Raw genomic sequence first — 49,684 nt, 5'->3', positions numbered from 1 at the left:
ATGGCGGAGGGGTTCCACACGTACCCATCCCGAACACGACCGTTAAGCCCTCTAGCGCCGATGGTACTTGGACCGCAGGGTCCTGGGAGAGTAGGACGCCGCCAAGCAAAGAACCACTGCCGATGTTATTCGGTGGTGGTTTTTATTATATATTTTTATTATGCAGTATGGGATTAAAATACAGATTGAATTTGTTAATTTATCAGCACAATAGGATGTATACATGTAACGTTATTCGATACGAATTGACGTTTTTTTGCGTAATAACTAGACTTGTCCGCTCTGGAAAAACAGTTGTGTTCATCAGGCAATACACCTGATATAACCAAGTACTTTTCCTTGACAGTCTAAATATCGCTTTGCTAAGATGGCAATAATAAATTTTTCAGAAAACGTATTTTCGGCGTAAAATACAGCCTGGAATCTTCGGGTTTTGGACCGTAAAGCTGAGCAAACATAAGGAGGAACACTTGCGTGTGGGAAGATAAATTTGGTAAGGAAGGCCTCACCTTTGATGATGTATTGCTAGTGCCACGGAAATCCGAGACACTGCCTAAAGAAGTAGATGTATCTATACGTTTGAGTGATACTGTAAAGCTAAATATTCCTTTGATCAGTGCGGGTATGGATACGGTAACTGAAGCGACATTGGCTATTGCCATTGCACGTGAAGGCGGTATCGGTATTATTCATAAAAATATGTCGGTTGAACAACAGGCAGAAGAAGTAGATCGTGTTAAACGTTCGGAGAGTGGTGTTATTACGAATCCATTCTCACTGACGGCAGATCATCTGGTATCTGATGCGGAAGCAGTAATGGCGAAATATCGGATCTCCGGTGTACCTATTATTGAAGGAGATCAGAAGCTGGTTGGTATTTTGACTAACCGCGATCTGCGTTTTATCCATGATTACGGCATCAAAATTAGCGAAGTCATGACTCATGAGAATCTGGTTACCGCTCCTGTAGGTACTACACTACAAGAAGCTGAAGGTATCCTTCAGAAGCACAAGATTGAGAAACTTCCATTAGTTGATGAGACAAACACGTTAAAAGGTCTTATCACGATTAAAGATATTGAGAAAGCCATTCAATTCCCTCATGCAGCCAAAGATGCTCAAGGCCGTTTGTTGGTTGGTGCAGCGATTGGTATTTCCAAAGATACATTTGAACGTGCTGATGCTTTGGTACAAGCTGGTGTCGACCTGATTACGGTAGACTCGGCTCACGGACACCACATCAATATCATTGAAGCTGTACGTCAGCTTCGTGAACGTTTCCCTAGCCTGACCATCGTTGCAGGTAACGTCGCTACTGGCGCTGCCACTCGTGACCTGATCGAAGCAGGGGCTTCGGTAGTCAAAGTGGGTATTGGTCCAGGTTCGATTTGTACAACACGTGTTATCGCTGGTATTGGTGTACCTCAAGTAACTGCAGTGTACGATTGTGCAACAGTGGCACGCGAATATGGAGTTCCGATTATCGCGGATGGCGGAATTAAATATTCTGGTGAAATTACAAAGGCACTGGCTGCAGGCGCACACGCGGTGATGCTGGGAAGTTTGTTTGCCGGCACAGCAGAAAGCCCGGGAGAAACTGAAATCTTCCAAGGACGTAGCTACAAAGTATACCGCGGTATGGGTTCAATGGCTGCAATGAAACAAGGTAGTAAAGATCGTTACTTCCAAGATGATGACAAAAAACTGGTTCCGGAAGGAATCGAAGGTCGTGTCGCTTACAAAGGACCATTGTCTGATACGATCCACCAACTGATTGGTGGTCTGCGTTCGGGTATGGGATACTGTGGTACAAGTAACTTGGAGCAACTTCGTAACGATACAGGCTTTATCCGAATTACAGGTGCGGGACTGCGCGAAAGTCATCCCCATGATGTACAGATTACCAAAGAAGCACCTAACTACTCGTTGTAATCTGAAGAGAGTTAATCATTTCCAGGACAGGCTCGGTGATTTTCACCGGGTCTGTCTTTTTTTGCAGATACCCCTGTGATAGAATAGAACAAGCGGTGACGATCCATGGATGGATTAAGGCGTTGCGGCGGCTTTTTGACGTGAATCTATGAATATGGTTTTGAAAAGCAAATGCAGTGCCAGAAAAGGCTGCCAGGTAAACAGAAGCGCGGACGTCCTTTTACATAAGCATTTGCAAAATGCGGACTAAGTGACAATCGATAACGAACTTTAGGAGCAATAATATTGCTCGTTCGATACAGCGCATATAGCACACATCTCATACATCAAACACGCAGGTTAGGGAACAAGAAAATCGCAGCATAAGCTGCACTGAAGCAATTAATAATGCTTTGGATCGAAGGGAGTATTCATCATTGAAAGCCAAACACATGAATAAAAAGAAACGCCAAATGCTCAAAAAGAGCGTAGCCTCGGTAATGCTAATTAACATGCTTTGCATGTCTGCAGTAATGCCGGTCATGGCTGCTGCGGACAACTCCAGTCAGGTTCTGACTGCTACGGCAACAACAACGAAGACGGAGAAAGCCGTAAAGGTGCCTGGGGTAGACTCACTTGGGCTTGAGGTTAGATCAGCGGTGCTAATGGAAGCCTCAACGGGACAGATTCTACTAAATGTTGATGCGGATAAAGCGATGCCACCTGCAAGTATGACCAAGATGATGACAGAGTACATTGTCGCCGAACAAGTCAAACAAGGTAAATTCGGTTGGGACGATATTGTAACTGTTAAAAAGAATGCTGCACAAAGTATCGGGTCGCGAATTTTCCTCGCGGAAGGTGACCAGCACACAGTTAAGGATCTCTATATTGCTATGGCTGTTGGCTCTGCCAATGATGCTACGGTTGCTTTGGCTGAACATGTTGCCGGTTCGGAAGAAGCTTTCGTGAAAATGATGAATGATGAAGCGAAGCGTATGGGCATGAAGGATACGTTCTTCATCAACTCTTCCGGTCTCGACCGAGCAGATATGCCTGCTGATTTCCGCCCAGCTGAAGACAAGGAAACTGTGATGTCCGCTCTGGATGCTGCGATTCTATGCCGATACATCATTATGGATCACCCGGACTACACAGAATTTACAACGATTCAATCCTACAAGTTCCGTCCCAATGATAAAGCCCCAATTATCAATTACAACTGGATGCTGGAAGCGAATAAAAATATAACCAATTTCAAAAGCTATGCCTATGAAGGTCTGGATGGAATGAAAACAGGCCATACCACGAACGCAGGTAATAACTTTACAGGTACAGCAGAACGTAACGGTATGCGTCTAATTAGTGTTGTTATGGGCACAGATTCGGAATCCGCACGTTTCAGAGAAACTAAAAAGGTATTGGACTATGGATTTAACAACTTTGAAGTGAAACAGGCTGTTGCAGGCAAGACCAAAGTGACGGGCTGGGAAGCGGTACCTTTGAAAAAAGGGAAAGAAACAACCGTTCCTGTTGTAACAGATAATGCGGTAAGTTTTGTTGTACCCAAAGGTACTCAGAACCTGGATGTGACGTTCAAAGCCAACGTAACTGAGGCTGACAAGTTGGTAGCACCACTCAAGGCAGGTACGAAGGTTGGTACGGTAACGTACACGTATAAAGCAGATGGAATTGAGCCACAGGAAAAAACAGTGAACTTGATCACTGCTGAAGAGGCTGAAAAAGGCGGATGGTTCCGTTTGTTCTTCCGTGCTGTGAAGGATTTCTTTGTGGATCTTTTTGACGGGATTAAAAACCTGTTTTAGTCCATAACAAACTTCATGGAGAGAGTATGATCATGATTTTAATGTTTACATGGTCATATCATTGACAAAATACAAGTTATTCCGACCGGATGGATTGTATATTTACAATTTTTCCGGTAAAATATCAAGTTAGAATTCACGTATGATGAAGTAAAAAAGTACAATGTTCGTTTACCGTATGCAAGATCGTGGCTGGTAAGAGAAGGGGAATGAGCGTATGAAGATCGGCGTTTTAGCACTTCAAGGAGCTGTCACAGAGCATATTCGAAGTATTGAACGTGCTGGAGCAGAAGGTATAGCTATCAAACAGGTTCAGCAATTGGAGGACTTGGATGGTCTTATCCTTCCTGGCGGGGAAAGCACGACGATCGGTAAACTGATGCGCAAGTATGGGTTTATGGATGCCATTCGGGCGTTTGCTGCTGAGGGCAAACCGGTATTTGGTACCTGTGCTGGCTTGATCGTTATGGCTAAACACATTGCAGGGCAAGAAGAAGCTCATTTGGAGCTAATGGATATGACAGTATCCCGAAATGCATTTGGACGGCAGAGAGAGAGTTTTGAGACGGATTTGCCAGTCAAAGGCATTGAGGAGACGGTAAGGGCTGTATTTATACGGGCGCCCTTGATCGAGAGTGTCGGAGACCAGGTGGAGGTACTCTCCACATACAAGGATGAGATTGTTACGGCTCGTCAGGGACATTTGTTGGCTTGCTCCTACCATCCGGAATTGACGGATGACTATCGTCTGCATACTTATTTTGTAGACATGGCCAGATCCTACAAACACACGGTAGACTCTAAATAATGCATGATGTACAACCTATGATCTCCCGGTCATCGGATCACTTCCCCAGAAGCCGTGTAAGGCCGCTGGATGGCAGTTGCATCTGAACGGATGCCTGATGTTGCCTGTATCTGCTTCATAGCGGGAATCGCAGCGGAGGGTAACACCGGGGATATAGGTTTTTTTTTGGGTTACAGGTTCCGATAAGTATATAGTAAGGTATATACAGTAGAGTTTTGAGAATGGATTTTAACATAAGGCTTCACGTTGTGAGGTTATTTAGGAGGGGTATATCGTGCTTGATGTGAAAATATTGCGGAATGAGTATGCGCGTGTAGAAGAAGCATTGAATAAACGTGGCAAATCGCTGGATCTTATCGCTGGATTTACCGAGATGGATGCCAAGCGTCGGGAATTGCTTCAAGAGAGTGAAACACTGAAGAGCCGTCGGAATACGGTCTCTGCGGAAGTTGCTAGACTGAAGAAGAATCGTGAGAATGCTGATGATCTGATTGTGGAGATGCGCGAAGTCTCTGATCGAATCAAGGCCATGGACGAAGAAGTTCGGGAACTGGAAGTGAAGATCAATGATCTCACAATGGCGATTCCGAATATTCCTAACGAAAGTGTACCGATTGGAGCTTCTGAAGACGACAATGTTGAGATTCGTCGTTGGGAAGAGCCGAAGTCATTTACTTTTGCACCAAAAGCACACTGGGAAATTGCGCAGGATCTCGATATTCTTGATTTTGAAGCGGCTGCCAAAGTAACAGGTTCCCGTTTTACCTTTTATAAAGGTCTGGGTGCGCGTCTGGAACGTGCATTGATCAACTTCATGATGGATCTGCACAGCGATCAACATGGATATGAAGAGATTCTGCCTCCATACATCGTGAATCGGGACAGCTTGTTTGGAACAGGTCAACTGCCTAAGTTCGAAGAAGATCTGTTTAAGTTGAAAGATACTGAATATTATCTAATCCCTACTGCTGAAGTTCCGGTAACGAACTACCATCGCGAAGAGATTCTGAATGTAGATCAATTGCCTAAACACTTTGTGGCATACAGCTCTTGTTTCCGCTCTGAAGCCGGTTCGGCTGGACGGGATACACGCGGCTTGATTCGTCAGCATCAATTCAACAAAGTAGAGCTGCTCAAGCTCTCTACTCCAGAGACTTCGTATGAAGAGCTGGAGCAAATGACTCAAAATGCGGAGCGTGTGCTTCAATTGTTGGGCTTGCCGTATCGCGTCCTGACTTTGTGCACGGCAGATATGGGTTTCACTTCAGCTAAAACGTATGATATTGAAGTATGGTTGCCTGAGAGCAATACCTATCGTGAGATTTCTTCATGCTCCAACTGTGAGGATTTCCAGGCACGTCGTGCCAATATCCGTTTCCGCAGAGAGCCAAAAGCCAAACCGGAATTTGTTCATACATTGAACGGGTCAGGATTGGCTGTTGGACGGACGGTAGCCGCTATCCTGGAGAACTATCAACAGGAAGATGGTACGGTTGTCATTCCTGAAGCATTGCGTCCTTATATGGGCGGTGCAAGTGTGATTGCACGTCGCTCTTAAGTAAGAGTTAGCTAGCCATCCTCATCAAGGGGAATACAAATTCAATCCGTCATTTCGGAATGGCGGATTGGAGTGTTTTGTATAACTGAGGAAGTTGTCTGATACGAGATTATCAATTTTAATATAAAAGGTTGCATTATAATGTCGAGATGTGGTATGATACTTTTCGTGGCAAGTTTATAAAATTTAATTTCCCTGGAGAGGTACCGAAGCGGTCATAACGGGGCGGTCTTGAAAACCGTTAGGGGGCAACTCCACGTGGGTTCGAATCCCACCCTCTCCGCCATACTACACTTATAACAAGGATTCGAGCGATATCGCTCGGGTCCTTTTTTGCGTTGTGAGTTTGTCCAGCGTAGTGAGCATACAGGTTGGTGACCGATGTATACGTTGCTCAGTACAACGTTATATTTTGAATAAGGCTAATATGTATAAAAACATCTTCATCGCCGCACTTTATAGGAGTGGAGGTGGTAAGATGAACCGCGAGTTAAACATCGATCAGACAGAGCTTGTAGGGGCTTGGCAAGAACGTTTGCCTCAAGTCCTGAATGTTGGAGACCAGGCTCAGGTAATGGCCGACGAAGCCGATCAGCAGGCGATTCGGATACACATTGCTACAGCAGGGCACGAGATGTACTCTTTTGATTTCAAATGTGCATATGTCGATTCCCGTGAAGTCAGCGTACAGCTGATTGATGTGGAACGGGATGGACGAACGACGGATGAGCGTACAGAACCGATTCAGGAACTGGCTCACGATTATACACGGCACATTCATGAATGCGCCCAGTCGTTACAATCCCAGACGAGATAATAGCCTGAAATCTGAAGGAGTGAACTCAATTGACTAAAGCCAAAGCGGGAGTAGACAAAAACCTGCAAAATGTAGTCGATGATCTGGAGCAACCTGCCGTAAACAGTCATCATGCCCAGCAAATTCAGCAAGATATTAATGATCGCCGTCATCAGGATGCACTGAATCATGACAAAACGGAAGATAGGGACCCATCCCATTCCTAACAATGATGAGGGGGCAATAATATGAGCAAACCAAAAACAATTCCCGTACCGGAAGCGCAAGCATCCGAACAGCATCGTCATTCATCCAAACGCTCTTCCATGCAGGAACCATTATCCGGTTCCAAAAAAGTAAAAAATCAAAATCATGTGGATCATTTGAATCCCCAAGGTTAATAGAAGAAACAGATTCACGCAAAAGTCCCTTGTTACCTAACAGGGGGCTTTTGCGTATTCATACATATATAAAGACAGGCACATGGTTATTCACAAGCTGATATAGGTCTTTGTAGCCATTTTAAAGAGGAAAGATCACATTTTTCCCAAATTAGGTTTCGGTATCTGGTGATATGGTATATCATTGATATTGAATTACTTTTTTTTGGGGTTATCACGAGAGGAGAGAAACAAATGACTAAACGTATGGGGGCGCTTCTTCTCACGTTGCTGTTGACCGTATCTATGGCATTGACAGCATGTAGCAGCAAGCAGGAACCAAAAGAGGCATTGAAGACGGCTGCGGCCAATGCTTCCAAATTGACTTCGTATGAAATGAGTTCTAATTTCACCATTAATGAATTGAGCTATAAACCTGGGGATGCTTCACAAACTGATCCTACCATGACTCAGTTTATGAGCATGCTGAAGGATGCTCAGTTGAATGTAACAGGTGTATACCAAAGTGAGCCAATGCAGACAGAGATGACTCTTGGCATCGAGCTTAAAGGCGACATGGGTATGACCTTTAACATCCCAATGGTGATGACGGCAGAGAAACTCTATGTGAAAGTGCCGAATATTCCGTTCTTCCCGATTCCGGAGAACGTTGTAGGCAAATTCCTGGAACTTGACCTGAAAGAACTGGCTGAGCAAGAGGGTACAGAATGGAACCCTGATGCTATGGACGCAGCCAAAACGCAAAAGCTGAGTAACGAAGTTATGGACGCAGTGCTGAGCGAGTACGATCAAGCTAAATTCTTCAAAAATCTAGACACCAAAGATGCAAAACTTCCTGAAGGTGTAGATGCGAAGCAAGTTGTACAATTCTCGGTGAATAATGACAATGTTAAGGAAGCAGTTACTGTACTGGTAACAAAAGCTATGCCTAAAGTATTGGATATTCTGTCCAAAGAGGAATATCGTGAAATGCTGCAAATGGATCAGGCTGATATCGACAAAGCTAAAGAAGATCTGAAGATCACTGAAGCAGATCAGGCTGAAATGGCTAAAGACTTGGATAAATTGAAAGATGTTCTGACAATCAACCAATTCAACATCGATTTCGCATTGGACAAAAACGACTTCCCTGTATATCAAAAGATGGTCGCTGATGTGCTGATCAAGCCAGAAGGTACAAAAGACGAAGTGAAATTGGCATTTACCGGTTCCAATACGTACACCAAGATTAACGAAAAAGCAGCATTCAAAATCAACATCCCTACTGGCGATGACGTAATTACTATGCAAGAGTTCGAAGAACTGATGAACGCTTCATACGGATACTAATCTCGCTGAGTTCAACCGTCTGTGATTCAAGTGAAGGATAATCTCCTTCCGCTTGGGTACAGGCGGTTTTTTTTGTTAGACAGCGTAAGAGGGGATATCCGCAAAATAATGATCTTTGATTTTGAATCGTGGCTGGTGATCTATACTAATAAAACCGCACTCTCTCCTACATAGCTAGGGTAGTGCGGTTTTGTACATTAAATTTGTATATTTTGAATTGGAATGCAGACGGTTGAGAGGATACGTTTCTTCTTAATTAGTTTGCAAGTTCGTCCAAGTCTTCAGCAAGTACAGCATAGATCTGATGATCCTGATATTTGCCGTTGATCTTGAGGTATTTGCGAGCAGTACCTTCAAACTGGAATCCGTTCTTCTCCAGAACGCGCTGTGAACCTTTGTTGGAGGGCAATACTGCAGCCTGAATCCGATTTAACTTCAGCGCACGGAAGCCATAAGCTACGGCCAGTTTAACCGCTGCTGTCATTCGTCCGCCACCCTGATAATCTGGATGGATAAAGTAACCCATATCCGCATAATTGGCAACGCCCAATACGACATTGTTGATACTTACTTGTCCAATTAGCAGGCTGTCTTTAATAGTATAGATTCCAAATTGATATCCTGTACCATCTTCTGCTGCCTTGACCCGATCTTCAATCCGCCGGGTCTGAGCATCCAGTGTATAGAATTCATCGTCTCGCACGGGTTCTACAGACTGGTATGGGACGCGTGTGACCTGAATCAGGTCCAGATAGGACTGTGTATCCTGGGGGGTGAGCAACCGAAGGCTTATGCCATTGGCTGTATCATAGAGTGTTAGTGCCATTACAGCACACTTCCTTTCTAATTGGGATGTTTGTAGTCGGTGACTACTTTAACTTTTGGCGCAGACTTCTGAAAAATTGAGTTAGCATCGTAGAGCATTCGGGCTGAAGGATATCCGGGATCACCTCGGTGCGATGGTTAAAACGAGGCTCCTGTAGCAGGTTCATCAGTGTACCTGCACAGCCTGCCTTGGGATCAGCCGTACCATAGATTACGCGGGGGACCCTGGATTGTACAATTGCACCTGCACACATTGGACAAGGTTCCAATGTGACGTACAGAGAACAATCCAACAAACGCCAAGCTCCGATGGTCTCGCTGGCCTGACGAATAGCCACCATCTCTGCATGGGCGGTGGAATCCAGTGTAGTTTCACGCAGATTGTATCCCCGACCAATAATTTGGTTATTTTGTACGATTACAGCTCCAATCGGCACTTCCCCAAGAGCTTCAGCCTTGTAGGCCTCGGCAATGGCCTCTCGCATCCAGTGCTCATGTTGAGCCTCTTCAGATAAATTCCCAAGATCGGGCTGGGGAGAATGGTCATTCATTACTATATAACTCCTTCCAAAATCGTTTATTCAGCGAACAAATATTCGGGTTGTTAACATGTTGTGTATAGAATTGTGGATAACCGCGTAGTTGCTCACATAGTTATAAACAAACTATCCACAAGCCTGTGGGTATGTGGATAAATATAGTGATTAATTTCATTGTAGAGTTCGAAAATGCAAAAAACAACGAATTTCGAGCTTTTTAGTCATTCGGTAACTTTTGGACACAGGTCAATTATCCTTTTCAAAAAGACATACAAGCGTTATGATGGAGATAGGTTTTGCCATATATCGCCAGAGGGTACAAGCCGAGAGGTGAACAAAAAAACTTGTCTATTAAAACGAAATTATCCATGATTATGTCGTGCTCAGTGCTCGTTATTTTAGTGTTGAATATCGCACTGAGTTATTATACTACAGAAGAGAATCTGAGGCAGGACAGTGAAACCAAGATGGTGCTCACTGCAAAGCAGATTGCAATTGCTGTCGAACAGAATCAATACAGTTCGGATTATGTAAAACGGCAGATTGGAAACAATCTGTGGCTTGCTGCTGTCATGGCAGCGGAAGAATTGGACCCGGATATTAATAATATCACAAATGAAGAACTTGTACGCTTGAGCCAAAAGGTCGGCGTCTCACATATTTCGTTAATGGAGCAGACGGATGATGACATCGTTGTTAACCGCTCCTCAGATCCGAGAGAAATCGGGCTGTCCACCAAATCCATGACTTATTGGTATCAGGCCTTTAAGCAATTATTTGAAAAACAACAGGTGACGATTCCCCAAGGGCAGAAGTTGGAGCATTTCTGGTCAGATGGATTCGAATATTCGACATCCAGTCCTTCGGATATTGATATCTGGGGTTACTACCATGATGGAAAGAGAAACTACATAATCAATCCCTTCTATAATAATACGGAAGTTGATGACTATGTGAAAATCTCTAGTCCGGATGAGATTTTAAATAAAATTCGTGAGGTCAATCCCTCCATTCTGGAGATTACAGGCATCAATCCGTTGACTTTTGGCAGCCCGAACATGGGTGATGACGGAAGAGATTCGAACTTTAGCAAGTTGAATAACAGACCGATTCGTTTTGGTACATACCAGTATGGTTCTACGGATGAGGATCATCGTGCTGTGGTGCGCGCCATTCGAACAGGGCAAAATGTATCTTTTGTCAGTGAAACGCACGAACAGAAGGTACTGAAGAGTTTTATTCCCATTTTCACACCCAATCAGTCTTCCTATGTGATCAGTATTGTCATGGACTATAAGCAAATATCCTCCATGGTATCTGAGCAGTTGGTGAGCCATGCCTCCATATCGTTGGTTTTGCTGGAGATTGTGATTTTTGGCAGCTATTTGCTCGCAGGGTATATTACACGTCCGATCCAATCCATACTGGGCAAAGTGAATGATGTAGCGGATGGGCACTTTGATTTCCGTCTGAAAGTAAAGAGGAAGGATGAACTTGGCCAGCTGGCCAATCGTATTAATGCCATGATTCGTAATCTGGGCCATTATACGAGCCGTCTGAAACAGATGTATGAAGAGAATCGGGCGGTGAAAGAACATCTGGAATCCATTATCAATCAGACAGCGGATGCCATTCACATTACGGATCTTGAAGGAAAAGTGCTGCGGGTTAACCGCGCATTTGAACAATTATATGGCTTTCGAAGTCGTGAGGTGGAAGGTCGTAATCTCAAGATCATCCCGCCAGAGGCAGAAGAAGAAATGAAACGTCAGCATGCCCAACTCGTTGAGGGGATGTCCATTACGTCCAACGAAACTACCTGGATGAAGAAAGACGGGACCCGAGTAGAGGTCAGTGTCAGTACAGCTCCGGTACGAGACGAGGCTGGAGAGATTACCGCACTCATTAGCGTCTCCAGGGACATTACAAGTCGTAATCGGATGGAAGAGCTGCTCAGACGTTCTGAGAAGCTAACAACCGTGGGTCAGCTTGCAGCAGGTGTGGCACATGAGATTCGTAATCCACTGACCACGCTGCGCGGGTTCCTACAGTTACAGCAAGAGAGCAATAAGCTGAATCATCGTCATCTGGATCTGATGTTATCGGAGCTGGATCGCATCAACCTTATCGTTGGTGAATTTCTGATTCTGGCGAAACCGCAGGCGGTTCATTTTCAGAATCGGGATATTCGTTTTATTCTTGGCGATGTCATCTCGTTACTGGATAGTCAGGCGCATCTGCATGGTGTAGAATTTGTACTGCGTGCCTCATCCGATTCGGCTATGGTACACTGTGAAGAGAACCAATTGAAGCAGGTATTCATCAATTTGCTGAAAAATGGTATGGAGGCCATGCCAAATGGAGGAAACATCCATATCAAGCTCAAGCATGACGAGCAATCGAAACGCGTCAGAATTGAGATCAGGGATGAAGGGATCGGTATCCCGGAAGAGATGATGCCCAAGCTTGGGGAGCCTTTCTTTACGAATAAAGAGTCTGGAACAGGGCTTGGCCTGATGGTCAGTCAGCGCATTATTCAATCACATAAGGGCATGATGGATATTAAAAGCGTCATGAACAAGGGAACAACGGTTATTATTGAACTGCCTGCATCCGAGCAACAACCGGAAGTTATTGAGGTAGATCAGGTAACAGATGACACGCTTACAGATGAAGAGAAATAGATGAGGTGAGATTACCTTTTGCGTATTAATAAATTTATTAGTGAAACAGGTTATTGCTCCCGGCGTGAAGCCGACAAGTTGGTGGATAGTGGTCAGGTAACCATTAATGGAGTTAAGGCTGAACTGGGCAGTCAGGCAGAAGAAGGCGACGATGTACGAATCAATGGCAAGCCAATCAAGGAAAAGAGAAAACACGTATATATCGCGCTGAATAAACCGATCGGGATCACAAGTACAACCGAGCAGCATATTCAGGGCAATATCGTTGATTTTGTCGGGCACGATGAACGTATCTTTCCTATTGGACGTCTGGATAAGGACTCGGAAGGTTTGATCCTGATGACCAATGATGGTGATATCGTTAACCGGATTCTTAGATCAGAAGGGCGCCATGAGAAAGAGTATATCGTTACTGTTGATCGATCTGTAACCCCGAGTTTCCTTAGAGGTATGAGCACTGGGGTGAAGATCCTGGGTGAAATGACCCTGCCTTGTACAGTGACCCGGATGACGGATCGAGTATTCCGTATCATCCTGACTGAAGGAAAGAACCGTCAGATTCGGCGGATGTGTAGTGCCTTTGGTTACGAGGTTCGTAAGTTGAAGCGTATTCGGATCATGAACATCCATCTTGGAGAAATGGCGACAGGTTCATGGAGAGAGCTTACCCCTGCTGAAAAAGCGGAGCTGGGCGGTCTGTTGGACTATTCACTGGAATAGTTGATCGACTTTGACTAATTTAACTGATTAAAGCTCTGCTTTCCGTAAGGGAGTGCAGGGCTTTTTGGTGTGCAGAGTTAATGAAGACTGGTCAATAATACCGAATAGTAAGGAAATATGTAGATGAACCAGGCATAAGCCTTATATAAACCCAAAAGACCGTTCTCCTTGTACCTGGAGAACGGTCTTTGGTTAATGAATCGCTGCAGGCCTCTAGTTTCCTCCGCCAACGGCTTTTACATTTGTATTGTTACTTTGATACTTCCGAATGATAGATACCTCTACACGGCGATTCTGTGCCCGTCCCGTATTGGTGTCATTGCTGGCAATTGGGTGATACTCTCCATAACCACTTGGTGTGAATTTGGAAGGGTCCAATTGCGAGTTCAGCAACAGGATTTTCAGGAAGTTGAGCGCACGATCTGCGCTTAGATCCCAGTTATCCTTATATTGGTTGTTCGAAATGGGAATATTATCGGTATGACCGGATACAACCACTTCATATTCAGGGAACTCCTGCAGCATGCTTGAGATTGCTTTGGCCAGGGATCGTGATTCAGGCTTCACATCTGCTCGGCCTGAGGAGAACAGGGCGTTATCACTGATGGTGATCTTCAATTCAGACTGATTCAGCTTGGTGTTCAGCTGGTCTGAAAGTCCGTTCTTCGAGATATATTTGTCGAGTCGCTCTTTGAGTTTCTCCAGGTCTTCTTGTTCTTTCTTAGCCATCTGTGCATCTGTAATCTGAGCTGGTGTTTTCTTGGTGATTTCTGTAGGTTCCTGTTTGTTCTTACCCAAATCAGCACCTGGCGTATCCGGATTCATGGACGAATGGTCCAGAATTCCGGAACCTCCATTTAATGCACTGTTTAGTGCGGAAGCCATCTGCTCGAACTTAGCTGCATCGATTGAACTCATACCGAACAATACAATAAACAGAGCGAGCAACAAGGTCATCAAGTCGGAATAGGGAAGCAACCAGCTCTCGTCTATATGCTCTTCATGTGGTTCGTGCTTCTTAGCCTTTTTCACCTGGTGATCCCTCCTTCTCTTCCAGTTGTTTACGTTCGGAAGGTGTCAGGAATACGGATAACTTTTGGTTGATGGCGATGGTGGAGACACCGGATTGTATGGATAACAGTCCTTCAACCATCATCAGCTTGATCTCCATTTCTTGCTTGGACATCCGTTTCAGCTTGTTAGACATCGGGTGCCATAACACGTAACCACTAAATATACCAAGGAGTGTTGCGATAAATGCTGCCGCAATCGCATGGGAGAGTTTCTCCATGTCACTGAGATCGGCAAGTGCTGCGATGAGACCTACAACGGCCCCGAGAACCCCGAGCGTTGGTGCGTACATCCCCGCCTGAGCGAAGATCAAGGCACTGCCACGGTGGCGCTCCTCTGTAGCATGAATATCTTCCATGAGCACATCACTTACAAATTCCTGATCGTTGCCGTCTATAATCATACGCATACCGCCACGAAGGAACTGATCGTCAATCTCTTCTACTTTTGATTCCAGTGCAAGCAAACCTTCACGACGGGTAGTGGAAGCCCAATCCATAAATGTGCCGATCAGGGATACGCGATCAATAAGTACTTGATTTTTGAAAACAATCCCGAAAAGCTTAGGGATTTTCTTAACTTCAGACATCGGAAATGCGATAAAGATGGTTCCTGCCGTACCAACAAAGATAATAATGTAGGCTGCGGGATTGTTAACCAGGTTGATTAAGGGCGCACCCTTCAAGAACATACCAAATACAAGGGAGACCAGCCCCAAAATTAGTCCAATAATCGTTGAAATGTTCATCATACACCTCATCCATGAGATAAAATTGAATCCTTTCAAGCGGCTGTGTTCGGGCTTCCGGACGAATTTTTGGCCGCAATCCGTTCAATGTTAGGCATTCCTTACGGTTGCTAAAACAGTTAAAACGGTCATATATGTATTTATCGACCAGAAGGCCTTTTTTTTTAAGGGCTATTTTCAGGTATAATAAGATCAAATCCGCTCCTTAGGGGCCGAATAGGAGTGAAAAGCCAATGGGCGTAAAGCATGGACGGGATTATGAAGGAATTTTGACAGATCTGACAACGGCAATCGGACGCATACCGGATCGGTATGTTTTCTTTGAAATGGACGCGGAAGAGTGGGGGAGACTGGCTGCATCTGACCAACTTGAAGTGGATGAGGCATTGGCGGAGGATTTGTTCTATGCGCTGGGCGAGGAGTCCGTTATTCCGGTTGGAAGTGGCGTGGTCATCCATGATAAGGAACAGCACCGCATTCATATTTTGATCGGGGAAGAAGAGTTGACATTTGTACCTTTAATTTAGTGTGTTTACATGCATTTTCAGGGGTGTAAATGGAATTGGAATTCCCCTCAAAGCCTTATGGTTATTGGTTCTATGCCATGTAGTTGATTGGATTTTGAAGCTTGTCCGTGGTAAGATGTTAGTCGTGAAATGGGCCAACCGCATGGCGGTGAGCCTGGCCTTTGAGGTTGCTGTTGATAGCGCCGAAGGTGTCGGTGGTTATACGGACGCATGTCTGTAATGTACCACCCTATGGGGAGGAAGATAACGCATGGTTTTTTCGCAAGAGGAAGTCGAAGCTCATCTGGGAAGGCTGGAAGGCTGGGAACTGGAAGAGGGACGGTGGATTGTACGTAAATTCGTGTTCTCCAACTACATGAAAGGGATTGCATTTGTGGATGAGGTCGCTGCGATCTCGGAAGCATTCAATCATCATCCTTTTATTACGATTGATTATACAACGGTTACGCTGCGTCTCACATCATGGGATGCGGGTGGTATTACATCTGTAGATATCAAGGAAGCAGGGCAATATAACGAAGCTTATGACAAAATGAGGTCGCAATAACGAGGTTGGTTATTATCACGCGGCCAGAAGTGAGTGAACCATACATGTCAGACTATAATCAGAAACAACCTCTTATTGCTGTCGTAGGCAGTCTCAATATGGATCTTGTAGTGAAGACAGACACGATTCCGGAAGAGGGAGAGACGGTGAGCGGTGAGGAGCTGCATTATCTCGCTGGTGGCAAAGGGGCGAACCAGGCTGTTGCTGCTGCGCGTCTGGGTGGACAGACTACGATGATTGGTGCGGTGGGATCGGACGGTTTTGGCGAACGTCTGCTGCACAGTCTGACGGAAAGTGGTGCAGATGCCTCGCGGGTTCGCATATTGGAAGACACGGTTACAGGGACGGCTTCCATCTGGCTTTCTCGGGGAGACAACCGGATTATTGTTATTCCTGGTGCGAATGGGCAAGTGGCGCCTGAAATGCTGGAAGAGGCGGATACGGTTAAAAGCCTGACTGCAGCCGCAGCGGTGCTGCTACAGCTGGAGATCCCGCTGCCAGCGGTTACCCGCGCCGCCCAACTGGCGGCTGAAGGCAGCGCACTGGTGGTGCTCAACCCGGCTCCCGCGGTGCCGGGTCTGCCCCAGGAGCTCCTGCGGTGCGTCGACGTTGTCACGCCAAACCGCAGTGAGCTTGCCGTGCTTACCGGCCGGGATCATCTCCGGCCGGAAGACCTGGATGCGGCGGTCGCAGAGCTCGCCGCATCCCTCGGGGCCGCTGTCGTCACGACGCTCGGCCCCGAGGGGGCTGTGTACGCGGCGGCGCCTGGTTGCCGCGTACAAGCAGGGCGTGCCGGCGCGTGCCGTGCGCCCGGCTACGCCGTAAGCGCCGTCGATACGACCGGCGCTGGCGATTGCTTCAACGGCGCGCTGGCGGTAGCCCTCGCGCGCGGTGAGACTTTGGACGCGGCCGTAGGCTTCGCCATGGGTGCGTCCGCGTTATCCGTGACGAAACTCGGCGCCCAGTCCGGGATGCCGTCCGCACGTGAAGTTGAGGCCTTTCTGGCTGAGCATGCCGCAGAGGCTTAATAATTGATATAACAAATAGGCGCTTATTCTCCCAAAAGGGGATTAAGCGCCTATTTGTTATGCGTATGCAGAGATTATTTCTTCTCTGACAGCCACATGGCGATATTTGCAATCTCTTCGTCCTGCAGTTTGCCCTTGAAGGAAGGCATGCCACCTTTACCTTTGACAATCGTAGAATAGATCTTCTCCAGATCATCCTGGCTGCCGATGTTGGCCAGAGCAGGTCCTACGCCACCTTGAAGCTGATCCCCGTGACAGGAGATACAATTGGCTTTGACCAGTGCTTCAGCTTGTCCGGCATCCAATGTTACTTCCGGCATGGTTGGCTTGGCTTCTTCAGCCACTTCTTCTTTCCCTGGAAGCGTAAACATTAAAACAATAGCTAAAGCGCATGCTGCAAAAAATACTCCGCTCATGATCCATTTGTGCATCCCTTATGTCCCCTCCAGAATGAAAGATCATCTAACCTGAAACTATCCATATCATTATAACGGAACCTGTACTGACATCATAGCATTTTGTGGGAATTTTTTGAACTAATCACATAACAAGGGGCAAATTTGGTTGTTTTGCAATGGATTCTAACCGCGAGGCCCTTCATAAACCATACAGTGAAAGGGCTTCAAGCCGCTTGGGGTCTGTCGTTCGTATGTATCCTGGGTGACAAATCCACTCTTTAGATAAACTTGAATGGCACGAGCATTCCAAGTGAGTACTTCCAGATCAATCTCATTCGTGGGATTTCGGCGAATAGCTTCCTGTACAATGGCAGTGACAAAAGCTGTCCCTTGACCCTGACCACACAGCTCTGGATGCATGCCAAGGCCAATCCGGGTTACCCCTTGAAGTGGGAAGTATTGAGCAAACCCACATATACGATCGTTCTGATCCAGGACGATCGCATATTGCTCCTGCCGCAGCTGTGCATCTCCGAATTCCACTTCCAGAGCCTTCATCTGCTCCCAGGGGAGCCAGCTGTAGATATTGTAAGGCGGATCATACTGCCAGCTGCAGATAAGCTCCGCATGTTCTTCTCGCATGGGTACAACGTGAAACGTCACAGGGGTTTCCTTCATACACCTGCATGCTCCTTTCCTTGAAACAGAACTCTTTGTCCACTCTACAAAAGTGATGTTCATTTAGCAAGTCTTCCTTCCCAAGAAAAAAAAATGAAACAAAAGTTCCGGTAATTTCGTTTATATTATAACGGGATGGGTAAAAACATCATAAGGGCACGGACGAACGAACGCAAAATGAACCTGTTGATGTCGCAGGATATAACCCGAGTATAACTTGCAACATGAATAAGGATTGAAGCACAAAAAAACCGCCGGATACATTCCTGCGGAGAATGTACCGGGCGGTTCTGTTATGCTTCTTGCTTCGTTCCAGTATGTTTAATGGTTACAGCATCATGTTGCTCAGCTTGTCCCTAGTCAAGGGCCAGTGATTCATATGCGTCCGTGCTCATAATCCGTTTTGCGCCAACATAACGATTGGCCCAATAGTTTTCACTCAATGCACTGATCGTAACGCCTTTGGAAGAAGAGGAGTGTGCGAACTTTCCATCCCCTACAAAGATTCCTACATGGGATACGCCTTTACCTGTTGTATTAAAGAACACCAGATCGCCAGCTCTCATCTCCATGCGGGATACGGAATCGCCCATGTCGAATTGGGAACTGGATTGGCGTGCCAAATCAATACCCAACTTGTCGAATACATACCGTGTAAATCCGGAGCAGTCAAAGCCGTTAAGCGTTGTTCCCCCACTTTTGTATGTAGTTCCCATTGCTGAATCAATTACTGTGTCCATCTTTGAATCTGCGAATGCGCTACCTGCACCAAGCGATAAAGCGAATGTGATGCTAAGTACAGCTGCGGTTAATTTCTTCTTGAACAAGAGATATTCCCCTTCCAATGCCTGCGAGGTTAGCTTAAGGATTCGGTTGAAGGTCCCCTATGATCCCTCTGTAGCAAGATCAATTCACCCATAACTGGTTCCCCCGCTTCCCAGGTGCCAGGAATTTGGCTATGCTAGTTATGCACCTGCGAAATCAAGAAATGACGATTTAATTTTAAGTAGTTACAAATATGAATGTAAAGATTACAAAGTTGTTACTAAAAACTCACTGCGATTATTGTAACAGAGGAGTACGGCTTTGGCAACGTTTAGCAACAAATTTAGCAAAAAAAACCTCGACCTTTGACGGGGAAAGGTTGAGGTTTGCCTATTTATAAGTACATATTAGGCCATGAGTTTAACATGTGATGGTAACAATTTTTAAACTATCTGCTCTCACCTTTGGATATTTTGGACTGCCATAATCGGAAATGGCTGCATATTTTCCACAGACTCAATAGACATCTGGCAAGTGGATACGTCTGTTGTAGTATAAGTCCGGTCAGTCCCGTTAATAACCATGAGGCTGTAGTGAATGCCCCAAAGACGAGCAGGTGTACTCCACCCAGTAGAAGTGCAATGCCGATTACAGCGATGAGATGACGCAGTGCAATCCAGAGTGCTTTGAGGGTACCGTGAGCCCCGCCTTCTCCTTCTGGTGCCGAAACACCGAACTGCATATAGAGTATGACATGGTGGATGATCCAACCATATACAATCCAGGCAGCAACATAAGGTATACCAGGCAAAAGTAATTGAAGGGAATGAAATCCGTCCATGAGAATCGAGTAGAGCTTCGGTATGAGCCAGTAGGCGGGCAGAAGCATCAATAATGTACGTATGGTGTGGAGCAGCAGCATCGGTTTCCACAGATTTTTGATTCCGCGGACAAAGGGGATGCGCTCTTCTGTAGAATTAAAGTGCTGAAGTGAGTAGAGCAGTCCTGCCTGAATGAGGGGGCTGATCAACATGCGAACCAGCAGCATGCCCCCGAGAATCCATAGATAACGAAGAACCTCCGGATGGGTAGACAGGTTAAGTTGACTTTCCATTTTGAACAAAAGTGTACTCAGCTCACCGGCATCAGCATCTGGATAGCGAAGGAGTAGTGGGATGACCGCCGATTGTACCATTCGATAGAAGAAATATCCCCAAATGAGTTGATAAAGAAATAAGAGTGCGGCAATGAACATATGCTGACGGACGAGAAACCAGCCTTCACGTATTTTCGCTTTCACCGTTTCCACCTCACCATGACAGACCTCCGAATATGGCTTCTAATAGTTTGGTTACACTCATGCTCCAGCGGGACTTCGTCTGCTCATCCAGTCCGGATTTCAGGAAATTGTTCATATGGCGGTTCTCCAGCACGATCGAGTACAGGGGATCGGTCATGGCCCAGGATACGGGGGATGTGTGAGTTAATTTATACGTGATGCGATCTTCTTTGCCATTCCATTGCTTGGTGAGGATATGCCCGTCTTCAAAGGCAATGCGAACAGGAACGGCGTTGTAATCACTCCCTTTTTTTGCGATCGTCACGGATGACTCGTACAATGTTTGACCGTCTTTCTGTACGGGCGTAACACGAATCTTCTCTACAGCAAAGTCAGCCATCCCGTTACTATAGACGTATTGATCAAAATAATCAGACCAGGAAGTGCGGGTCACTTGTTCCACAACGTTTTGAAAATCAGCCGAAGTGGGATGTTTGAAGCGGTATTTCTTCACATAGGTAGAGAGAATGCGTTCCATCTTTTTGGCACCGACTTGATGTTCGATACCAAGTAATACAAGCTTGCCACGTGTATAGACATTGGCCGCATACTCATTCTGTGAATCGAACTTCCAGGATTCTTGTGTTAAGGATGAAGGAGACGTAATCAGTCCCGATTGTACCGGCAGATTCGGAATCAATCCGTATTCCTGCTCCATCAGTTTGTCTTCTGCATAAGAGGTGAACCCTTCATCCAGCCAGGCTTCCTCGAATTCGTTGCTGGCAACCATGCCGTAGAAGTACTGGTGTCCGATCTCGTGGACTACGGTACGTTCCAGGTCATAACCTGGCGTGGTGTCATCGGCTCCAAAGGCTGTAACTAGCGTAGGGTATTCCATACCTCCAGCGCCATTCCCCGCTTTGGGTGGAACTACGATGGATAAGGTAGCATAAGGATATGGGCCAAACCATTTGCTATAATTGGCTAGAGCGGCCTTCGCGGCGTAGAAATAACGTTCTTTCAGATCCTGATGAGCTGGGTCCAGATATAACTTGATTCGTACACCAGGCACATTGGGTGCAGAGAAGGGTTCCTCGGCGTACACAAAATCGGGTGAGGCTGCCCAGGCGAAATCATGCACATCATCGGCATAGAATTGATAGACCTTTTCTCCATTCTTCACCACGGCTTGCTGCGTCGGAAATCCGGTAGCAGCCACTTTGTATGTTTCAGGCACCCGAATACGCACACTATATATACCGAAGTCAGCGTAAAACTCTGAATTGCCATGGTACTGGTGCAGATTCCAGCCTTCCGTTGTTCGTCCACGTCTGCCCACAGGTTCATAGGCACTTAATTTGGGAAACCATTGACCTGCCATGACAAAATGATCAGCAGTTCCCATCCGGGCAAAAATCTTCGGCAGATTCACTTCAAATCGGGTGTGGAGCGTGATGCTTTCCCCGCCTTTGACGGGTTTGGGCAAGCGTACTTTAATGAGGGTGGTGTCCTTGATATTTCCGTCATCTGGTTGCACATACTGCATCCGGTGCAGCAGAGAGAGCCCGTCCTCCGTTTTCATTTCGGTAATGTTCATGGAGCCATAACCATTGGTAGGCATGACATCACCACGAAGCTTTCCACCGGATTCCTTCATAAAGGTGGTGTCAGCAGAAGAGAAGGCGTTGGGATACATATGAAAGTAAAGCTCGCTGACGGTTTTTTTACCTGGATGTGTCCAGGTAATCGTCTGAGTCCCTTCCAGTACATTCCCTTCGACCAGTTTTACATCCATGTGATATTCCACAACACGGTTGCTGTACACTTCGGCAGTAGGGGTCTGTACACTTTCTGGAGGTGCTGGCGTTGGGGCTATTGCCTTAGGCTTGCCCGATTCGGGGGCGAGTACTGGCAATTCGGAATGAGTTGAGCGATTATAACCCAGAGTGATCCATATCCCTCCGGCAAGTACACACAGGGCCAGGGATGCAGTGAGCCAGCTCTTGGCGCGTCGTGGAATCATCGTTAAATACCTCCCGTTGACAAGCATCTACAGCATGTATATGTTTGCAATGGGGCAATTATTAGTTAAAATATTTGTATCAACCCTTGGAGGTTATAAACATGGACCAAAACGAGCAAAACGGCAAAAAACAGATTGCCTTGAATATCGTTAGTGCAAAAAGCAAGCATAAAGGCTTCGGTGCAGGCTCCATTGAGCTGAATAACCTTTCCCCGGTCATTATTGATAATGGCGAAGCCAAAATCGATATCGGTGCGATGCATGCGAAGAGCAAAGTGGAACGCAATATCAAGTTCTCAACCAATCGTGAAGATGTACCCAACGGACGCCAGGTATGGCTGGTATGGGTAGCTGTCGATCGCACGGAGGAAGGCCAACTGTATGGTGGAGCAACGGCATGTGAGATGTGGATTGATACGGAAGCAAGACGTGGATGGAAACTGCTGGCGGAACATGTGAATCGCATGGATTATGCCTTGAAGCGTCGCTTCATGTTGGATGAGCTTGGACCTGAAGCTCGAGCTGCACTTAAGACACTGCTGATCTCACACAACCAAGACTGGTGGAATGCTTCTCCAGATGTATTGAAGGAAGCACTCGCCTAAGGCAGATCTTTTAACACAGTCTAAAAGAAAAAAGCAAAAGGCCCCTTGACCGGAAAGTTCGGTTGGGGGTCTTTTGCTCGTGCTTTAATCCTATTCATCGATCTGAATAATTATGAGTTTTCATCCGAAGTGAATTTCCAATTGTTCAATATAACCAGGGGTTATAGGTGACGCAACTAAGTCATTGCGCATTTACGTCATTCTACCCACCAACGTTTGAAATCTCCCCACCAAGAATGTTTCTCTTCCTGTATGCCTTGTTGATTCTGTACCTGACGGGTCTTCTCATCTTCTCCAGAATCCGAATCATCCGTTGTGCCATGGCATACCTCTGTCGGTTCAGTACCATCAATAAAAACTTCCAGCCGTTTCTCTTCACAACCGTTGCCTGCCAGCTTGCCGGATTCCGGATCAATATAGACACTTACGACATGATCAGGAACGGTGAAAATTTTGGGTGGTACGCTCGCAAGTGCCTGCTCTGTGAACTGGGCAAAGATCGGTGCTGCCCGGCGGCCATCCGAAGTCGAGATGGATTTGCCTTGATCGTAACCAACCCATACAGCGGTGGAAAGCTCCGGTGTGAATCCAACGAGCCAGGCATCCGTGTTGGTTGTTCCTGTTTTTCCCGCTACCGGACGTTTGATCGCCTTAGACACCCGGTTGCCCGTTCCTCCATTTTCGAAGACACTTTCCATTAAACGAGTTAGGACATAAGCTGCCGCAGGTTCCACAACCGTCTCAGCCTTCGTCTGAGGCGATTCATAGAGTACACGTCCTGCGGCATCTGTTACTTGCAGAATGGCGACAGGCGGCGTCCGTTGTCCACCAGCAGCAATGACGGAAAAGGCCGACGCCATCTCCAACGGGCTGACAGGTGACGTTCCCAGTGCAAGAGAAGGTACGGCGCTCAGATTGCTTGTAATGCCGAGGTTTTTTGCCATACTCACAACCTGCTCAGGACCGATCTGCATAATGGTGTTCACCGCATAGATATTGTCTGAAGCGGCGATCGCCTGTCTTAGATCAATCTCACCCAGATACTTGTCTCCAAAGTTGCCGGGTTTATAGGTTTTGCGGTCGTTGTCATAGTGAAAAAGGGTAGGTTCACTGTTAAATATGGATGCACTGGTGAGCTGCTTGGATTCCAGGGCTGCCAGATACATAATGGGTTTAAACGCCGAACCTGGCTGGCGCGTTGTCGCCAGTACATGGTTAATCTGATTGGTGCGGTAATTCTTGCCGCCTACCATGGCTTTGATGTAACCCGTACGAGGGTCGATGGACACGAGAGCCGTCTCAAGCTCACTTTTGGCATCCATACCCTTCGCTATGGCATCTTCAGCTGCTTTTTGTACACGCAGATCCAGGGTGGTGTAGATATTCAATCCCCCATGATCCAGCATCGCTTCACTGATTCCCAGCTCTCTGATGGCCAGATTCCGGATATAGTCACGGAAATACGGAGCACTTTCCACCGTTTTACGCTCACTTTCCGGTTTGAACGAAAGCATTTTCTCATACGCCTTATCCGCTTCGGCCTGGGTGATCTTGCCGATATCAGCCATGGCATTCAGCACAATCTTCTGTCGGTCTTTGGCATTCTTCATATGGTTATAGGGTGAATAGTAGGTAGGTCCTTTCGGGATTCCTGCCAGCATGGCACTCTCTGCAAGATCCAGCTGTTTGGCTGATTTGCCAAAATACATTCGTGAAGCCGCTTCGATTCCGTACGCACCATGCCCATAATAGATTTCGTTCAGATACATCTGCAAAATTTCATCCTTGCTGTATTTCATCTCCAATTGCGCCGTGTACATGGCTTCCTTGGCTTTGCGAGTCCATGTTTTCTCATGAGATAGATATAGGTTACGCGCCAGCTGTTGAGTCAATGTACTCGCACCCTGCGACATCTGCATATGTTCGAGGTTAACGAGCACAGCCCGTCCCATCCCTTGCACGTCGAACCCGTAGTGATTATAGAATTTGCGGTCCTCTACAGCCAGAGTGGCATTGACCAGATCTGGAGCGATATCCTCCAGTTGAACGGGTACAGAGTCTTTGCCACCTGCGGAGAAGGTAGCGATGACTTCACCCTGACTGTCCAGTAATCTGGAATTCCGGTCAGAGTCTGCCAGGGGCAGGCTGGTTGCGTATAGATAGACCAATCCTGCAGCGGTAGCAAGTATGGCGAGCACGGCGAGCAGAGACAGGTTTTTAATGAATTTACGTACACGGAACCCGCGTTTGCGGGTCTTTTGATTTGGCTTGGTCATGGAACGGGCTCCTCTCTTTTCTTCCAGTATGGGACTTGATTGGCAGGGATATTCAATCGGGTGCATAAGCGAACAAAATGTAGCATTTTCGCCGGAAAAACCGTTTTGCAGTATAAACGTCAATCGCGTATAATGCAAAAGGGTAATGAAAAGGTAAGATTCGGCACAAGATACTAAAGCGCGTAAGGACGAACAGACGAATGGTCATTGATTCATTGATTAGTCAGACGCTCTGCACGCTCTGGTCAATTTAATCTATATAATGAAGTGAACCGCGGACCTTTCCCGCAGGCCAGCAATGATAACGCGATATGGCGCCGAACGCTGGACGTGCTTGGGCGAACCGATTATAGTGCACAGCGCTTGATCGGGTATGGCTGATCATTAACTTTACGGAAAGAAGGTAGAGATTATGGAATTGTGGTTTACGGAGAAACAGACCCCGGTATTCGGGATCACCGCGAAGATTAAGCAGACCTATGTTACAGAGAAAACGGATTTTCAAGATTTGGCCATGGTAGAGACCGAAGAATTCGGTAACATGTTGCTTCTTGATGGCATGGTGATGACGACTGTAAAAGACGAATTCGTATATCACGAAATGGCGGCACACCCTGCGCTGAACACTCACCCGAATCCGAAAAAAGTTCTGGTTGTCGGTGGCGGCGATGGCGGAGTCATTCGTGAAGTCATTAAACATGCTGCTGTAGAAAAAGCTGTTCTCGTCGAAATTGACGGTAAAGTTATTGAATACTCTAAAAAATATTTGCCTGAAATCGCCGGCAAGTTGGACGAGCCTAATGTTGAAGTGCTCGTGAACGACGGCTACATGCATATTATTGAACATAAAAATGAATACGATGTGATCATCGTAGACTCCACTGAGCCTGTAGGCCCGGCTGCGCCATTGTTTGAGCGTGGGTTCTACCAAGGCATCTACGAAGCATTGAAAGAAGACGGAATCTTCGTTGCCCAAACGGACAACCCTTGGTTCAAGGCGGATCTGATCCAGAAGGTGAACAAAGACGTCAAAGAAATCTTCCCGATCGTACATGTGTACGGCTGTAATATTCCAACCTATCCAAGTGGTTTGTGGACATTCACCATGGGTAGCAAGAAACATGACCCGCTTGAAGTGGATGAGACTCAAATCCCGGAGATGGATACCAAGTATTACTCTCCGCGTCTGCACAAAGCAGCATTTGTACTTCCTAAATTCGTGGAAGATTTAACGAAATAAAAGGGGAAATCATTAATGAAACTGGATCAAGCTTATTCAGGAAACGTATTTATTTGCAGCTCTGAGGATTATGAGAACTCCAAAGCAGTTATCTATGGCATGCCGATGGATTACACCGTCAGCTTCCGCCCGGGTTCCCGTTTCGGCCCATCTCATATCCGTCAGGCATCGGTTGGACTTGAAGAGTACAGCCCATATCTCGACAAAAGCATTGTAGACATGACATACTTTGACGCTGGAGACCTGCTCTTGCCTTTCGGTAACGCGGGACGCAGCCTTGAGGTAATTCATGAATACATCGGCAGTCTGCTCGCTGACAACAAATTCCCAGTTGGTCTCGGTGGCGAGCATCTGGTTACTTGGCCAGTCATCCAACAGATGTACAAGAAATACCCGGATCTTATTCTGATTCATATTGATGCACACGCAGACCTTCGTGAAAACTATGAAGGCGAGCCATTGTCCCACTCCACGCCAGTACGTAAAGCAGCTGAGTTGATGGGTGGCAAAAACATCTATCAGTTCGGTATCCGTTCCGGTTCCCGTGAGGAGTTCCAGTATGGTCGCGAGAACATCAACTTCTATCCATTTGAAGTGGCAGCTCCGATGAAGGAAGCTCTTCCGAAGATGGGTAACCGTCCGGTGTATGTAACCATCGACATCGATGTACTTGATCCGTCAGCAGCACCAGGAACAGGTACAGCAGAAGCGGGCGGCATTACGTCCAAGGAACTGCTGGAAGCCATTCATATGATCGCTGGATCTGATGTAAATGTAGTTGGCTGTGACTTGGTTGAAGTTGCACCAATCTATGATCCAACACAACAGACACAGATTGTAGCTGCAAAGCTGATTCGTGAAATGCTGCTTGGATTCGTGAAATAATTACTGAATAATCGATAAGTATAACGCTCTCTGTCTGCGCGGGTTCAACTTTGCGCAGGGGAGGGCGTTTTGTATTGTTAACTTTTGTACAGAGCTGTGCTATACTGACTACATAAGTATTCAGTAGTATATTAATTGATATATTACATTCGTGAAGTATATGGTGATCGGGTTCGGTCATATACTAAAAAGAGCCTTTACCGCTGCCAACGGTAAAGACTCTTAGGACCCGAAAGGCTGTGGATTGCCACGGCGTGCATGAACTAAATAATGCTATTCAAGCGAAACCCACCGTCAGGCTTCCGACCTTATGAGGTGGGTTTTCGCTTGCTACGAAACTTTTTGCGCAACCAACGGTAAAGCTTTCGCCCACTCAGTACAATACTGAGGATCGCAGCAATCCATCGGATTACATCAAGCAACGCTACAAGTTTGACCAACGACGTCACCCCCTTTCGGGAAGCTGCGCCGTGGTCTGGAAAACATCCACCGATATTCAAAAGTCCATAACATTAATTATAGCACGTATGTTCCCTTGCCTCTACCATTTATTTCATGTGTTAGTATGGACTCTCCTCTTACGCAGATATCGTGCCTTGGTATGACTCCATCTTAATTTTTATGCCTTTTATTAAGTATCAGTTTTGTTATCCTTGCTGTGGTGACGTATCCCATTTAACTTAGAGTACACAATGTTTGGTGATGAACCACCCTTGCCTACATGATCCAATCATGGGTAAAGGTGGTTTTTATCTTGCAAAATTGTCATCAGGGTTAATCAGATTGTTACGTTAGAACTATCATATTTGGGTAAAACCATAGAAGGAGGTGTTACGATGACAACCAAGAGTACAATGACATGGAAACGGATTAGTGCACTCGCATTATCGTTAACGCTGGCTTGGGGGATGGGTCCGGTACATACGCTATCAGGTGCTAACGCTGCATCTTCACAGGCATGTGGAAAGGGAGATCATGGACTATCTGCTACATTAAAAAAGGGCAGCGGTGTGGAAGAGCAACACCTGCAATTTACTGACATTGATTTTCTTAATGATACGACTGGACGAGCTGGGGGTGAAGGCTTCCTGATCGGTACCTCGAATGCAGGATGTACGTGGCAGTCCATATATACCGGGCAGTGGCAATTCACTCAGCTTGATTTTCCGAATAATGTGAACGGATATGCGCTGGCGCGAGTGAAGGATTCACCTGCAACCTATCTGATCCGTACCCATGATGGGGGATCGCACTGGACGCGGCTCGATACGCCGGGCATTCAATTCAAACGAATTGATTTTCGCAATAAAGATGTAGGTTATGGTTACACCTATAATGGTGCATATCAGACGAAGGATGGCGGGGTAACCTGGAGTAAAATGAATACACCTGCCAACACGCGTGCAGCTGCCTTTGCAACAGAGAAACAAGGGTATGCTGTCGTGGTTGTACCTGGATCGGGATATCATCTGAAGCAAACGAGTGATGGCGGCAAGAACTGGACAACCTCTCTTCGAGTTGTCTCAGACACATGGAGCGGAGCGGATCTGTATGCACATGGCCAGCAAGTATGGGCCCTTCTGTATGGTGATGCAGGCATGTCCCAACAATCGTACTCCCTCTATGCGAGCGGTAATCAAGGCAAGAACTGGACCCAAGTATTTGCACAATCCACAGCAGGGGGAGGTCCTGCACCGGGTACAAACAGTACGGGCAAAGGAAACGGACCAGCCAACCCGGGTGGTCATCCCGGCAACATGGCGTTGATTGGTAATCAGACGGCGTATCTGTCTGCAGGTTCACCCGCAGCTGGCAAAGTGGGTATTGGACGTTCTTATGATACAGGTTCCACGTGGAAAAATATTGACCTGAAAGATCCGGGATACAGTTCCCGTATCTCGTTCCCATCGGCCAAGACGGGTTGGCTCGTAGTCACAAGTGATAACTCTCCTGCGATCTATCAGACTACAGATGGTGGAACGACGTGGACACAAAAAATGTTGTTGCCTTCAGAGCAGGATTAAGTAGTCTCTTATTCTGAAATAATAAACGGGCAAATCCAAATTAGAAATGTATAAAAATCAATTTGGTAAGTCTCTGTATGAATTTCTATAACAAACAAGCCTCTTCCTAATCAATTACACAGGAAGAGGCTTGTTTGTGTAGAAATAAAAACGGTTGAAACCTACTCTAAAACGAGTTATTGTAAGCGATAACAATACATTATATGGAGGTTGAAATCATGGTTGGTGTTATTTTAAAGGCGGATTCTGATAAAGGATTAATAAATCGCAATATATATGGTCACTTTTCCGAACACTTGGGACGTTGTATTTATGAGGGGCTGTGGGTAGGAGAAGATTCACCTATTCCGAATACGGATGGGATTCGAAATGATGTATTAACGGCCTTGCAGAAGCTTAATATTCCAGTGCTTCGCTGGCCAGGCGGTTGTTTTGCCGATGAATATCACTGGAAAGATGGTGTAGGTCCGAAGAGTGAGCGTGCTCGTATGATCAATACACACTGGGGCGGTGTGGAAGAGAACAATCACTTTGGTACACATGAATTCTTGAGATTATGTGAGTTGCTCGGCACGGAGCCATATATTAGTGGCAATCTGGGTAGCGGTACAGTGCAGGAGATGCAGGAATGGGTGGAGTACATCACATTTGACGGCGAATCCCCGATGGCGAACTGGCGTAAGAGTAATGGTAGGGAAGAACCGTGGAAAATGAAGTATTTTGGCGTGGGAAATGAGAACTGGGGATGCGGCGGCAATATGCGCCCTGAATATTATGCGGATGAATATCGTCGGTATGCTACATATGTACGTAACTATTCCGGGAACGAGATTTATAAAATCGCTTGTGGACCCAACGAAGGCAACTATGAATGGATGGAAGTCCTGATGCGGGAGGCTGCTCGCTTTATGGATGGAATCAGTCTTCATTATTACACCATCCCTACAGGAGAGTGGAATGATAAAGGCGCAGCTACAGGATTTGGCGAGGCTGAATGGTTCACTACCTTGAAAAAGACGCTCCATATGGATGAATTACTGGTGAAGCACTCCGAGATTATGGACAAATATGATCCAGAGGGCAGAGTCGGCATTATTGTGGATGAATGGGGCACGTGGTATAACGTTGAGCCGGGAACCAATCCAGGGTTCCTGTATCAACAGAATACGATGCGGGACGCTGTGCTTGCAGGTGTTAACCTGAATATTTTCAACCAACATAATAAACGGGTACACATGGCAAATCTTGCGCAGATCGTCAATGTGCTTCAATCGCTTGTGCTCACGGAAGGGGACAAAATGCTCCTGACCCCTACGTACCATGTATTTGATATGTATCAGGTTCATATGGATGCACAGCGATTGGACTTGAATTATGAAAGCCCAGGATACACATTCGGGGAAGAGACCATTCCACAGCTCAGTTTATCAGCATCCCGCAACAAGGATGGGGTCATTCATGTGACAGCTTGTAATCTGAGTCACACGGATGAGTTGGAAGTTGTGTGTCAGCTGGACGCAGCTCAAGCGGCTAAAGTAACCGGGCAGATTCTGCACCATACTGATTTTGGTGCATTTAATACCTTTGAACAGCCGAATCATGTTCAGCCTGTGGCGTGGGATGGAATCACACTGGAGAATAACACACTGCGTTTTGTCCTTCCACCAGCATCGGTTGGGGTGCTCGCTGTCGAGGGTTAATGCATGAAAAGGCAGGAACCTTGCAAAGGCTGTAATGATCAGTACGATGTGAAGATTAGCGATGCCAAAATGGCCAGACTTGTGGAGATTGCCTCACGTTCGCGTCCGACGGTACAGGATGAGGAATATGAACGTCGGCTATCCATCTGCTCCGCTTGTCCGGGATTGCAATATGGCACAACTTGTCGGCATTGTGGTTGTCTCGTACAGGTGCGAGCGAAGCTGAGTGAGTCGACATGTCCTTTTCCTTATGAATCCCAATGGGCCTGATCGGAGGAACGAATCTTATTATAATGAAGCAAAAGGGAGTTGCACTTTACAGGTGCGGCTCTTCTTTTTTGGCTTGATGAGGAAAAAACTCTGAATTTGGATTTGAATTGAGCGAGGGAACTGGATATAGTTATACAGTAGAGTGTAGGATAGCGAGCTATCCGGGAATATGAGCGCGTATAGCGACACAACAATACGGGAAGGGCTGTTCTCACCAGCCGTGCCTGATTTTGCGTCGCCTCGAATATAATGGAGGTTAACATTCATGTCGAACATGCGACCGGTACACATCCGGCTGCACAGCCGTTATGAAGGTGAAGATGTGCTGCAGGAAATCCAGGGTGAAGCCGTGTTAAAAGGGTCTGTTCTTTATGTTCGTTATGAAGAACCACAGGTTGGACCTGAGGGAGGTACAACCCGTACAACTTTGAAGCTGGGCGGACAATCCATCAAGATTATACGTCATGGTGAGGTGGAATCGGAGCAGACTTTTGAGTTGAATCGGAAGCTTCCTGGTTTCTACCGATCACCATACATGTCGTTTGCCCTGTCCACGCATACACAGAAGCTGGAACTTTCCATTCAGGGATTGAGCGCACGCGCAGCGTGGAGCTACGACTTTTACCGCTTTGATGAAGAATCTGGACATTTCGCGATTAGTTTGCATATACAGGAGGAACCAATTTCATGACACGTAATCCACTAGATACGATTAACGAACGGGTAAGTACGGCCATCGGCAACGCCATTGTGACGGCCGGAATTGTTACGCAGGACGAATTGCCAGCCATCACATTGGAAGTGCCGCGTGAGAAGACACACGGGGATTTGGCGACCAATGCTGCCATGCAGCTGACCAAGATTGCCAAGCGCAATCCTCGTCAGATTGCTGAAGAGATCATTGCCAATCTGAATCTGGCTGAAGCCGGAATCGAGAAGGCTGAGATTGCGGGCCCAGGATTCATTAACTTCAAATTGGACAAGAGTTACCTCTATCCAGTACTTGCGCTTGTGCAGGAGCAGGGTGAAGATTACGGAAGAATTAACATCGGAGAAGGACGCAAAGTCGAGATGGAGTTTGTCAGTGCCAACCCGACAGGCAGTTTGCATCTGGGTCATGCCCGTGGAGCAGCTGTAGGTGATGCGCTATGTAACATCCTTGACTACGCAGGATATGATGTAACCCGTGAATACTACATTAATGATGCAGGTAATCAGGTGTTTAATCTGGCTCGTTCCATTGAAGCTCGTTATCTGCAAGAGCTGGGCCAGGATGCTGAGATGCCTGAAGACGGTTATCACGGTGAAGATATTAAAGGATTCGCCAAGCAGCTTGTTGCTGAAAAGGGTGACGAATTGCTGTCCATGCATCCGGGTGACCGTGCGGCTTATTTCCGTGACTTTGGTCTGGAGAAGGAACTGGACAAAATCAAACGTGACTTGAATCGCTTCCGTGTTAACTTTGACATCTGGTTCAGCGAAACTTCACTGTACGACAACGGAGAAGTGCTGCGAGTGCTTGATGAATTGCGTGACCGCAATGAGATCTATGAGCAAGATGGAGCAACTTGGTTAAAAACGATGCAGTACGGTGACGACAAAGAACGTGTATTGATCAAGAACGATGGCACGTATACTTACCTGACGCCAGATATTGCTTATCACCGCGACAAATATGCTCGTGGATACGATACGATGATCAACATCTGGGGTGCCGATCACCATGGATATATTCCACGGATGAAAGCCGCGATGCAAGCACTGGGTAATGACCCTGAGAAACTGGTGGTCTTGATTGCACAGATGGTGAGCTTGTTCCAGAACGGTGAAAAAGTGAAGATGTCCAAGCGTACAGGTAAAGCTGTAACGATGGAAGATCTGATGGATGAAGTCGGCATTGATGCCATCCGTTACTTCTTCACAATGCGCAGCATGGACTCCCATCTGGACTTTGACATGGACCTTGCGATTTCGACATCCAATGAGAATCCGGTATTCTATGTACAATACGCGCATGCACGTGTATGCAGCGTATACCGTCAGGCTGAAGAACAAGGTATTGAACTGCTGCCACTGGCACAGATTGACCTGTCCAAGCTGACAACAGAGCACGAGTATGACCTTCTCCGCAAAATGGGAGAGTTGCCTGAGGAAATCTCGGCAGCAGCAACAGGATATGCGCCTCATCGTATCATCCGTTATGTATACGAACTGGCATCCCTGTTCCACAGCTACTACCGTGCAGAACGTGTCATTACGGAAGACACGCAGCAAACTCAAGCACGTCTGGCACTGATCGGTGCTGTACGTACCGTTATCGCAACAGCGCTTCGTCTGGTAGGCGTAACCGCTCCTGACAAAATGTAAATTCCAGGCTCGCGGCACATCCGCCGCTCTGCCTAAGGCAAAAAGTCTCCATGTCCATGTTGAGTGCCTTCAACGTGGTACATGGAGACTTTTTTTGTTGTGTACCCTGAGTTGAAGAAAACGAAATGCCTGACCCATCCAAGGCACACTAGCCTGCTCTGACATCACAGTGGGCGTAACCTGGGGTCTCAGCCGCTACGTAATACTCCCTCGTGCGTACTGCCTGGTCCGGGCTACTGCGTTTCGCCACGAAGCCTCAATCAAGTTCTGCTGACGGATGACTGAGCTGGCTCACTCGCCGCCCTCCTGCATTAGCTTCAGGGCATCAATCTCACCACCACGCACCTTGCTTTTTGCGGTGGTGGTCTTGCGGGCGCGCAGCGGGATCGTAGCACGTTTGACGAGTGTCTTGATTTCACTAGGGGATAACCCCGGATGTTTGGAGAGCAGCAAGGCGATAGCGCCACTCACATGGGACGTCGCCATGGATGTGCCGCTCATCTCGTGATGTTTGCCTTGTACCCAAGAGGAGACGATTTTATCACCGGGTGCATAGACATCCACATATGCGCCACGATTGCTGAAGGACGCAATACGTCTGTTTTTGTCGGTTGCCCCAACAGATATGGTCTGGGGATACCGTGCAGGGTAATCAATACTGCGGCGTTTGCCGTCATTTCCTGACGAAGCAACAATAACGATTCCGGCATGGTACGCACGGTTGACAACATCAAGAAGCGCCTTGCTACGTGTTTTCATGCCAAAGCTCATATTGATGATATCGACCTTGTTGCGTACACACCAGTCGATGCCAAGTACAATGTCGGATACATAAGCCGATCCGTTGTGGTCAAATGCTTTCACCGGATAGATCAGGGAGCGTGGAGCTACACCAATCATTCCTGCGGTGCTGTTAGCTGCGGCGATGGTCCCTGCAATGTGGGTGCCATGTCCGTTATCATCATGAGGAAGCAGGCTGCGGTTTAACAGATTGATTCCACGTGCCAGTGAATAACGAAGATCAGGATGATGATAATCAGCACCTGTATCAATCACACCGATTTTAATCCGGTGTCCGGTAGACACAGACCATACTTTGGGCGCCCGAATCTGCTTCACTCCCCAGGGTATGCCTTGAGCATTGCTTGGTTTGCTGTGGAGTGCAGTGGCATGAAGGGAGATGGGAACGTCTTCTTCAATCGTAATTTCATCCCCATAGCGGTATAGGTCCTCCGGGCGTTGGACTGGAGCGATAATGGAACGAGCCAGTCGCGAGGAACGGACAGCCCCAAGGTCGGTGAATTCATTCCGCATTCGGGACAATTCTACGAGACAGGCCTCGTACTGCTGCGGTTTGGCAAATCGGATCAAATATCGCCCACCCTGTTCTGGTTCAGGGCGTCGCATTCCGTCAATCAATTGATGCAATAAACCAGTATAGTCCATAATGGGCAGCCCCCTTCGGGATGAACATGCTGAGGTATTCTATGAATGCGCTCATCCCGCCGCATGGGGAACTTGCCCTTTTTTTACAAAAACACATTCTCTTCGTGTCAAAACGGGCGCAGGGACATATGATGGATGGAGAGCTAGAGGGCTCTTGCGGGGAACCTGGTGAGGAGTAATCCTCCAAGGGTATACAGTCAGAAGGCGGAGGGGACTCCGTCTTTTTTATTATGGAGTTGTCTCTTTGGCAAAAGAGGATATTCCTGTGGGTTTGATGTCACTTCACGTTTAATATGTGGACATATTGTTGCTGCTCTCCGCATTTGCGTCACATCCGTACATAAAAACTTGCTTTTTAACGCTAAATAGGTTTTACTTAGGTTTGTTAATGGATATGTTATACGTAACAGTCCAGTTCGTAGGGGTTAAAAAGTGAATTTTGTGTGAGAGGAAGTGTCTGCAGTGAGTACCTCGCTCAATTTGAAAATTGATAAAGAAAAGGTAAAAGAGATCCCTTTGGTGGACCTTGCCTTTATGGTGCTGAAAGCGGCTAATACGCCGTATTACTATCGTGACTTAATGAATGAGGTAGCGAAGCAGCGCGGAATGACTGATGAAGAAATCAACGAGTTTATCGCCCAGCTATATACCGAGATTAATATCGATGGCCGTTTTGCTTGCGTCGGTACAAGTCTGTGGGGCTTAAAGCGCTGGTATCCGGTAGCTGGAACAGAAGATTCCATGACGGGTGCGAAGCGTCCGCGTATCATCAACGATGAAGACGATGATCTGGAAGATGAAGACTTCGGTGAAGAAGAAGACAGCTATAGCAGCGATGAAGGCTTCGACAGCACGGATAAAGACGAAGAAGAAGACGAAGAAGAGGAAGAAGAAGACGACATCTTTGACGAAGAAGACAGCGAAGAAGAAGTGCTGGTTGAAGATGACGATCTGGAAGATGAAGACCTCGAAGAAGACGAAGAAGAGTCCGAAAACGAGGATGAATTTGACGACGATTCTGATAATCGGTAGTCATTTTTGACGTCTATAATTTACCCGTTTCCCCGGAATAGTCAGCCTTGACAGCAGACGGGGTAACGGGTAAACTATTGCATGGGCTTATGAATGAGCGACAATATATTTATGTTTTTTATAGAAGGTGCCCCGTCCTGCGGGAGTACTTTTTTTTGTATTTTTAGAGGCATAATTTTTGCAAAATGATTTTTTTCCGTATGCTCCCGGCCAACATTTCGTGGCCCGTTTTTGTATATCAAAAACACTAAATGGAATGAAGGCCATCGGAATATTTGCACCATTTTTTGCTGTAGAACAACGTGTATTTAAACCGACTTCGCAGAAAGAGCAGTTCGCAGATGCAGGGAATTTCTGCCATTGCTCTTTTTAACGATGATTACCTGGGAAACAGGTTACGATAACACCATATATCGCCTGAATTTTTGTACTTATATTAGGAGGGTAATAACAGTGACAAAGTATATTTTCGTGACGGGCGGAGTTGTGTCCTCCCTGGGCAAAGGGATTACGGCTGCTTCTCTGGGCAGATTGCTGAAAAACAGAGGGCTTAAGGTAACGATCCAGAAATTTGATCCATATATTAACATCGACCCGGGAACAATGAGTCCTTATCAGCACGGCGAGGTTTTTGTAACGGATGATGGCGCGGAAACGGATCTGGACCTTGGCCACTATGAACGTTTTATTGATATCAATCTCTCCAAAAACAGCAACGTCACGACTGGTAAAGTATACTCTTCCGTCATCAGCAAAGAGCGGCGCGGGGAATATCTGGGCGGAACGGTACAAGTTATTCCACACATTACGAACGAGATCAAAGAGCGTGTATTCCGCGCTGGACGTGAAGCGGGTTCGGATGTGGTTATTACGGAAATTGGTGGAACAGTGGGCGACATTGAGAGTTTGCCTTTCCTGGAAGCTATCCGTCAGATCAAGAGTGATGTAGGTCGCGACAATGTGATGTACATCCACGTAACACTTATTCCTTATATCAAAGCAGCTGGTGAAGTGAAAACAAAACCAACGCAACATAGTGTTAAGGAATTACGCAGCATCGGTATTCAACCGAATGTGATTGTATGCCGTACGGAGTATGAATTGTCTAAAGACATGAAAGCCAAGATCGCTCTCTTCTGCGACATTGATGAGAATGCCGTGGTTGAATGTCGTGATGCAGACACGTTGTATCAAGTACCTTTGAACCTACGTGAAGAAGGCTTGGATGAGATCGTGGTAAATCACCTGAAACTGACTACTCCTGCACCGGATATGAGCGAGTGGGAAGGGCTGGTTGACCGGATCAACAAGTTGGAGCATACAGTTGAGATCGCTATTGTTGGTAAATATGTAGCGTTGCATGATGCATACCTGAGTGTTGTTGAGTCGTTGTCTCATGCAGGATTTGCATCCAATGCTGATGTGAAAATTCGCTGGGTTCCTTCTGAAGATATTACGGATGAGAATGTAGGCGACTTGTTACATGGTATTGGGGGTATCCTTGTTCCTGGTGGATTCGGAGATCGTGGTATTGAAGGTAAAGTATCGGCAATCCGTTATGCTCGTGAGAAACAAATTCCGTTCTTCGGTATTTGCCTGGGTATGCAGGTTTCCGTTATTGAGTATGCACGTTCCATCGTTGGTTTGAATGGTGCGAACAGTTCCGAGATTAATCCAGCTACGGAATTCCCGGTGATCGATCTGTTGCCTGAGCAAAAAGATATCGAGAATCTGGGTGGCACGATGCGTCTGGGTCTGTATCCTTGTAAGCTTCAGGAAGGTTCTTTGGCGATGGCTTGTTATGATGACGAGCTGGTGTATGAGAGACACCGTCACCGGTATGAGTTCAACAATGAATACCGTGAAACGATCGAAAAAGCAGGACTGGTTATCTCGGGTACATCCCCGGATGGACGTCTGGTTGAGATCGTGGAACTTCCAGGACACCCATGGTTCCTGGCGGTACAATTCCATCCGGAATTCACTTCCCGTCCGAACCGTCCGCAACCATTGTTCCGTGATTTTGTAAAAGCTTCTCTGGTGAATGCGCAGAAGTAATAAATTTTTTGTGTTAACGTAATAGATATTAGGGATGTTCCTGGCAACCATAGTGGCTGCCTGAACATCCCTTTTTTTTGCGTAGAAAGCAGGTGGAAATGCTTTTTGTCATTTTGTGAAGGTAGCAGGATTTTAATGGAAGAGGTAGAATACTTATCATGACGACTATGGGATAGTTATCCAGATTCGAAGGTGTGCATGCTTTCCTAATTCTAGGAGGTTACAGAGTGGAAGATAAAAAAGTTTTGATTGTTGATGACCAGAATGGTATTCGAATCCTGTTAATGGAAGTGTTCAGCAGTGAGGGGTATAACACGTTTCAAGCACCCAACGGCAAGGTTGCTCTGGAGATTGTGAATAATGACAAGCCTGACCTGGTATTGCTCGATATGAAGATTCCTGGGATGGACGGTCTGGAAATCCTGAAGCATATTAAAGAAATTGATCCGGGTATCAAGGTGATCATGATGACCGCTTATGGTGAACTGGACATGATTAAGGAAGCCACGGATCTCGGAGCGCTCATGCACTTTACGAAACCGTTTGATATCGACGAGATGCGAGTGGCTGTGAATATGCAACTCCGCAACGGTACCGCAAATAAATGCAGCTGAATCCTGTTGATACAGGATTTTTTTGCGTGTGGAGAACATAGAAGGTACTTGGTGGGAAAATGAGGTATTTCACTCCTTTATCCGGGGAATATTGGAAATGGGGAAGTTATAAAGCGGTGTCTATGAAAACTGTGCTGCAAAGCACAGCATTTTTGCAAATGCTTGTTTAGTATTTGACATGGGATGTGGTATAATAAGCCCGTATGTGATTTCGGCTAAAAACCATAGACACAACCCAAACCCCTAGGAGGATTGAAACCATGCCATTAGTATCTATGACAGACATGTTGAACAAAGCACTTGAAGGAAAATATGCAGTTGGTCAATACAACATCAATAACCTTGAGTGGACTCAAGCGATTCTTGGTGCTGCTGAAGAAGAGAAATCCCCAGTAATCTTGGGTGTATCCGAAGGCGCAGCACGTCACATTGGTGGCTTCTACACTGTAGTTAAAATGGTAGAAGGACTCATTCACGACATGAAAATCACTGTTCCAGTTGCAATTCACCTGGACCACGGTTCAAGCTTCGACAAGTGTAAAGAAGCGATCGACGCTGGATTCACATCCGTAATGATCGACGGTTCCCACCACTCTATCGATGAGAACATCGAAATGACTAAAAAAGTTGTTGAATATGCACACGCTAAAGGCGTTTCTGTAGAAGCTGAAGTAGGTACTGTAGGCGGACAAGAAGACGACGTTATCGGCGGTATCATGTACGCTGACCTGAACGAGTGTATCCGTATCGTTAAAGAAACAGGTATCGATACATTGGCACCAGCTCTTGGTTCCGTACACGGTCCTTACCATGGCGAGCCTAACCTGGGCTTCAAAGAAATGGAAGAAGTTCGTGACGCGGTACAAGTTCCACTCGTATTGCACGGTGGTACAGGTATTCCTAAACACGACATCGACAAAGCCATTTCCTTGGGTACGTCCAAAATCAACGTAAACACAGAGAACCAAATTGCTTTTGCAAGAGTGGTTCGTGAAGTGCTTGCAGCTAAACCAGACGCTTACGATCCACGTACATTCATCGTACCAGGCCGTGAAGCAATTAAAGAAACCGTTAAAGGTAAAATCCGCGAGTTTGGTTCTAACAACAAAGCGTAATTTATCTTTACCAGTTCCATACTGTGAAATGGAAAAACACCGCCTAGCCGGTGTCTTTCCATTTTCACACCTTATTTCTACATCGGAAGCCAACAGCACGTATTGCCGTTCATCGGCTGCAAAACACGTAGGGGGACATTAAGCTTTATGGAAAAATTGATGATTAGTGGCGGACGTCCGTTACAGGGAACTGTAACTATAAGCGGCGCCAAGAACAGCGCCATTGCGCTTATTCCTGCAGCATTGCTTGCCGAGTCAGAAGTCGTGTTGGACAATCTGCCGCTTTTGAGTGACGTGGCGGTATATGCAGAAATTTTGGAGGAACTCGGAGCACATGTGACTTGGGAAGGCAGTCAGATGAAGATTGACCCTTCTGACATCAAATCCATTCCTATGCCGAATGGTCCCGTGAAGAAGCTTCGTGCTTCGTATTATATGATGGGTGCATTGCTAGGGCGTTTCAAAGAAGCGACCATAGGTTTACCAGGGGGCTGTAATTTTGAGCCTCGTCCAATTGATCAACATATCAAAGGGTTTGAAGCGCTTGGCGCAACCGTAACAAACGAACATGGCTCCATCCATTTGCATGCCAAAGAGCTGCGGGGAGCAAAAATCTATCTTGATGTAAGCAGTGTCGGCGCAACCATTAATATCATGCTGGCGGCTACTCGTGCCAAAGGCTCTACAATTATCGAAAACGCGGCTAAAGAGCCTGAGATTATAGATGTAGCAACACTTCTGAATTCCATGGGTGCCAGCATCAAGGGTGCAGGTACCGAAACGATCCGTATTGAAGGGGTCTCGGAGCTTAAAGGCTGCCGTCATTCCATCATTCCGGACCGTATCCAAGCAGGTACGTATATGATCGCTGCAGCGGCAACGCGCGGAGATGTTCTGATTGACAATGTGATTCCCAAACATCTGGAAGCTTTAACGGCAAAGCTGCTAGAAATGGGTGTTGGCATTGAGGAATTGGATGAAAGTATACGTGTCATTGGTAAACCAAGCTATAACCATGTGGACGTGAAGGCACTTGTATATCCTGGTTTCCCAACGGATCTACAGTCACCAATGACCAGTGTTTTGACACAGGCAACCGGTGTGAGCGTCCTGAGCGACTTTGTATACAGTAATCGATTCAAGCATGTGCCTGAGTTAGTGCGGATGGGTGCAAAGATTCGAGTAGAAGGACGGTCAGCAATTATTGAAGGCAGTGCATTAAACGCGGCCAAAGTAAAAGCATCCGATCTTCGCGCTGGAGCAGCGCTGGTGATTGCGGGTCTCACCGTCAGTGAAGGTGTGACTGAAGTAACGGGGGTCGAATATATCGACCGCGGTTATGATCATCTGGTGACTAATCTGCGCCTGCTCGGTGCAGATGTATGGCGGGAAACTGATTAATAGGAAGCATTATGCATGATTCAGTCCTACACATGTTTATTTTAACTGAACTGCATATCTTTTTGATGATTAGGTAAACCTGTTTTAATAGAGTTCTCAGTCTCTCCGGCATAAGACGAAATGTTTCTGTTTCCTTTACCGGAGGGTCTTTTTTTGAAATAAACTTCATATGGCTGTAAGAACATCATTTCTCATCCCCAACCCCCGGTTTTGTTTGAACTGCGCTCCATAGCCGGTCTATCCGGATTGATCGCCTCAATGCATCGTTCACTCAATAGCGGATCTTGCCGAATGTTGGCCATCCCACCCGGAAACTTACACTCAAAGACAAGTATTTGCATTATAACGGTTACATTCCGTACAATGGACAGAAGGGATTGTGGCAGACGCCACTCTCTATAGCCGGAACATCTAGCGAAACTATCCATTTCACACGGACTTATTAATTGAATAGGTGGTTATTATATGGATCTACAAATTTCCGATTTGGAAGAAATGAAACTAACGGACCTCTACAAACTGGCCAAAAAATATCAGATACCTTACTATGGTACGTTAAAAAAGAAAGAATTAATCTTTGCTATACTACGTGCACAAGCTGAACAGAGCGGCCTGATGTTCATGCAAGGCGTACTCGAGATTTTACCTGAAGGTTACGGTTTCTTAAGACCTATCAACTACTTGCCAAGTACGGAAGACATCTACATCTCAGCTTCTCAGATTCGCAAGTTTGACCTAAGAACAGGTGACCTCGTATCAGGTAAGTGTAGAACGCCTAAGGAAAACGAGAGATACTTCGGTTTGTTGCAAGTCAACGCTGTAAATGGTGAGAATCCATCGGCGGCTGCAGAGCGACTTCACTTCCCGGCACTAACCCCACTGTATCCGCAGAAAAAACTGGTTCTCGAAACATCCCCCAACCATTTGTCCACACGAATTATGGATGTGCTCGCCCCGGTAGGATTGGGACAGCGCGGATTGATCGTAGCACCTCCCAAAGCGGGTAAAACGCTTCTCCTCAAAGAAATTGCCAACAGCATCTCAACTAACAATCCTGAAATTGAACTGTTTGTCCTGTTGATTGATGAACGTCCAGAGGAAGTAACGGATATGTCGCGTTCGGTAAAAGGGGAAGTTGTGGCTTCGACATTTGATGAACTGCCTGAGAATCATATCAAGGTGGCGGAATTGGTGCTTGAACGTGCGCTTCGTCTGGTTGAGGCTAAAAAGGATGTCGTTATCCTGCTGGATAGCATTACACGTCTTGCCCGTGCATATAACCTGGTTATTCCACCATCCGGTCGTACGCTTAGTGGTGGTATTGACCCAGCTGCATTCCATCGTCCGAAACGTTTCTTCGGTTCTGCCCGGAATGTGGAAGAGGGCGGAAGCTTGACCATCCTGGCAACGGCATTAATTGATACCGGATCACGTATGGATGACGTCATTTATGAAGAGTTTAAGGGTACAGGTAACATGGAGCTCCATCTGGACCGTCGTCTGGCAGAACGCCGCATATTCCCGGCGATCGACATTCGTCGTTCGGGTACACGTCGTGAAGAAGTGTTGCTTAGCAAGGAAGAGTTGGATACAATCTGGGCAATTCGTAAAAACATGAATGATTCCCATGACTTTGTTGAAGGATTCCTGAAAAAACTTCGTAACAGCAAGACAAATGCAGAGTTTTTGGCGGCATTTGATTCGGCTGGTAATAGCCCGACAAGCAATTCGGGTACAACAACAACTCGTCGCTCACCTAGACAGACAGCAACGTCAGGTACATCGACGTAAGTGTCGTTCGACTAATCACTTTCTTTTTGCAGCATTGCTGTGAATGTTACAATACACTCGTCGTTAGGTTTAACCCATTAGATGTGAGGAGAACATCATGTATTTAGTATACGCAGATGAAAAAGGTAATGTATTTGATCATCCTTCCCTGTACGGGCTTGCCCGCAGTGGAGATATGATCGTTGAGATTATGGAGGATGAGTTGATTCCTCTGCCAGAAGGTGCAACCTTGGTTGGACTCCCGAGTACCCGGCCCATTGGTATGGACCCGGATACCGGTGAGATGCTACCAATGCCAACGGACACACAGGCTGTAGGTGCTTTGCTTCCACAGGGATTCACTCGTTTGTGTCTCCCTGGATACGTGAAGACGGATAAGGAGTATAAGTTGCCTTTGTTCGGTTATTCCGCAGTAGTCTGGAAAGATGGCGGTTTCTATGTCACCGCTTCGAAGTCGGATAGTCCTGAAAAATGGAATCCACTCAACTGTGATCGTGACGATGTGCGTTCCGGGGTTAAACGATTGACGGAGCAATACCCCGAGAACCGTCTTTACACCCATCTATCCAACTGTGCGCTTGGATATGAATGTCTAACTTCATCAAACACGTTCCTGAATCGTTGGGAAGGTGGAGTGCCGGTATCCTATTCTTGCAATGCGGGCTGTTTCGGGTGTATCTCCGAGCAACCGGATGATAGCGGCTTTGTTTCCCCGCAGACACGTATGAACTTCCGACCACGTGTGGATGAGATTGTGGAGGTTATGCTGGAACACCTGAAGACGCCGGAGTCCATCATTAGTTTTGGACAAGGTTGTGAAGGGGAGCCTTCCACGCAGGCCAAGCTGATTATTGAAGCGATTCGCGAAGTGCGTTCCGTAACGGACATGGGGTATATCAACATTAATACCAATGCCGGTCTGAACGATCACATTAGAGGTATTGTAGATGCTGGATTGGATCTGATGCGCGTAAGTACAATTAGTGCACTGGATGACCACTATAACGCCTACTATAAACCGCGTGGTTATACCTTAGCCAATGTTGAGAAATCGATGAAATACGCAGCGCAGCAGGGTGTATACACGTCCATTAACTATCTGATCTTCCCGGGTGTAACAGATCGTGAAGAAGAGATTGAGGCGATGATTGAGTTTGCAAGAAGAACCGATCTACGCTTGATTCAGATGCGTAATCTCAATATTGATCCAGAGAGCTATCTGGAATTAATTCCTCCTGCTCAAGGTGATATCTTGGGCATGAAGCAGATGATTGAGATTTTTGAAGACGAGTTGCCCGGTGTTGTGATCGGATCGTATACCCATGTTCCGCCAGCTGGAATGGCACGTCCAAAACGGTTGATTACCTCTTAACAATAATGGATTGCAACAGGCGCAAGGTCGTGTTATAATCTCAGGGTTGTGCCATTTACTCTGGGTCCGCTTGAGGCTCAGGGCGGAAAGAGGTGAAAGGTAATGAAAGAAGCAATTCATCCTAATTACACGATTGGTCAAGTATCTTGCGCTTGCGGGAATACTTTTGAGACAGGTTCGGTTAAAGACGGACTTCGTGTAGAGATTTGCTCCGCGTGCCACCCGTTCTTCACAGGTAAACAGAAGTTTATCGATGCTGGCGGCCGTGTTGATCGTTTCAAAAAGAAATACGGAATCTAATTGGACAATTCTTGGAGTTGTCTGCTAATTGCATCCAACACACCCCTGCTGATCTGGCAGGGGTTTTTATATGTTATATGTTAAGCATAATCGCATTCACGTTCCTCTGGTTGCAATTTGGATAACCTTACGTTATACTATTTCTTACCGTGCTAGATGGGGAGGTAGCGGTGCCCTGTAACTCGCAATCCGCTATAGCGAGGTTGAATTCCTGCTAGAGGTTTTGCCGATGTGAGGTTTGGTCCCTAAACGTGGTGTTGACGGTTGGGTCCTCCGCAATGAGTACTCATGAACCTGGTCAGGTCCGGAAGGAAGCAGCCATAAGTGAGATCACTCTTGTGCCGGAGGGTTGCCTAGCCCGAGCTATTGTTCAGGGGTGCCACTTGGATCGCAAATATCGATAGCAGGTGCACGGCTTACCTTTTAAATGTAGAGACCTTTGCAGTTGTATGTATGCAGAGGTCTTTTTGATATGTCTTAATAAACCACGCATGAATGAGTCAGATAAAGTTTGGATTCACCCTAGAATATAGTATAATAGGGGAACGACAAAGGACTCGAATGCGAAGTGGAAGGAAGGTAACGCATCATGGAGCATATCGCGTTATACCGGGCTTGGCGTCCCCAGTCGTTTCAAGATATGGTGGGGCAACAGCATATTATTCAGACCTTGCAGAACGCGATTCGTGAACAGCGGACTTCCCATGCCTACTTATTTAGCGGGCCCAGAGGAACGGGAAAGACAAGTGCCGCCAAGATTTTGGCCAAAGCTGTGAACTGCGAACGTGGGCCTGCGCCTGAACCTTGTAACGAGTGTGAAGCTTGCCGCAGAATTACGACTGGCGCTGTGATGGATGTGCAAGAGATTGATGCTGCATCCAATCGGGGCGTTGAAGAAATCCGTGATCTTCGGGAAAAGGTTAAATATGCGCCAACCGAGGTCCGGCAGAAAGTCTATATTATTGATGAAGTGCACATGCTGACAACGGAGGCATTCAATGCTTTGCTCAAAACATTGGAAGAGCCACCACCACATGTGATGTTTATTTTGGCAACAACGGAACCGCACCGCCTTCCGGCTACCATTATATCGCGCTGTCAGCGATTTGATTTTCGCCGGGTATCCCTGGAAGAGCAGACAGCAAGACTTACACTGATCTGTGAACAGGAAGGCATGGAAGCTGACCAGGATGCGCTCCAATACATTGCCCGTTTATCGGACGGTGGAATGAGGGATGCACTTAGTGTGCTGGATCAGATCTCTTCATTTACGGATGGACGAGTAACGTACCAGCAGGTTATGGACATGACGGGTGGAATTGCTTCAGAGCAATTTGCCAAACTGGCTGCTTCGCTGCTCAAAGGTGATGTTGGTCATATTTTGCAGATGATTGAAGGTTTCATGCATGAAGGAAAGAGTGCAGACAAGTGCATGGAGAATTTACTGTATTATTTCCGTGATTTGCTTATGATTAAGATGGTACCTGATGCTGACAAACTGACGGACCGGGTACTTAATCCGGAGTCTTTCCGTGATATGGCAGAGTCATTCACCAAGGAACAACTGTTCCACATGATTGACACCCTTAATCGGTACCAGAGTGAAATGAAATATGCAGTACAACCACAGACATTATTTGAAGTTGCATTGCTTAAACTGTGTAGTATTCCAGCTCAAGGTGAGGCTTCTGTTCAGGTGGGAGCTTCAGCTCATGCAGCGCCTGCTGATGGGGGAGAGATCAACCGCTTGAAGCAGCAGCTTGCTGAGTTGGAGAAGAAGTTGGATCGTGCACTTAAAAGTGGTTTGTCTGGTGGAGAAGGTGCATCGGGTGCTCCATCTCGTCCGGCAACAAGGGCCCCTGTATCGAGAGGCAATTCGCCTGCGAAGCTTCCTGCACAGTTGGATCAGTATGTTGCGCGCAAGGGAGCCCCTGAGTTCGCAGATATCAGCAAAAAATGGAGTCAGATCCTGCAACGAGTGAAGGAAGAGAGGGTTACCGTTCACGCCTGGTTTGTGGATGGTGAGCCGGTATCATTGCTTGAAGACAATGTGTTGGTTGCTTTTAAAAACAACATTCACCGTGAAACAACGGAGAAGCAGGCTAACCGTGAAGTCATTGAGCGGGTGTTGTCGGAACAGCTTGGGCGTCCTGCACGATTGGTGACGATGATGCTCAAAGATTGGACCGGAGCAATGGAGGGAGCTTCTGAAGCACCAAAGGAGGACTTTAAGCTTGAACCTGAGCATGAAGACGGCGGTTCAGGCAACAAACAGCCTTGGATTGATGAAGCCATCCAGCTCTTTGGTGAGGACCTTGTAGTGATCAAAGAATAATGCGCATAGCGCGATAACCATAACAAAGGAGATGAACAATTATGAACAACATGAACCAAATGATGAAACAAGTGAAGAAAATGCAGGAGCAAATGCTGAAAGCACAAGAGGAACTGGCGGACAAAACAGTCCAAGGTACTTCGGGTGGCGGTGTAGTGACGGCTGAAGTTAACGGACACAAGAAATTGCTTGCTATCACGATCAAACCTGAAGCGGTAGATCCGGAAGATGTTGAAATGTTGCAGGATCTCGTTATGACAGCTGTTAATGATGCAATGGCCAAAGCCGATGAGATTGCCAACAAGGATATGGGCAAGTTCACAGGCGGCATGAATATTCCGGGATTATTTTAATTAAAAAATTGATCCTGTCAAAGGAGACACAATCGATTGTATTATCCCGAACCAATAGCCAAGCTGATTGATGCCTTCACCCGGTTGCCGGGTGTGGGTCCCAAGACGGCAGCGCGTTTAGCTTTTCATGTGCTTAACATGAAGGAAGATGACGTTATCGATTTTGCCAAAGCGCTCGTAAGTGTGAAACGTAATCTTCATTACTGTTCTGTATGTTGTAATATTACTGATACGGACCCATGTCGCATCTGTCAGGATAAGTCCAGGGATGTCTCTGTAATCTGTGTAGTTCAGGATTCGAAAGATCTGGTGGCCATGGAGCGCACCAAGGAATTCGATGGGTACTATCATGTGTTACAGGGCGCGATTTCACCTATGGAGGGAATTGGCCCAGACGATATTCGTTTGAAGGAACTCTTGGTTCGATTAAGTGATGAACGTATAAAAGAGATTATCTTGGCAACGAACCCCAACATTGAGGGTGAGGCTACAGCGATGTATATCTCCCGCTTGGTGCGTCCGTTTGAGATCAGTGTGACTCGTATTGCGCATGGATTGCCTGTAGGTGGCGATCTAGAGTATGCGGATGAAGTGACCCTTTCCAAAGCGTTGGAAGGGCGCAGGGAGATGCGTTAGTGTGATTAATTTGTTTTGCGCAGCGGACTTCCTTGGAAACTTCGGATGCTAAATAAGTTTCGATATGCAAAGAGAGCCTTAGGGCTCTCTTTTTTTTATGGAAAAAATGAATGTCCGAGTTCTAAGTTTGTCCTTTCCCTGATAAGTATGAGAATATGCTGTGCTGATCAGGAGGGGGAGAGATTATGTTTTTGTGGCGAAACACACGGAACTCGGTAGAGAAACACAACAGAATGTTGAAGGAACTTGAGGCGGATCAGATCTATGCAGATATTCAGATGGCTAAGCAGGAATGGGAACGGGCTATGAGACAGTTTGAAGATGCACAGGGACAGGATGAGATTGATTATGCTATTTATGTATTGGAGGCAGCTGAGCGGAAGTACCAGATCCACTTGAGAAGAGCAAAGCGAGCCAGAGCTAATGATGATGTTACATCACAGCGAGGGGTTAGTATGTAGAGTCACGTTTACATTAAACACGGAGGTGAAACATATGAAGAGTATCATACTGGGAAGTGTATTGGTTATATCGTTACTGGGGCTTATCGTTATTTTATTCAGAAAGCGGATAGGGTTATCGTTTTTCACGTCATTTGGAATTCATCTGGTGCTGGCTGCAGTAGGGATATATATCGTGAATTATTCCGGCTGGATTACAGGGACCTACATCCCGCTGAACCCTGCAACGATAGGGACTGTAACTGTTTTGGGATTGCCAGGTGTGGGGCTATTATTAGGGCTGAAAATTTCTTTGTTCGGATAGTTGACTCGCAGGATATTTATATGGTACATTATATCTCGTTGCTTTGCTTGCTTGGTTAGATGCTTTAGATGAAATGAAGGAGTTCATTACGAACTTCGAAAAAGAATTTCAAAAAAACACTTGACCAAAACAAACGAAGTATGATATATTATAAAAGTCGCCGCTGAGAGAAAATGGTGACGAAAAAACGAGTTTGATCTTTGAAAACTGAACAACGAGTGAGTAAACATTCTGCTTGCAGAATGAACGCGAAAGTTGGAAACAAGCCTTGGCTTGGATCGACTGAAGCACAAATGAGATTTTTAATCTCGTCAGATTCAAAATGAGCTTATCGCTCTTTTCAATACTTTATTGGAGAGTTTGATCCTGGCTCAGGACGAACGCTGGCGGCATGCCTAATACATGCAAGTCGAGCGGAGTTGATGGGAAGCTTGCTTCCTTGATACTTAGCGGCGGACGGGTGAGTAACACGTAGGCAACCTGCCCTCAAGTTTGGGACAACTACCGGAAACGGTAGCTAATACCGAATAATTGTTTTCTTCGCCTGAAGGAAACTGGAAAGACGGAGCAATCTGTCACTTGGGGATGGGCCTGCGGCGCATTAGCTAGTTGGTGAGGTAACGGCTCACCAAGGCGAC

The 49,684-nt window shown here is 46.5% G+C and carries 46 protein-coding genes, 1 tRNA gene, 2 rRNA genes, 1 other RNA gene and 1 riboswitch; of the genes, 38 read left to right on the top strand and 12 right to left on the bottom strand.

Going from position 1 to position 49,684, the window contains the following annotated elements; all coding sequences use genetic code 11:
• From rrf to EL84_RS06570, 10 genes are all read left to right on the top strand, one after another.
• A 5S ribosomal RNA gene (rrf, locus tag EL84_RS06610) occupies window positions 1–107 on the top strand; the annotation flags it as partial.
• A gap of 367 nt (window positions 108–474) precedes the next feature.
• The gene (gene guaB, locus EL84_RS06605) at window positions 475–1,932 is read left to right on the top strand and encodes an IMP dehydrogenase (RefSeq protein ID WP_036607306.1); all 1,458 of its coding nucleotides are present in this window, start codon (window positions 475–477) and stop codon (window positions 1,930–1,932) included.
• 416 nt (window positions 1,933–2,348) lie between these two features.
• Window positions 2,349–3,737, top strand: coding sequence for a D-alanyl-D-alanine carboxypeptidase family protein (locus EL84_RS06600; RefSeq protein ID WP_047841150.1), 1,389 nt, complete (start codon window positions 2,349–2,351; stop codon window positions 3,735–3,737).
• Between the two features lie 217 nt (window positions 3,738–3,954).
• On the top strand, window positions 3,955–4,545 hold the full coding sequence (pdxT, locus tag EL84_RS06595; RefSeq protein WP_036671585.1) for a pyridoxal 5'-phosphate synthase glutaminase subunit PdxT: 591 nt from the start codon (window positions 3,955–3,957) through the stop codon (window positions 4,543–4,545).
• A gap of 274 nt (window positions 4,546–4,819) precedes the next feature.
• A complete protein-coding gene (gene serS, locus EL84_RS06590; protein ID WP_047841149.1) occupies window positions 4,820–6,103 on the top strand; it encodes a serine--tRNA ligase in 1,284 nt (427 codons plus the stop codon).
• A 197-nt stretch (window positions 6,104–6,300) separates the two neighbouring features.
• A tRNA-Ser gene (locus EL84_RS06585) sits at window positions 6,301–6,389 on the top strand.
• A gap of 192 nt (window positions 6,390–6,581) precedes the next feature.
• On the top strand, window positions 6,582–6,920 hold the full coding sequence (locus EL84_RS06580) for a hypothetical protein (RefSeq protein ID WP_036607297.1): 339 nt from the start codon (window positions 6,582–6,584) through the stop codon (window positions 6,918–6,920).
• 29 nt (window positions 6,921–6,949) lie between these two features.
• Window positions 6,950–7,126 carry a hypothetical protein gene (locus tag EL84_RS32225; protein WP_017691325.1) on the top strand — a complete coding sequence of 59 codons (177 nt, stop codon included), beginning with the start codon at window positions 6,950–6,952 and terminating at the stop codon, window positions 7,124–7,126.
• A 21-nt stretch (window positions 7,127–7,147) separates the two neighbouring features.
• Complete coding sequence (locus tag EL84_RS06575; protein ID WP_036607296.1) at window positions 7,148–7,300, top strand: small acid-soluble spore protein P; 153 nt, start codon at window positions 7,148–7,150, stop codon at window positions 7,298–7,300.
• Window positions 7,301–7,534: 234 nt separating this feature from the next.
• A complete protein-coding gene (locus tag EL84_RS06570; protein ID WP_047841148.1) occupies window positions 7,535–8,629 on the top strand; it encodes a hypothetical protein in 1,095 nt (364 codons plus the stop codon).
• A gap of 256 nt (window positions 8,630–8,885) precedes the next feature.
• Here the strand turns inward: EL84_RS06570 and EL84_RS06565 are convergent, their stop codons facing one another.
• Window positions 8,886–9,455 (bottom strand): GNAT family N-acetyltransferase, encoded by a 570-nt coding sequence (locus EL84_RS06565; RefSeq protein ID WP_047841147.1) that lies wholly within the window; start codon window positions 9,453–9,455, stop codon window positions 8,886–8,888.
• A gap of 43 nt (window positions 9,456–9,498) precedes the next feature.
• On the bottom strand, window positions 9,499–10,005 hold the full coding sequence (gene tadA, locus EL84_RS06560; protein ID WP_047841146.1) for a tRNA adenosine(34) deaminase TadA: 507 nt from the start codon (window positions 10,003–10,005) through the stop codon (window positions 9,499–9,501).
• A gap of 332 nt (window positions 10,006–10,337) precedes the next feature.
• Here tadA and EL84_RS06555 point away from each other — a divergent pair, with 332 nt between their 5' ends.
• Window positions 10,338–12,677 carry an ATP-binding protein gene (locus tag EL84_RS06555; protein WP_047841153.1) on the top strand — a complete coding sequence of 780 codons (2,340 nt, stop codon included), beginning with the start codon at window positions 10,338–10,340 and terminating at the stop codon, window positions 12,675–12,677.
• A gap of 18 nt (window positions 12,678–12,695) precedes the next feature.
• A complete protein-coding gene (gene rluF / locus EL84_RS06550) occupies window positions 12,696–13,397 on the top strand; it encodes a 23S rRNA pseudouridine(2604) synthase RluF (protein WP_036607293.1) in 702 nt (233 codons plus the stop codon).
• Between the two features lie 213 nt (window positions 13,398–13,610).
• Here the strand turns inward: rluF and motB are convergent, their stop codons facing one another.
• Both motB and motA read right to left on the bottom strand, forming a co-directional pair.
• The gene (motB, locus tag EL84_RS06545; RefSeq protein WP_036607292.1) at window positions 13,611–14,429 is read right to left on the bottom strand and encodes a flagellar motor protein MotB; all 819 of its coding nucleotides are present in this window, start codon (window positions 14,427–14,429) and stop codon (window positions 13,611–13,613) included.
• Entirely contained in the window at window positions 14,416–15,216 is an 801-nt protein-coding gene (motA, locus tag EL84_RS06540) for a flagellar motor stator protein MotA (protein ID WP_036607291.1), read from the bottom strand. The genes motB and motA overlap by 14 nt, the downstream gene beginning before the upstream one ends.
• A gap of 233 nt (window positions 15,217–15,449) precedes the next feature.
• On the opposite strand from motA, the gene EL84_RS06535 reads away from it, so the two are divergent.
• From EL84_RS06535 to rbsK, 3 genes are all read left to right on the top strand, one after another.
• A complete protein-coding gene (locus tag EL84_RS06535) occupies window positions 15,450–15,743 on the top strand; it encodes a hypothetical protein (protein ID WP_036607290.1) in 294 nt (97 codons plus the stop codon).
• 250 nt (window positions 15,744–15,993) lie between these two features.
• Window positions 15,994–16,290, top strand: a complete 297-nt coding sequence (locus EL84_RS06525; RefSeq protein WP_017691315.1) for a 4a-hydroxytetrahydrobiopterin dehydratase — start codon at window positions 15,994–15,996, stop codon at window positions 16,288–16,290.
• A 44-nt stretch (window positions 16,291–16,334) separates the two neighbouring features.
• Window positions 16,335–17,318 (top strand): ribokinase, encoded by a 984-nt coding sequence (rbsK, locus tag EL84_RS06520; protein ID WP_047841152.1) that lies wholly within the window; start codon window positions 16,335–16,337, stop codon window positions 17,316–17,318.
• Window positions 17,319–17,392: 74 nt separating this feature from the next.
• Here the strand turns inward: rbsK and EL84_RS06515 are convergent, their stop codons facing one another.
• The 5 genes from EL84_RS06515 to EL84_RS06495 all read right to left on the bottom strand — a co-directional run bounded on the left by EL84_RS06515 (window position 17,393) and on the right by EL84_RS06495 (window position 22,461).
• Window positions 17,393–17,749: a c-type cytochrome gene (locus EL84_RS06515; RefSeq protein ID WP_036607288.1), complete on the bottom strand. Its 357-nt coding sequence runs from the start codon at window positions 17,747–17,749 to the stop codon at window positions 17,393–17,395.
• A 150-nt stretch (window positions 17,750–17,899) separates the two neighbouring features.
• Window positions 17,900–18,394: a GNAT family N-acetyltransferase gene (locus tag EL84_RS06510; protein ID WP_036607287.1), complete on the bottom strand. Its 495-nt coding sequence runs from the start codon at window positions 18,392–18,394 to the stop codon at window positions 17,900–17,902.
• Between the two features lie 356 nt (window positions 18,395–18,750).
• Window positions 18,751–19,221: a C40 family peptidase gene (locus EL84_RS06505; RefSeq protein WP_036607285.1), complete on the bottom strand. Its 471-nt coding sequence runs from the start codon at window positions 19,219–19,221 to the stop codon at window positions 18,751–18,753.
• A gap of 3 nt (window positions 19,222–19,224) precedes the next feature.
• A riboswitch (cyclic di-AMP (ydaO/yuaA leader) is annotated at window positions 19,225–19,362 on the bottom strand.
• A gap of 245 nt (window positions 19,363–19,607) precedes the next feature.
• Window positions 19,608–20,459 carry a hypothetical protein gene (locus EL84_RS06500; protein ID WP_047841151.1) on the bottom strand — a complete coding sequence of 284 codons (852 nt, stop codon included), beginning with the start codon at window positions 20,457–20,459 and terminating at the stop codon, window positions 19,608–19,610.
• Between the two features lie 10 nt (window positions 20,460–20,469).
• Complete coding sequence (locus EL84_RS06495; protein WP_047841145.1) at window positions 20,470–22,461, bottom strand: M1 family metallopeptidase; 1,992 nt, start codon at window positions 22,459–22,461, stop codon at window positions 20,470–20,472.
• Window positions 22,462–22,562: 101 nt separating this feature from the next.
• Here EL84_RS06495 and EL84_RS06490 point away from each other — a divergent pair, with 101 nt between their 5' ends.
• Window positions 22,563–23,066 (top strand): YwhD family protein, encoded by a 504-nt coding sequence (locus EL84_RS06490; protein ID WP_047841144.1) that lies wholly within the window; start codon window positions 22,563–22,565, stop codon window positions 23,064–23,066.
• Window positions 23,067–23,263: 197 nt separating this feature from the next.
• Here EL84_RS06490 and EL84_RS06485 read toward each other — a convergent pair whose 3' ends face one another.
• Window positions 23,264–25,342 carry a transglycosylase domain-containing protein gene (locus tag EL84_RS06485; RefSeq protein ID WP_047841143.1) on the bottom strand — a complete coding sequence of 693 codons (2,079 nt, stop codon included), beginning with the start codon at window positions 25,340–25,342 and terminating at the stop codon, window positions 23,264–23,266.
• A gap of 412 nt (window positions 25,343–25,754) precedes the next feature.
• On the opposite strand from EL84_RS06485, the gene speE reads away from it, so the two are divergent.
• Both speE and speB read left to right on the top strand, forming a co-directional pair.
• On the top strand, window positions 25,755–26,582 hold the full coding sequence (gene speE / locus EL84_RS06480; RefSeq protein ID WP_017691306.1) for a polyamine aminopropyltransferase: 828 nt from the start codon (window positions 25,755–25,757) through the stop codon (window positions 26,580–26,582).
• 15 nt (window positions 26,583–26,597) lie between these two features.
• On the top strand, window positions 26,598–27,467 hold the full coding sequence (speB, locus tag EL84_RS06475) for an agmatinase (RefSeq protein ID WP_047841142.1): 870 nt from the start codon (window positions 26,598–26,600) through the stop codon (window positions 27,465–27,467).
• A 308-nt stretch (window positions 27,468–27,775) separates the two neighbouring features.
• Here speB and EL84_RS32720 read toward each other — a convergent pair whose 3' ends face one another.
• Entirely contained in the window at window positions 27,776–27,907 is a 132-nt protein-coding gene (locus EL84_RS32720) for a hypothetical protein (RefSeq protein WP_017691304.1), read from the bottom strand.
• A 396-nt stretch (window positions 27,908–28,303) separates the two neighbouring features.
• On the opposite strand from EL84_RS32720, the gene EL84_RS06470 reads away from it, so the two are divergent.
• From EL84_RS06470 to argS, 5 genes are all read left to right on the top strand, one after another.
• The gene (locus EL84_RS06470; RefSeq protein ID WP_047841141.1) at window positions 28,304–29,491 is read left to right on the top strand and encodes a WD40/YVTN/BNR-like repeat-containing protein; all 1,188 of its coding nucleotides are present in this window, start codon (window positions 28,304–28,306) and stop codon (window positions 29,489–29,491) included.
• A gap of 218 nt (window positions 29,492–29,709) precedes the next feature.
• Complete coding sequence (locus tag EL84_RS06465; protein ID WP_047841140.1) at window positions 29,710–31,191, top strand: alpha-N-arabinofuranosidase; 1,482 nt, start codon at window positions 29,710–29,712, stop codon at window positions 31,189–31,191.
• 3 nt (window positions 31,192–31,194) lie between these two features.
• Complete coding sequence (locus EL84_RS31220) at window positions 31,195–31,461, top strand: DUF6171 family protein (RefSeq protein WP_036667692.1); 267 nt, start codon at window positions 31,195–31,197, stop codon at window positions 31,459–31,461.
• Window positions 31,462–31,726: 265 nt separating this feature from the next.
• On the top strand, window positions 31,727–32,152 hold the full coding sequence (locus tag EL84_RS06460; protein ID WP_047841139.1) for a DUF1934 domain-containing protein: 426 nt from the start codon (window positions 31,727–31,729) through the stop codon (window positions 32,150–32,152).
• The gene (gene argS, locus EL84_RS06455) at window positions 32,149–33,828 is read left to right on the top strand and encodes an arginine--tRNA ligase (protein ID WP_047841138.1); all 1,680 of its coding nucleotides are present in this window, start codon (window positions 32,149–32,151) and stop codon (window positions 33,826–33,828) included. The genes EL84_RS06460 and argS overlap by 4 nt, the downstream gene beginning before the upstream one ends.
• A 291-nt stretch (window positions 33,829–34,119) precedes the next feature.
• Here argS and EL84_RS06450 read toward each other — a convergent pair whose 3' ends face one another.
• Window positions 34,120–35,274 carry a S8 family peptidase gene (locus EL84_RS06450; RefSeq protein WP_036607270.1) on the bottom strand — a complete coding sequence of 385 codons (1,155 nt, stop codon included), beginning with the start codon at window positions 35,272–35,274 and terminating at the stop codon, window positions 34,120–34,122.
• Between the two features lie 462 nt (window positions 35,275–35,736).
• Here EL84_RS06450 and rpoE point away from each other — a divergent pair, with 462 nt between their 5' ends.
• The 15 genes from rpoE to EL84_RS06380 all read left to right on the top strand — a co-directional run.
• On the top strand, window positions 35,737–36,306 hold the full coding sequence (gene rpoE / locus EL84_RS06445; protein WP_047841137.1) for a DNA-directed RNA polymerase subunit delta: 570 nt from the start codon (window positions 35,737–35,739) through the stop codon (window positions 36,304–36,306).
• 453 nt (window positions 36,307–36,759) lie between these two features.
• Window positions 36,760–38,364, top strand: coding sequence for a CTP synthase (locus EL84_RS06440; protein ID WP_036607266.1), 1,605 nt, complete (start codon window positions 36,760–36,762; stop codon window positions 38,362–38,364).
• Between the two features lie 227 nt (window positions 38,365–38,591).
• Window positions 38,592–38,978: a response regulator gene (locus EL84_RS06435; protein ID WP_017691292.1), complete on the top strand. Its 387-nt coding sequence runs from the start codon at window positions 38,592–38,594 to the stop codon at window positions 38,976–38,978.
• A 260-nt stretch (window positions 38,979–39,238) separates the two neighbouring features.
• Window positions 39,239–40,093, top strand: a complete 855-nt coding sequence (gene fba / locus EL84_RS06430) for a class II fructose-1,6-bisphosphate aldolase (protein WP_036607263.1) — start codon at window positions 39,239–39,241, stop codon at window positions 40,091–40,093.
• A gap of 147 nt (window positions 40,094–40,240) precedes the next feature.
• Window positions 40,241–41,494 carry a UDP-N-acetylglucosamine 1-carboxyvinyltransferase gene (locus tag EL84_RS06425; RefSeq protein ID WP_036607261.1) on the top strand — a complete coding sequence of 418 codons (1,254 nt, stop codon included), beginning with the start codon at window positions 40,241–40,243 and terminating at the stop codon, window positions 41,492–41,494.
• A 465-nt stretch (window positions 41,495–41,959) separates the two neighbouring features.
• On the top strand, window positions 41,960–43,285 hold the full coding sequence (gene rho, locus EL84_RS06420; protein WP_036607258.1) for a transcription termination factor Rho: 1,326 nt from the start codon (window positions 41,960–41,962) through the stop codon (window positions 43,283–43,285).
• A 97-nt stretch (window positions 43,286–43,382) separates the two neighbouring features.
• A complete protein-coding gene (locus tag EL84_RS06415; RefSeq protein ID WP_047841136.1) occupies window positions 43,383–44,657 on the top strand; it encodes a radical SAM protein in 1,275 nt (424 codons plus the stop codon).
• A 102-nt stretch (window positions 44,658–44,759) separates the two neighbouring features.
• Complete coding sequence (gene rpmE / locus EL84_RS06410; RefSeq protein WP_036607255.1) at window positions 44,760–44,957, top strand: 50S ribosomal protein L31; 198 nt, start codon at window positions 44,760–44,762, stop codon at window positions 44,955–44,957.
• A gap of 147 nt (window positions 44,958–45,104) precedes the next feature.
• Window positions 45,105–45,372: signal recognition particle sRNA large type (ffs, locus tag EL84_RS31215), an RNA gene on the top strand.
• A 174-nt stretch (window positions 45,373–45,546) separates the two neighbouring features.
• Complete coding sequence (dnaX, locus tag EL84_RS06405) at window positions 45,547–47,292, top strand: DNA polymerase III subunit gamma/tau (RefSeq protein ID WP_047841135.1); 1,746 nt, start codon at window positions 45,547–45,549, stop codon at window positions 47,290–47,292.
• Between the two features lie 41 nt (window positions 47,293–47,333).
• Window positions 47,334–47,645, top strand: a complete 312-nt coding sequence (locus tag EL84_RS06400; RefSeq protein ID WP_036607248.1) for a YbaB/EbfC family nucleoid-associated protein — start codon at window positions 47,334–47,336, stop codon at window positions 47,643–47,645.
• A gap of 36 nt (window positions 47,646–47,681) precedes the next feature.
• Entirely contained in the window at window positions 47,682–48,281 is a 600-nt protein-coding gene (gene recR / locus EL84_RS06395; protein WP_036607246.1) for a recombination mediator RecR, read from the top strand.
• A gap of 233 nt (window positions 48,282–48,514) precedes the next feature.
• Window positions 48,515–48,742, top strand: a complete 228-nt coding sequence (locus EL84_RS06390) for a DUF2508 family protein (RefSeq protein ID WP_051447031.1) — start codon at window positions 48,515–48,517, stop codon at window positions 48,740–48,742.
• 34 nt (window positions 48,743–48,776) lie between these two features.
• On the top strand, window positions 48,777–49,046 hold the full coding sequence (locus tag EL84_RS06385) for a pro-sigmaK processing inhibitor BofA family protein (protein ID WP_036607241.1): 270 nt from the start codon (window positions 48,777–48,779) through the stop codon (window positions 49,044–49,046).
• Window positions 49,047–49,394: 348 nt separating this feature from the next.
• Window positions 49,395–49,684, top strand: a 16S ribosomal RNA gene (locus EL84_RS06380); the annotation flags it as partial.

The organism is Paenibacillus sp. VT-400 (assembly GCF_001029205.1).
GTDB classification, from domain to species: Bacteria; Bacillota; Bacilli; order Paenibacillales; family Paenibacillaceae; genus Paenibacillus; species Paenibacillus amylolyticus.
This window is presented reverse-complemented; position numbering and strand designations above follow the sequence as displayed.

Excerpts from the sequence above, each read along its gene's own strand:
- EL84_RS06570 (WP_047841148.1), top strand. The coding sequence starts at position 7,535 with ATGACTAAACGTATGGGGGCGCTTCTTCTCACGTTGCTGTTGACCGTA.
- rho (WP_036607258.1), top strand. The coding sequence starts at position 41,960 with ATGGATCTACAAATTTCCGATTTGGAAGAAATGAAACTAACGGACCTC.
- EL84_RS06400 (WP_036607248.1), top strand. The coding sequence starts at position 47,334 with ATGAACAACATGAACCAAATGATGAAACAAGTGAAGAAAATGCAGGAG.
- EL84_RS06535 (WP_036607290.1), top strand. The coding sequence starts at position 15,450 with ATGGGCGTAAAGCATGGACGGGATTATGAAGGAATTTTGACAGATCTG.
- dnaX (WP_047841135.1), top strand. The coding sequence starts at position 45,547 with ATGGAGCATATCGCGTTATACCGGGCTTGGCGTCCCCAGTCGTTTCAA.
- EL84_RS06465 (WP_047841140.1), top strand. The coding sequence starts at position 29,710 with ATGGTTGGTGTTATTTTAAAGGCGGATTCTGATAAAGGATTAATAAAT.
- rpmE (WP_036607255.1), top strand. The coding sequence starts at position 44,760 with ATGAAAGAAGCAATTCATCCTAATTACACGATTGGTCAAGTATCTTGC.
- pdxT (WP_036671585.1), top strand. The coding sequence starts at position 3,955 with ATGAAGATCGGCGTTTTAGCACTTCAAGGAGCTGTCACAGAGCATATT.
- rbsK (WP_047841152.1), top strand. The coding sequence starts at position 16,335 with ATGTCAGACTATAATCAGAAACAACCTCTTATTGCTGTCGTAGGCAGT.
- EL84_RS06415 (WP_047841136.1), top strand. The coding sequence starts at position 43,383 with ATGTATTTAGTATACGCAGATGAAAAAGGTAATGTATTTGATCATCCT.
- speB (WP_047841142.1), top strand. The coding sequence starts at position 26,598 with ATGAAACTGGATCAAGCTTATTCAGGAAACGTATTTATTTGCAGCTCT.
- EL84_RS06485 (WP_047841143.1), bottom strand. The coding sequence starts at position 25,342 with ATGACCAAGCCAAATCAAAAGACCCGCAAACGCGGGTTCCGTGTACGT.
- EL84_RS31220 (WP_036667692.1), top strand. The coding sequence starts at position 31,195 with ATGAAAAGGCAGGAACCTTGCAAAGGCTGTAATGATCAGTACGATGTG.
- EL84_RS06525 (WP_017691315.1), top strand. The coding sequence starts at position 15,994 with ATGGTTTTTTCGCAAGAGGAAGTCGAAGCTCATCTGGGAAGGCTGGAA.
- EL84_RS06390 (WP_051447031.1), top strand. The coding sequence starts at position 48,515 with ATGTTGAAGGAACTTGAGGCGGATCAGATCTATGCAGATATTCAGATG.
- EL84_RS06425 (WP_036607261.1), top strand. The coding sequence starts at position 40,241 with ATGGAAAAATTGATGATTAGTGGCGGACGTCCGTTACAGGGAACTGTA.
- motA (WP_036607291.1), bottom strand. The coding sequence starts at position 15,216 with ATGAACATTTCAACGATTATTGGACTAATTTTGGGGCTGGTCTCCCTT.
- EL84_RS06515 (WP_036607288.1), bottom strand. The coding sequence starts at position 17,749 with ATGCACAAATGGATCATGAGCGGAGTATTTTTTGCAGCATGCGCTTTA.
- tadA (WP_047841146.1), bottom strand. The coding sequence starts at position 10,005 with ATGAATGACCATTCTCCCCAGCCCGATCTTGGGAATTTATCTGAAGAG.
- EL84_RS06490 (WP_047841144.1), top strand. The coding sequence starts at position 22,563 with ATGGACCAAAACGAGCAAAACGGCAAAAAACAGATTGCCTTGAATATC.
- EL84_RS06510 (WP_036607287.1), bottom strand. The coding sequence starts at position 18,394 with ATGAAGGAAACCCCTGTGACGTTTCACGTTGTACCCATGCGAGAAGAA.
- argS (WP_047841138.1), top strand. The coding sequence starts at position 32,149 with ATGACACGTAATCCACTAGATACGATTAACGAACGGGTAAGTACGGCC.
- EL84_RS06470 (WP_047841141.1), top strand. The coding sequence starts at position 28,304 with ATGACAACCAAGAGTACAATGACATGGAAACGGATTAGTGCACTCGCA.
- EL84_RS06450 (WP_036607270.1), bottom strand. The coding sequence starts at position 35,274 with ATGGACTATACTGGTTTATTGCATCAATTGATTGACGGAATGCGACGC.
- EL84_RS06580 (WP_036607297.1), top strand. The coding sequence starts at position 6,582 with ATGAACCGCGAGTTAAACATCGATCAGACAGAGCTTGTAGGGGCTTGG.
- EL84_RS06460 (WP_047841139.1), top strand. The coding sequence starts at position 31,727 with ATGTCGAACATGCGACCGGTACACATCCGGCTGCACAGCCGTTATGAA.
- EL84_RS06385 (WP_036607241.1), top strand. The coding sequence starts at position 48,777 with ATGAAGAGTATCATACTGGGAAGTGTATTGGTTATATCGTTACTGGGG.
- fba (WP_036607263.1), top strand. The coding sequence starts at position 39,239 with ATGCCATTAGTATCTATGACAGACATGTTGAACAAAGCACTTGAAGGA.
- speE (WP_017691306.1), top strand. The coding sequence starts at position 25,755 with ATGGAATTGTGGTTTACGGAGAAACAGACCCCGGTATTCGGGATCACC.
- EL84_RS06495 (WP_047841145.1), bottom strand. The coding sequence starts at position 22,461 with ATGATTCCACGACGCGCCAAGAGCTGGCTCACTGCATCCCTGGCCCTG.
- EL84_RS06575 (WP_036607296.1), top strand. The coding sequence starts at position 7,148 with ATGAGCAAACCAAAAACAATTCCCGTACCGGAAGCGCAAGCATCCGAA.
- EL84_RS06565 (WP_047841147.1), bottom strand. The coding sequence starts at position 9,455 with ATGGCACTAACACTCTATGATACAGCCAATGGCATAAGCCTTCGGTTG.